We start from the raw sequence: 56,298 nt of genomic DNA on the forward strand, positions 1-56,298 counted from the left end.
CCTGCCGGTGGGTTATTCCCTGCTGGTGGTGGGACCAAGTGGCAGTGGAAAAAGCGAGCTAAGCACCGAGTTTCTGGCCGCAGGTGTGCGGCTGGGCGAGTCGGGGGTGATTGCCGCATTTGAAAAAAGCCCCAGCCAGTTGCTCGACAGCCGGCTTCAGAAGCTGATTGAAAGCGGCAAGGTGTCGGTCATTGACACGCGCGCGCTTGACCTGTCCATCGACGAAATCATGCATGACCTGGTCAGCCTGATCAAAAGAACCAAGGCCAAGCGGGTGGTGATTGATTCGCTGTCGGCGTTCGAACTGGCGCTGGCGTCAATTTTTCAAGAAAACTTTCGCGAGTCCCTGTACCGCCTGACGTCGGTGCTGACCAATATGGGCGTGACGGTCTTAATGACCGCCGAGCTCGAAGACCGCTACACCGACCTGCGCTTTTCGTCGTACAGCAATGCGTTTTTGACCGATGCCATCTTGATGCTGCGCTACGTTGAACTTGGCGGGCAGTTCAAGCGCGTGATCTCGGTCGTGAAGGTTCGGGCCAGCAACCACAGCAAAGAAATTCGTTTCTTTGACATCGCCAATGACGGTATCAAGATCGGCAAGGCGCTGACAAATTACCATGGAATCTTGTCGGGCGAGCCCACCTTGCGTGATGAGTCTGACCCCAAAACGCCGGCTTGAGTTGGTGCCGGGAGCCTGCCCTGCATTGGGGGGCAGCGGGGTCTGCTTTCTTACGCCTTGGCCTGCGGCGCAACCGGCGCGTGTGGGAGTTTGACGGTAAATACCGTGCCGGAATGCTCGTTCGACGCCACTGAGAGGGCGCCGCCGTGGGCCATGGTGATTTCCCGGGCGATGAAAAGCCCCAGTCCCAGGCTGCTCGAAGGGGCGCCTTCCAGTAGCCCTGATTCGACCGAGAGCTGAACCAGGGGATCGAAAATGGCTTGCAGCGACGGGGCGGGAATCACCGGGCCGTGATTGCACACCTGTACCGTGATCGAATCGGCCTGGCCCACGGCTGTGATCGTGACCGCGCGCGTGTCGTCGCGGTACTGCGCTGCATTGTTGAGCAGGTTTGAAAAGAGCTGCTGCAGGCGCGCGCTGTCGAAAGCACCCGACAAATCACCCGACGCTTCCAGCTCAAAAGGGCAGTCCGGGTAGCCGGCCTGGGCGTCATCCAGTGCCGCCTGGCAGATGCTGGCCATGTTCTCGGGGCGCAGGGTAAGCGGGATTTCGCCCCCCAGTTGCGTGCGCGCGTATTCCAGCAAATCCTTGACCATGGCGGTCATGTTGGCGGCGCTGCGGGCCACGCGGGCGCCCATCTCGCGGGTGCCTTCCGTGCCAATGGCGGGCCGCATCAGGTAGCTTCCTGCCAGTTTCATCGTGAACAGCGGGCTTCGCAGGTCGTGGCCCAAAATGGCCAGGAAGGTGTCGCGCGTGCGGTCGGCGTTTTCAGAATAGGTCACCACGGATTCGGCCAGCGCCTGGTCCATGGCTTCGTTGAAACGCATCATGTCTGTCGCGCTTTCCCGCGTTCCCAGTTGCATGTGCGGCATCCACAAACGGAGTACGGTGGCGCGCAAGGCCCGGTATTCAGCGGTGAGCTGGGTCAGCGTGAAGCCGCTGGCTTGGCGCAGCGTGCCGTGAATGGCTGCCGCACTCTTTTTGTTGATGTCTTCGTCGGCCTGGCCTTTTGACTTTTCGGCCTGCTGCGCCGCCGTCTGGGGCGTGTCGAGGTCAATGACGATTTCCTGCAGGATTTCGCGGGCATGGTCACGCAGAATGTGCTGCGGTGGGGTGAGCGACGCTGGAAACAGCGTTCGGGCAAAAGCATCCCACTCGACAAGGATCTTCTCAAGATGGGCGGTGATAAACGTTGAGAGTTTCATGGGTTATTTCGTTAACCCATCAGAGAAGGGCGGTTGATTTCCTTGCCAATGGCTTTTTGGCAAGAGTACTCAAAATTACATTCTATCGATTTTCTGGTTTCCGATGGTTTTCAGAGTTGCCATAAACCAGCCCAAAGCGAAAAAGCCTGTTTTTAAAAGAAAACAGGCTTTTGCGCATATTCAGCTTGCAGGTCTAGCTATAAAAAAAATAGCATTCTGTAAACCCTTTTGTTGCGTGTCCGGAGTTCAGGCGGCTTTCAGTCTTGGCTTGGCAAGCTGGCTGGCATGCAGCCAGGCGCGACGCAGTACGGCCGGCGAGCGGGTTTCCTCGGGTATCAAGAGGTAATTCTGCGCCCGCATCGCGGTGCCGACGCCGACCTTGCTGGTCAGCACCGTCATCGGAATCGACAGCAGCAGCGGCAGACCGACCGGCAGCAGCCAGATCAGCGCGCTGGCGTCGATCATCGCAATGCCGGCGGCCAGCACCAGGACCACGCTGCTCATGGGCGCAAGCTGCGCCAGCGCATGGCGCCATGGCACAGCGGCGGCTTCGCGCGGAGGCGATTTCCATTCGAGCTTGAGGCCGGTCAGCGCGATGACGACGAACAGCGAGTGCGCCAGCATGCGGATGGGGGCCTGCAACAGCGCGATCAGCGTTTCCAGCAATGCGCTGCGCAGCAGGCTGGCGGTTCCGCCATAGGCTTGCTGCTGGCCCTTGAACAATACGGCAGCAATGCCCAGGATGCGCGGCAGGAACAGCATGGACAGCGTCCAGGCCCACAGCGACAGCAGTTCGCCGGGCAGCACGTCCCAGTTGCTGACCATCGGCGACCCTGACAGCCACAGCGCCGTGCCCATGGTCATGAAGCACAGCCACAGCGGCGCCGACAGGTAGGCCATGGCGCCGGTGGCGAACATCGAGCGGTGCACCGGGTGCATGCCGGGCTCGGCAATCAGGCGCGAGTTTTGCAGGTTGCCCTGGCACCAGCGGCGGTCGCGTTGCAGCTCGGCCAGCAAATCAGGCGGCTGTTGTTCGTAGCTGCCGATCAGGTCAGCCACCAGCCAGACGTGAAAACCGGCGCGGCGCATCAGCGCGGCTTCAACGAAGTCGTGCGACATGATGCTGCCGGCCATGCCGCCCGTGCCCTTGATGCGGTCCAGTGCGCAGTGCTGCATGAAGGGTTCGATGCGGATGATGGCGTTGTGCCCCCAGTAGTGGGACTCGCCCATCTGCCAGAACTGCATGCCCAGCGTGAACAGACGACCGGTCACACGCGAGCCGAACTGCTGCGCGCGTGCATGCAGGGTGACATGGCCAATGGCCTGGGTGGCGGTCTGGATGATGCCGGCCTTGGGGTTGGCTTCCATCAGCTTGACCATGGACACCAGGCAGTCGCCGCTCATCACGCTGTCGGCGTCTAGCACCACCATGTAGCGGTAGTCCTTGCCCCAGCGGCGGCAAAAGTCAGCCACGTTGCCGGCCTTGCGGTCGGTGCGGCGCTTGCGAAGGCGGTAATAGACCTCGATCTGCGGCTGGTGTGGCTGGCTGGCAAGCTGGCCGCGCAGGTCTTCCCAGGCGGCGCGTTCGGCCTTGATGATCGCCGGGTCGTTGCTGTCGGACAGCACGAACACGTCGAAATTCTGCACATGAGCCGTCACCGCGACCGATTCGCAGGTGGCGCGCAGCCCGGCGAACACCGTGCTCACGTCCTCGTTGCAGATCGGCATGATGATGGCGGTGCGCGTGGCCTTGTCCAGCGTGTGGTGCTGCACCTTTTTGGCCGACAGGGTGTGGGCGTCGCCGAACAAGGTGACGTAAAAGCCCATCATCGCCGTCATGAAGCCGGTGACCACCCAGGCCGACAGCAGCGCAAACAAACCCAGCTGGCCGTATTGCAAAAAGGCGTTGTCATAGACCGGCTGCATGTCGGCAAACAGTGCCGTCGCCATCGCCGTGCTGACGAGCGTCAGTAGCATGAACACCGTGCGGCGGCGCTTGGCGGCATGCTGCCACGGCTCCATCGCCTCGGCAGATGCGGGTTGGTCAAGCGTCTTGCGGCCGGTCAGCCTGAGCAGTGGCAACAGCGCCGCCGTGCCCATGCTGTTCCAGAAACCGCGCCACGGACGCGGCGCCATCGAACCCCGGTGCACTGGCGGCGCGGTGACCGCATTCGGATGACGCTCTTCACGCAGCAGGCTGCGCCGATTCAGTTGGTGATCAGGTTGGTCCATGTTTCGCTCAGGGTTTGTTGGTTGTATTGGAGAAAGGCGCGCAGCTCAATCGGCTGGACGGGTTCGGCGGCGTTGGCGGGCTTGAGGCGCTCGACCCGCACGGTCATGCGCCAGGCGCCGGTGGCCGGGTTGCGGTAGGCCAGGCTTTCGACCACGCGGGCGTTGCTGCCGGCGGTGGTGATGGCCTCGACCTTGGCATCCTGGGGCAGGGCGTCCAGCGCGGGACCGGCAAAATCAACGACAAACTGGATCTGCTGGCCCAGCGCGTCAGCGCCAAGCTTGCTGTAGCCGATGCCGCGACGCGACTGCGTCACCCAGCCGTTGGGCGGCAGCTGCTGGTTCTTGCCCTGCCAGGCGATCTGGTAGGCCAGGTCCAGCGGCTCACCGGCAGCCGGCATTTTTTCAGGCACCCAGTAGGCGGCCACGTTGTCGTGGGTTTCGTCGGGCGTGGCAAATTGCAGCAACTCGACCCGGCCGGCGCCAAAGTCGTTCAACGGCGTCACCCAGGCGCTGGGGCGCTGTTCATAGCGCGCTTCGGTGTCTTCATAGCTGCGAAAAGCCCGGTCACGCTGCATCAGGCCAAAGCCCTTGAGTTTTTGCATGCTGAACGAGGTGACCAGCGGCGACGCCGGGTTTTGCAGCGGGCGCCAAAGCCATTCGCCCCCGCCCTTGCCGTCATCGGTGGCGATCATCAGGCCGTCCGAGTCATGCACTTCGGGTCGAAAGTCGCCAGGGCGCGGCTGGTTCTCGCCAAAGAAAAACATGCTGGTCAGCGGCGCGATGCCCAGCGTGGTGACTGGCTTGTCAGTGGGCCGCATGAAGATGCGGGCGCGCACTTCGGTCACGGTCTGCTCGCCGGGCTTGACATCGAAACGGTAGGCGCCGGTCATGCGCTCCGAATCCATCAGGGCATAAATCGTCAGCGGCGCGCCTTCGGCGGTGGGCTTTTCCAGCCAATAGTCGGTAAAGCGCGGAAATTCTTCCTGGCCCGGCCCGGCCGTGTCCACCGCCAGGCCGCGCGCCGACAGGCCGTACAGCTGCCCGGAGCCCAGCGCCCGAAAGTAACTGGCGCCCGAGAAAACAATCAACTCGTCTTTGTAGGTGGGCGAGTTGAGGTTGCTGAAAAAGCGCACGCCGCCATAGCCGATGTCACCCCAGCTTTTCGGAGCCAGGCTGGTGTTTTTGCCAAAATTGAAGCGGGCCGGGTCGTAGGGAATGCGTTTGGTGCCCGCAGCGGTGACTTCATGGACACGAACCGAGTCGCCATGCCGGCCGACATGAAAAAAGTTGGCTTCGTAAGCCAGCTTGTCGGTGCGCCACAGCGTGCTTTCCGGCTTGAAGCGGATGTCGCGGTAGTCGTCGTATTCCATCTTGGCCAGCTCGGCTGGAACGGCAAGCGAGGCAGGTTTGAAGGGTGTTTTTGCGCGCTGGCTGGCGAGTTTGGCGACATCTTCCAGACTCCATGCCATCGCCGGGCTGCTGCCCAGCGCCAGCACGGCGGCGCAGGCCACGGCTGAAAAAGACACCTTCCAGCTTGGCGCGCTGGCAGGTTTAAAACGACAAAAAAAGGCTTGCATGAAGCTGATAGGGCAAACCCTGTGCCAGCTTCGAAAAATCGTCTTAAATCAATGACTTGGAGAGAAAATATGATTTTTCGGCATGAAAATCCGGAAAAAACACCCTAAAACACCGATTTTTGTCGCCACCCAGCGACAAGTTTCAGGTTTGAATTTAAAAGTTGTTTTAAATCAAGGACTTGGCGTGTCGTCAAAAAGCGACTTACTCCGGCGACGGCTGCGAACTGTCGGACTTGAAGTGGCCTGGCGTGAGGCCGTGCTTTTGCATCAACCGGTAAAACTCGGTGCGGTTGCGGTCGGCCAGCCGGGCGGCGTCGGCTACATTGCCGTCGGTCAGCTTCAAGAGGCCGACCAGGTAGTCGCGCTCGAAGCGCTGCTTGGCCTCGGCAAAAGTCAGCACCTGGATGCTGGGTGAGCGCAGGGCGCGCTGCACCAGCGCCAGCGGCACCAGCGGTGTGCTTGACAGCGCACACACCTGTTCAACCACGTTGTAGAGCTGGCGCACGTTGCCCGGCCAGGCTGCGGTGGTCAGTGCCTTGAGTGCCTCGGGCGCAAAGCCGCTCAGGCGCTTGTGGTACTTGGCCGCCAGCGTCACCAGGAAATGGTTGGCCAGCAGCGCAATGTCCTCGCGGCGTTCCGCCAGCGGCGGCAAACTCAGCGTCACGACATTGAGCCGGTAGTACAGGTCGGCGCGAAAGTCGCCGGCTTCCATGGCGGCATCCAGGTCGCGGTGCGTGGCCGAAATGATGCGCACATCGACCGGAATCGACTGGCTGGCGCCTACCGGGCGAACTTCGCGCTCCTGCAGCACGCGCAGCAGCTTGACCTGCAGCGCGGGCGGCATGTCGCCGATCTCGTCCAGCAGCAGCGTGCCGCCGTCGGCCGCCTGGAACAATCCCTTGTGGTTGCTGACCGCATCGGTAAAAGCGCCCTTGACGTGGCCGAACAGTTCGGATTCGAGCAAGGCCTCCGGAATGGCACCGCAGTTGACCGCGATGAAAGGCTTGGCAGCGCGCTGGCTGGCCTGGTGGATGGCCTGGGCCAGCAGTTCCTTGCCGGTGCCGCTTTCGCCGCGAAGCAGCACGCTGGCATCGGTGGCGGCAACCATGTGGGCTTCGGCGAGCACCTCGGCCATTCGGCTGGAGCGGCTGATGAGCCTGCTTTGCCAGGCCTCGGCGCTGCCCTGCCGCGCCGGATGGGCCGGCGCGCTCAGGTGCAGCGCCTCGGCAATCTTGTCGAGCAGCGCCTTGCCGTCGAAGGGCTTGGTCAGGTAGGTGAAAACGCCGCGCTCGGTGGCTTCAACCGCGTCGGGAATGGTGCCGTGCGCGGTCAGCAAAATCACCGGCAGCGACGGGTGCAGGGTGCGGATGTCGTCGAACAGCGCCAGCCCGTCCTTGCCGGGAAGGCGCACGTCGCTGAGCACCAGCTGCGGCCGCTTGAGCTGGAGTTCGGTCAGCGCGGCCTCGGCCGAGGTGACGGCCGTGACGCGGTAACCGGCGGCTGTGAGCCGCATGGTGAGCAGCCGCAGCATGTCGGCGTCGTCGTCAACCACCAGCAGGTTGGCTGCCGTGGGCGAGAGTGGGGCAGTTGCAGGCGTCATGGTGCGGGCGGGGGCGTGCGGCCACGGCTGGCGGGTGCCGACGCACCCGGCGCGGGCACGCGGCTGGTCAGGCTGCGTTCAATCGCCTTGAGTGCTTCCAGCCTTTCATTGGTCTGGTCGAGCCGGCGCTGGACTTCGCGGGTTTGCTGGTTCTGTTTTTCCAGCAGGTCTTCGATGCGCCGCTGCTCGCCATAGCGGGCAGCGAGCAAACGGGCCAGCGGATGCAGCACCTGGGCTTGGGCATCGGGGTTGGCCAGCAGCCGGGTGAGCAGTTCCTGCGCCCGTATCAGCTCCGGCGTCTGGCGCAACTGGCTGAGCACAAGGGCCAGTTGCAACTGGCTGGGCGGAAGGTAGGGGTTGCCCAGCCGCGCGATTTCCTGATTGAGTTCTGCAGAAGTCATCGAACGGGCCCGGTCTGCATAGGCCAGCATCCGGACCACGGCGTCGCGTTCCGGGGCTGGCGTGGTGTCCGCCGCAATCGGGGGCGGCGCCGCTGCGTTGCCGTTGGCTGCAGCGCTGCTGGCGGGCGTCGCCGGAGCCGGTGTTGCAAGCTGAGCGCCTTGGGGCGGCCCGACCAGCGAGCAGGCTGCCAGCAAGGCCGTTGCCAGACCAACGCCTGGCAGGCACAAGCCGATCCGGCCGAGGCGCGCAAAAAACTCAGCTCTTGTAAACATGGGGAAACTCGATTCTGAAATGGGAGCCCGCTTCCTGCGGCAGCAACTCGATGCGTCCGCCGTGTGCGGCAATGTATTCCTGCACGATCGACAGTCCGATGCCGCTGCCGCGAACGCCGCCCTCCGGCTGGCGCTCGCCCCGGTAAAAGGGCTCGAAAATCCGTTGCTGGTCCGATGGCGCGACACCGGCACCCTGGTCCTGGATGTCGATATGCACCAGGCCAGGCTGCTGGCTCAGTGAAAGATCAATAGTACCTTTGAGCGGCGAGTAGCGGATGGCATTGGACAGCAGGTTGGCGAGCGCGGTACTTATTTTTTCCGGGTCCACTTCCATTTTGAGCGGCTCGCCGCTGATGTGCACCGTCAGTTCCCGGGCGCGCCACTGCAGGCGCTGCGCATCGACCTGGTCCTCGATCAGCTGGAGCAGGTCCACCGTTTGCCGGCGCAGCTGGCGCGCCTCGAACGCCGCCGTGTTGAAGCGCAGCAGGTCCTCGATCTGGCTTTGCAGCACGCCGGTATTGTGTTTCAGGATTTGCGCGATTTCGCGCTGGTCCTGGCTCAGCGGGCCGGCCACGCCGTCCTCCAGCAGCGACACACCTTCACGCAGCGACGCCAGCGGGGTCTTGAGTTCATGCGAGATGTGGCGCAAAAAGCGCGACTTGTCGGCATCCAGCTCGACCAGCCGAAGACGCAACCAGTTCAGCCGCTCGCCAAGCAGCGCCAGGTCGGCCGGGCCGTTGATGGCAATGACCTTGTCAAGCCGGTTTTCGCCCAGTCCAACGATGGCGTTTTCCAGCCGCTTGAGTGGCCGGGTGAACCACACGCCGAAGGCCAGCGCCATGAAGACTGCCAGCACAATCGCCCCGGTGATCTGCTGCGCCAGGTGCTGGCGGCTGGTTTCGAGCTTTTCCTGCAGCGAGCGGTTGCTTTGCTGGATGGCTTGCTGCACCTGAAGGGCAATGGCGGTGTTGATGCTTTCAAGTTCGCGAAATTCCTGCGCCAGCTGGTGTTCACGGTCCAGCGCCGTGTCCAGTGGCCCGATCAGCAGGTCGAACATGGTGTCCAGGTGCGCACGCCAGGGGCGTTCCCGGGCGGCTGGTATCTCTTCCTGCGCCAGCCGCGCGATGATGGCGGTGGCATCGCGGGCTTCGTCGCGAAAGCGCTGCCTGAGGATGCGGTCATCCAGCACCACCGACTGCCGCGAGGCACGCTCCATCGACACGCTGCGCTCGCGCAGCGACTGCGCGGCACCGCTCAGGTCCAGCGCACGCGCCGCATTGTCGCGGCTTTGCACCGTCAGGTCTTCGAGTGCGAACAGCGCGCGCAGCGACGCCGCGCCGAGCAGCGCGGCAACCAGCAGGAAGGCAATCACCAGCAGAGGCCGGAAGGAAAACCGCTGCAGCATGGGTTTGGACGTCAGGGGCAGACGACGCGCTCAGGCCAAAAGGGCTGCATCGTCCGCAACAGCCGGCGCTGCATGGTCTTGCGTCAGCACTTCGCCGCGCAAGGAACGCTGGCTGGTTTCGATGATTTTGACATCGACCATCTGGCCGATCAGGCGCGGCTGGCCTTTCAAAATGACGACCCGGTTGCATTCGGTACGGCCCATCAGTTCGGTCGTGTCCTTGCGCGCCGTGCCTTCGACCAGAATGCGCTGCACCGTGCCGAGCCGGCTGGCGCTGATGGCGCGCACGCTGTCGTCGAGCACGGCCTGCAAATGCTGCAGCCGACGCAGCTTGACCTCGTGCGGCGTGTCGTCGGCCAGGTTCGCCGCCGGTGTGCCGGGACGCGGGCTGAAGATGAAGCTGAACGAGGTGTCATAGCCGACGTCGTGGACCAGCTTCATCAGTTTGTCGAAATCTTCCTCGGTCTCCCCCGGAAAGCCGACGATGAAGTCGCTGCTCATCGCCAGGTCGGGACGGATGGCGCGCAGCTTCTTGATGGTGCTCTTGTATTCCATCGCCGTGTAGCCGCGTTTCATGGCCATCAGGATACGGTCAGAGCCGTGCTGCACCGGCAAATGCAGGTGGTTCACCAGCTTGGGCAGCGTCGCGTAGGCGTCGATCAGGCGCTGGGTGAATTCGTTCGGGTGGCTGGTGATGTAGCGGATGCGTTCGATACCGGGAATCTCGGACACGTAGTCGAGCAGCGTGGCAAAGTCGGCAATTTCCGCCGTGCCGCCCATCGTTCCCCGATAGGCGTTGACGTTCTGGCCCAGCAGCGTGACTTCCTTCACGCCCTGGTCGGCCAGGCCGGCGACCTCGACCAGCACATCCTCGAACGGCCGCGAAACTTCCTCGCCGCGCGTGTAGGGCACGACGCAATAGCTGCAGTATTTGGAGCAGCCTTCCATGATGCTGACAAAGGCGCTGGCGCCCTCGACCCGGGCCGGCGGCAGGTGGTCGAACTTTTCGATTTCCGGAAAGCTGATGTCCACTTGCGGCTTGCCGAGACGGGCGCGGCTGGCCAGGAGTTGTGGCAGGCGGTGCAGCGTTTGCGGGCCGAACACCACGTCGACATAGGGCGCGCGCTGGATGATGGCCGCGCCTTCCTGGCTGGCGACGCAGCCGCCAACGCCAATCAGCACGCCCTTGGCTTTCAGGTGCTTGACACGGCCCAGGTCGCTGAAGACTTTTTCCTGCGCTTTTTCGCGCACCGAGCAGGTGTTGAACAAAATCAGGTCGGCTTCGTCCATGTCTTGCGTTTTTTCATAGCCTTCGGCGGCGTGCAGCACGTCGCTCATCTTGTCCGAGTCGTACTCGTTCATTTGGCAGCCGAAGGTTTTGATAAAGACTTTTTTGCTCATGATAAATTGCTACTGAATTAATAGCTGCTTGCGCCCGTGGATAATGCGCAAACAGCAAATTTGATTGATAAATATGGAGTTGGACGGCTGGCAGTTCTGCGGCCCGCGCGTCAGGGCGTTGTAGCGATGGCCGGAACAGCGGCGTCGGTGCTGCTGCCCAAGCTGAACCAGGACGCCTTGGTGTTGGGGCGTTTGAGCCTGGCTTCTTCACGGTTCAAAATCCAGACCTCATGGACATTGCCGGCACTTTCGCGCAGGTAATTGACCACCACCTTTTGCTTCACCAGAGCGGCCGACATGACCAACAGGTTGTCGGTGCCGTGAATGCGCGCGCCGGGCGACAGCCGGTCGGCCTTGCCATCCACGGTGATGACGGGTGGCGCCAGCACCACCATTTCACCGCGCAGGGCGGCAGCCGGAAATTGCCTCACGGCGACGGGTGTGGCACCCGTGGGGTCGTTGGCGCAGGCCGCCAAGAGGGCCGATGTGGCCAGAAAAGCCACGGTGACGAAAGCATGCGGTGTGCAGCGGTTCATGGTATGTGTCCAGAGGCTGTGGTTGGGGAAACCGGCCATTATCTCAGGCGCAAGGCCCGCCATGCCTTGCGCAAGGCCGTCGCTTCAGGTCCGGGTTAACCGTTCAGCAAGAAAAGTGGCGCAAACCAAAAACGTTGACGCCAGGGCGTCAGGCGGCCTCGGCCAGTTCGACGTCGCTCTCGTATTGCGACAGGGTGTGTGGCACATCCAGCAGGTCAAGCGCGCGGGCCACGCTGTCGTTGACCAAGTCGCACAGCGTTTCCGGACGCAGGTTGAACGCAGGGACCGGCGGGCAGACGATGGCGCCCATTTCCGTCACGTTGAGCATGTTGCGCAGGTGCGTCAGGTGCAGTGACGACTCCATGGTCAGCAGCACCAGGCGGCGGCGTTCCCTGAGCATCATGTCGGCCGCGCGCGTCAGCAGGTTGTCGCCCAGTCCGTGCGCCACTGCGGCCAGCGTGCGCATTGAGCACGGCGCGATCACCATGCCGCTGCAGGCCAGCGAACCGTTGCCGATGCCGGCGCCAAGGTCCTGGACGTCATGCACCCGGCCTGCCATGCCTTCGATGAAGTCGCGGTCCATGTTCAATTCGTCCTGCAGATGGTGCCAGCCGGCGCTGGAGACCACCAGGTGCGACTCGACGCCTGGCAAGTCCCGCAGGACCTGCAGCAGGCGTGCGCCGTAGACGGCCCCGCTGGCGCCTGAAATGCCGACGATGATGCGGCGCAGCGAAGGGGCAGGGGTGTAGGTGTAGGTGTGGGTATGGGTGAAAGCAGTGGTCATGGAACTGACACGGCCGCAGCGCGTGTGGGGTTGTGTTGGTGGAGCCTGGCAGTTGGTTGCATCATGGCATTAAAGAATGTTGCGCCGGCTGTTGCTCGTCGCAGGAGCGCCACGGGCCGAGCAGGGAAAAAAAACGGGCATGGCAGTCATTCGGTCCGGGTCGTCAGGCCACATAAAGCAGCACGGTGAAAAAATGGCAGATGCTGCCGCCCAGCACGAACAGGTGCCACAGCCCGTGGCCGTGGCGCACTCTGTGGTCCAAGGCATAAAACACTATGCCGAACGTGTAAAACGCACCACCCGTCGCCAGCCAGGCAAAGCCGGCAGGGCTCAAGGCGCGCCACAGCGGCATCACCGCCACCATGGCAAGCCAGCCCATGAGTATATAAATGATCAGCGACAGGATTCGTGCCCCTTTGGCCAGCCAGATTTCCTGCACGATGCCCACCAGCGCCAATCCCCAGATCACACCAAAAATCCACCAGCCCCATCTACCCCGCAGCGACACCAGCGCAAACGGCGTGTAGGTGCCGGCAATCAAGAGGTAAATCGAGCAGTGGTCGAACTTGCGCAAGACGTTCTTGGCCGGGCCGCGCACGCTGTGGTACAGCGTAGAAAACACATAAAGCGCAACCAGCATCACACCGTAAATGCTGAAGCTGACGATTTTCCAGGGGTCGCCCTCGCGGGCCGCCAGCACGACCAGCACCACCGAGCCAGCCAGCGCCAGCGCCGCGCCGACCAGGTGCGTGATGCTGTTGAAACGTTCGCCACGGTACATAAAAGGGGTTGGTTCATCTTGGCCGCTTTGCCTGCGCTTCGCCGTCGGGCATGGGGCTAGTAGAGCAAAAGGACATGCCAGGTAAGGGGATAGGGCCTAGTCTTTGGGCTGGTGACAGGCTTTCTCGCCTACCCAAGAATACTCCTATGACGCAAGCCTTTTGTGGATTGCCGCCTGACCTGGGCAAAACCAGCCAGTAAACATTTTGCCGTTTTGGACCGGATTCTCAAGCGCAGCATGGCACTGTTTTTTTAACGCCGGCATACAACTCGTATGGTGGGTCGCGTTTGAAAACTGTTGTTCAGAAAAATCCCTGCCCATGGAGCGATTACCCACTAGCTGCCGCTTTTTCATTAACAGGCTGCACATAAACAATTTTTCGACCACTGCAATGTAAATTTTTTAAAGAATGAATTTTTGTTACATAAATCCCGCTCGAGGGTTTGCCCTGTAGGTAGTCAGCTATCACCTGCTGGTGGGTTTTCGGTGAAATACTGTTGCTGTGATTCGTACAAAAAACCAGATTTCAACTACCCACAGGAGACAAACATGCGTGTCATTTCCATAGCAGCCCAGAACCCCGAGCCTGCGAGTTGCAATGAAGAAAGCGGCGTGGTTCGCAAAGTCAATCTGCCTTTGGCACGGCGTGAGTTCTTGAAGGGCTCTGGCCTTTTGTTCGGTTCACTGGTCACAGGAACCTTGCTGGCAAGTCTTGCGCCGTCCAATGCATGGGCGCTGGAACTCAAGAAATTATCCACGGCGCAAGGGCAAACACTGATGGCCATGGGCCGCGTTTTGTACCCGCATCAAAAGCTGCCAGACGCGGTGTACGCACTGCTTGCCAAAGACCTTGACGCCAAAGCGGCCAGCGACGCCAGTGTGGCCACGCTGTTGGATCAGGGGATTGCTCTGTTGAACAAGTCGGCAGGCGGTGACTTCGTCAAGGCAAGCACTGCAAAAAAGGAAGAGATCGTGCGAGGCATGGAAGGCTCGGCGTTTTTTGGCGCAGTGCGTGGCCAGTGCGTCACCTCGATATATGACAACGACATGGCCTACGCCGTGTTTGGCTACCCCGGTTCGTCCTGGGAAAAAGGCGGTTACATCACACGAGGGTTTCAAGACCTGAAGTGGCTTCCGGCGCCTTCCAAGGAAGCCAGCCCTGCGCCGTACATGGGCTGAATGCCCTACGTAAAAGAATCTACAACTAGGAGACTGACATGGCGAAATTTGATTTTTCAGACGACTCGGTTGTGCTGATCATTGGCTCAGGCGCAGGCGGCGGCACATTGGCTAACGAACTGTGCCAAAAAGGCATCAAGGTCGTGGTGCTGGAAGCGGGAGCAATGCAGTCCAACGCTACATTCATCAACGACGAATGGAAGTCCTTCAGTCAGCTGGCCTGGCTGGACAAGCGCACCACATCGGGCACCTGGCGGGTTGCCAAAGACTTTGCTGGCTTGCCTGCCTGGATTTGCAAGACGGTCGGCGGCACCACTACCCACTGGGCCGGTGCCTCCTTGCGATTGCAAGACCATGAGTTCCGTACCAAGTCGGTTTACGGCGAGGTCAAGGGGGCCAATTTGCTGGACTGGCCAATCACCCTGAAGGACCTGGAGCCGTACTACGCCAAGGCTGAATACAAAATGGGCGTGACCCGTACCAATGGCATTCCGGGCCTGCCAGGCAACAACAATTTCAAGGTCATGCACGCAGGCGCCACCAAGCTCGGTTACAAGGAAGTGCACACCGGCAACATGGCCATCAACAGCCAGCCCCGTGATGGCCGGGGTCGGTGCCTGCAACTGGGCTTTTGCTTTCAGGGTTGCAAGAGCGGTGCCAAGTGGTCCACGCTTTACACGGAAATTCCCAAAGCCGAGGCCACCGGAAATTTCGAGATCCGCCCGCAAGCGCATGTTTCGCGCATTGAACACAACACGTCCGGCAAGGTGACGGGCGTAGTGTATTTTGACAAGGACGGCAAAGAGCAGCGCCAAAAAGCGCGCATTGTCTGCGTGGCTGGAAATTCGATTGAAACCCCAAGGCTACTGCTGCTGTCGGCCTCCAATATGTTCAAGGATGGCCTGGCCAACTCGTCGGGTCAGGTGGGCCGCAATTACATGCGTCACATGACCGGATCGGTTTATGCCGCATTCAAAAATCCGGTGCACATGTACAAAGGCACTACCATGGCGGGCATTGTGCGCGACGAAGCGGGGCACAACCCCAGCCGGGGCTTTGTGGGCGGTTACGAGCTGGAAACGCTGTCGCTGGGCATTCCCTTCATGGCTGCATTCTTGAATCCGGGTGGCTGGGGTGCTGACTTTGCCTGGTGGATGGACCATTACACCAACCTGGCGGGCATGTGGCTGGTGGGCGAAGACATGCCGCGCGAAACCAACCGCGTCACACTGAACACGGACGTCAAAGACCAGTGGGGCAACTACGCGCCCAACGTGCATTTTGACGACCATGAAAACGACATCGCCATGCGCAATCACGCCTTTACGCAGGCCGAACGTATTTACCAGGCGGCAGGGTCGATCAAGTCTTTCCGCACACCGCCCTACCCGTCCACCCACAACATGGGCACCAGCCGCATGAGCGCCCGCCCGCAAGACGGCGTGGTCAACAAGTGGGGACAAACACACGATATTCCCAATTTGTTCATCAGTGACGGCAGCCAGTTCACCACTGGAGGCGCGGAAAACCCAACGCTCACCATCGTGACATTGGCCATCCGCCAGGCCGACTACATAGCGCAGCAGATGACTGAGCGTGCCATTTAACGTAAATGTTTCAATACCCGGAGTTCCACCATGTGTGAATACTTTGTCAAAGCAGACCCCATTCAATACGAGCAGCGTTCACGCACGGTTCGCATCAGAAGTGTTCTTACCAGCATAAGGCTGGAAAACATGGTTTGGGACATCCTGGCCGAAATGGCCGAAGACGAGGGATGTACGACCAATGCACTCATCGCCAAGTTCCACGACGAAATCCTTGCCCACCGGGGCGAAGTACCCAACTTTGCCTCGTTTTTACGGGTGACCAGCATGCGTTACCTGCGGCGGTGCATGCTGGCTTTAGAGCGACAGCAAGCCCAGTCCGTTGCGGCCCATACGGTAATGAGCAACACAGGCCGGTCGCCACCACTTGAAATAATCCCAAAGCCGTTGGCGGCGGTGGGCAGGTAATCACACCCTCCATCGCAGCTTGGTCGGCATCAGGCTACAGGCTTGGCGTTCGTCCGGCGCGCTGCTTATCTATTTTGAAAGAGTTGTTCCCCATGCGTTTTACTTCTGAAACTTATCCGGGTGTGAGTCTTGCCCCAGCGGATTCCACCCGCGGTTTTGTGTTCAATCACTCCATGCTGCGCGTGAAAGACCCGCAGGTCGCGCTGGACTTTTACACCCGTGTCATGGGTATGCGGGTGCTGCGCAAGCTGGATTTCACGGAAATGAAGTTTTCATTGTATTTTTTGCACTGCAGCGTGGAGGGCGAGGAAGCACCTGAAGACGCCGGCGAGCGCACCGCCTGGACTTTCAGCCAGCGTGGCATTCTTGAATTGACCCACAACTGGGGCACTGAAAACGAGCCCGATTTCAAATACCATGATGGCAACGCGCAGCCTCAGGGGTTTGGGCATATCTGTTTTTCAGTGCCCGATCTGAACGCAGCCATCGCCTGGTTTGACGAAAATAAAGTCACTTTTGTCAAACGTGCCGACCAGGGAAAAATGAAGGATGTCGCCTTTATCAAAGACCCCGATGGTTACTGGATCGAGATCGTAGAGCCCGCACGGCTTAAAGGCTTGGGGAATTGATCGCCATGCACCAATTTCACAACCAGAAGGCTTTTTCATCCGTTCCAAAGGTATTGACGCTTGCCGCAGCGTTGTTTGTCGCTGGCAACAGTTTCGCCAACCAAGCCTTGGCACAGAAGAATGATTGCCTGGGCTGTCACGCGGTCGCCGTTAAATTGGTCGGACCCGCTTTTAAGGATGTTGCCATCAAGTACGCAGGACAAAGTGATGCAGCAGAGCGACTGGCGGAAAGTATTCGCAACGGAAGTGTTGGCAAATGGGGCGACTTGTCCATGCCGGCCCATCCCAAAATTTCTGTAGCCGACACCAAAAAGCTCGTAGATTGGATATTGACAATAAAATAAATCAGACGAGAAGAAATATCTGCGCACTATAGGTTCGGCTCACTGGGCACTCTTGTTCAATGGCTAATGATATTCCCTTTTGTATCAAGCAACTGTCCAGAATACTGTGTTGTTGTCCATAGGTAGGGCTCGCTGCCCATGAGCGGTGAAGTGCCTTTTCAAAGTCAGATCAGCCAGTAATTGAGCAGGCATCGTTATGACGCCTGCGATGTGTTCAACTGGCACATTGACAGCAACACGCCCCAATATGCAGCAATCATCAAGGTGATGTTGGTAACGACTAAGAAAGACGCTCATGATTGTCGAACGCATCTGGACTGGCAATGCCTACCGCAATTTCAACTACCTGATTGCCTGTCCGGAAACGGGTGAAGCCCTTGCGATTGACCCGCTGGACCATGAAAAATGCCTTTCGATGGCCAAGGTTCGCGGCTGGCAGATCACACAGCTGCTGAACACCCACGAGCACAGCGACCACACCGGTGGCAACGCCGCCGTGGTGGCGGCCACTGGCGCCAAGGTGATTGCGCACTACAAGGCAGGCAACCGGATCAGCGGCATGGACCGTGGCGTGAAGGCGGGGGATGTGATCAAGGTGGGCAAGACGGTCGAGCTGGAGTGTCTGGACACGCCAGGGCACACCATGTGCCATATCTGCCTGTTTGCCCATACAGACCAACCTGCTTTGTTTTCGGGTGACACACTGTTCAATGCAGGGGCAGGCAACACCCACAACGGCGGCGACACCGATGCCCTTTTCGATACGTTTGTCCATCAATTGGCCCGGCTGCCTGACGACACTCGCCTGTATCCCGGGCATGACTACATTGAATCCAATCTGAAATTCACGCTCTCACGTGAACCCGACAACGCCGCAGCAGAGACGCTTTTGACCCGCGTCGCGGGCCACGACCCCGCAGCATCCGTGGTGACAACGCTTCAGGAAGAGAAGCAGCACAACACTTTTTTCCGACTGGACAACGCCAGAATCATCGGTAAATTGCGTGAGAGCTTTCCTGAATTGCCAAAGGAACCCGACGCCAAAATGGTCTTTGGTGCATTGCGGGCGCTGCGAAATCAGTGGTAACTTTCTCTGACCCTGGCCTGGGAAGCCTATTTTTCGCCCGTTAAATTTGCAGGCGATTGCAGCGTATGCAGGCTGTGCAGGCACTTTTTCTTGGCAACGCGGCGGCTTATACCAACCGATGAGTGTCAAACGAGAAGCCAGCCGCCCAGCACAATGCTGTGTAACGGCAGAAAATTCTGGACCGTGCGCTACAACTTTGTTTAATACCCAAGAAAAAAGCCGCTGATCCAAAGAATCAGCGGCTTTTTCAAGAATGTGGTGGTGATAGGTGGACTTGAACCACCGACATCAGCATTATGAATGCTGCGCTCTAACCAACTGAGCTATATCACCCGAAAAGCGAAATTATAGCCAATTTTTAAGGTAATTCTTCAGCGATGCGTGAAGACGGGCTTGCGTTTGTTGACGAAGGCATCCATGCCTTCTTTCTGGTCTTCGGTCGCAAACAGCGCATGAAACAGGCGCCGTTCGAACATCACGCCGTCGCTCAGGCCGCTTTCAAACGCGCGATTGACCGCTTCCTTGGCAGCAAAAACGCTGGGCTGGCCGAAGCCGCAAATCATCAAGGCTGCACCCAGCGCCTCGTCCATCAGTTTTTCGAGTGGCACCACGCGGCTGACCAAGCCGGCGCGCTCGGCTTCCACGGCGTCCATCATGCGGCCGGTCAGCGCCAGGTCCATGGCCTTGGCCTTGCCGATGGCGCGCGGCAGGCGCTGCGTGCCGCCGGCGCCCGGAATGATGCCCAGCTTGATTTCGGGCTGGCCGAATTTGGCGTTGTCGGCGGCGATGATGAAGTCGCACATCATCGCCAGTTCGCAGCCGCCGCCCAGCGCAAAGCCGCTGACGGCCGCAATCACCGGCTTGCGCACGCTGCGCACCTGTTCCCAGTTGCGCGTGATGTAGTCGTTGTTGTACACGTCGGCAAAGCTGTACTGCGCCATGGCGCCGATGTCGGCGCCGGCGGCAAAGGCCTTTTCGCTACCGGTCAAAATGATGCAGCCGATGCTGTCGTCGGCGTCGAAGGCCTTCAGCGCGCTGCCCAGCTCGTCCATGAGCTGGTTGTTGAGTGCATTGAGCTGCTTGGGTCGGTTCAGCGTGATGATGCCTGCCTGGCGGGCGTCCGGGCCTTGTGTAGACGTCACAATCGTTTCATAGGTCATGGTTCGGTCCTTGTAAAGCCTTTCATCATGCCATCCCCGCAGGGCCGTGAGAACCAGGCCGTCCCAAGCCTGGCGGCAATGCTAAATTCAAGACAGGAGAAAACCATGAACCATCCAGAATCCGAACCCCGTACCGAGTCCACGGTGCTGTATGCCGTCCAGGGCGCCGTGGCCGTCGTGACGCTCAACCGTCCGCAGGCGCTGAACAGTTTCAGCCGCCAGATGCACCACGACCTGTGGGCCGCGCTGGACCGGGCCGAAGCCGATCCGCTGATCCGTGCGCTGGTCATCACCGGCGCGGGCCGGGGTTTTTGCGCTGGCGCCGACCTGTCGGAGTTTGATTTCACGCCCGGCCCTAATCTGGTCGAGCGCGCCGACCCGGGGCCGCTGATCGAGCAGGCATTCAACCCGACGGCGCGCCGCCTGCTGGCGCTGCGCATGCCGACGGTGGCCGCCGTCAATGGCGTGGCGGCAGGCGCCGGCGCGTCGCTGGCCCTGACCTGCGACATGGCCGTGGCCGCGCCGACCGCCAGCTTCATCCAGGCCTTCAGCAAGATCGGGCTGGTGCCCGACGCAGGCGGCAGCTGGCTGTTGGTGCAAAAGCTGGGGCTGGCGCGCGCCATGGGGCTGGCCTTGACCGGCGACAAGATGACGGGCATGCAGGCCAAGGAATGGGGGATGGTCTGGGACGTGGCCGACGACCCGCTGGCCGCTGCCATTACGCTGGCTCAGCGGCTGGCTTTGATGCCGACAAAAGCGCTGGTGGCGACCCGGCATTTGCTGCGCGAAGGCATCACCCGGACGCTGGACCGGCAGCTTGACGAGGAGCGCGACCAGCAGTCGGCCCTGTCGCGGACGCATGACTACATGGAGGGCGTGACGGCTTTTCTGGAAAAGCGGCCCGCGGCTTTCAGGGGCGAATAGCCAGGCGCAAGTCGCAGGGTGCGTTTGCTTTGAATGGCAAACAAATTTTAAGCATCAAATAGACCATTTGCGCAGGTCTGATATACACGAGCAGCTACTGATTCAGTAGCAAAATTCACAGAACCATCTGTACGTCGAGATGGCAAATCAGGCTGATTTGCCGCTTGGAGCCAGCCATTCATTGACCCGCGCCTCGTTCCTGACAGCCAGCCGCCAGGTCGTGGTCGCCGGCGGCAAGGTCAGTTCAAGCCGAAGCAGGCGCTTGTCGCGCGCCACCAGCGCAATGACTTTTGTGGCATGGCCGGCATACAGCAGCAGGTCATCGAGCTTGCTCAGGCGCCAGCCCGCGTTTGGTTGCGGGACCGTTTTGGCTGAAACCGGCTTGCTGATCAACTCCAGCCCCAGCCATTCGTCGCCAGCCGAAAAACCGGCTTGTTCGGCCGCGCCACCGCGCAGCACGGTCTTGACCTGGATGCTGTGGTTCTCAGCGACGCGCAGGCCCAGCCGCTGGGCCAGTTGCGCCGGTTCATCCAGTACCGCCACGCCATGCTGCTCCAGCAAGATTTTCAGCGGCAACTCGTCCCGGCCATGCACCCAGGCGGCCAGTTCGGGCGCAAAGGAACGCAGGCCCAGCGATTCCAGCACGGCGGCCACATCCAGCTCGCGCATCGGGCCGGCCTTGCAGCGCTTCCACAGCGCGCGCATCACGTCGTCGAGTGTTTTTTCATGCGTCGTGCGGCCTTCGCTGCGCAGCGTCAGGTCCAGGCAAAGGGCGACCAGCGCGCCCTTGGTGTAGTAGCTGATCGTTGCATTCGGCGTGTTCTCGTCGGCACGGTAGTACTTGACCCAGGCGTCAAAACTCGCCTCGGCCACGGACTGCACCTGCCGCCCGGGCGCTTGCGCCACCTGGTTGGCGGTGGTGGTCAGCCGCTTCAGGTAGCCGGCATTGTCCAGCAGCCCGGCGCGGCGCAGCAGCAGGTCGTCGTAATAGCTTGTGAAGCCTTCAAAGAACCACAGCAGTTCGGTGTAGTTTTCCTGGCCATACCGGTAGTGTTCAAACTCGGCCGGGCGCAGCCGCTTGACGTTCCAGGTGTGGAAATACTCGTGGCTGATGAGGCCGCACAGCGTGGCGTAGCCGTCGGAGGTCTTGGCATCGCCCTGGCGCGGCAGGTCTTTGCGGTTGCAGATCAGGGCTGTCGAGTTGCGGTGCTCCAGTCCGCCATAGCCGTCATCCACCACGTTCAGCATGAACAGGTAGTTTTGATGCAGCGGTTTGCGGTTGCCGTGCCAGAAGCGGATTTCTGCCTCGCAGATTTTTTGTGTGTCGGCCAGCAGCCGCGCGCCGTCGAAGCTGTCTGCCGCGCCTGCCACGACAAAACGGTGCGGCACCCCGCGCGCGGTAAAACTGCCGCTCCAGAATGCGCCCATTTCAACCGGGCTGTCGACCAGTTCGTTGTAGTCGGCTGCCTGGTAGCGACCGAAGCCCCGGCTGTCGATGGTTTGCGGCATCAATCCGGTAGCCAGCGACCAGCCGTCGATGGCCTTGGCGGCAGGAATTTCCATCACATGCGGCTTGGCCTCCTGGCCTTCGACTTTCAGGCAGACGCTGGTGCCGTTGAAGAAGCCGCGGCTAGCATCCAGCCAGGCGGTGCGCACCGAGTTGTCGTGCGCATACACCTGGTAGCGCAGCACCAGCGCACGGTCCGGGGCACAGGCGATCTGCCAGTTGCATTTGTCCAGTTGTTCAACGGCCAGGGGATGCAGATTGCGGCTTCCCTGGTGCGCCTGCAGATTCTGCAGGTTTTTGGAAAACTCGCGCACCAGGTAACTTCCCGGAATCCACACTGGCAGCGACACGCGCTGCAGCGCGGCGGGCCTGGCAATCGTCAGCGTGACCTGAAAAAGGTGGGCATGCAGGTCGCCAATCTCGACGCAATAGTGAAGCGCGGTCAACGCCGGGGCTGGCTTGCTGGAATTCTTGGACGTCGGGATTTTCGGGATGGGGGAGGGGGCTGGGGAGGGGGTGGGCGTCAAGGCGGGCATAGGCCTGCAAGGATAATCCAACTGGCGCCGCGCCCGTTGGGCGTCAGGTGAAGGCCTGTGGCTGGATCACGTTGCGCAACAGCTCTTCGAGGCCATCCCAGACAATCTGCACGCCCAGGCACAGCAGGATGAAGGCCGACAGGCGCAGAAAAATCACCGACCCCGCATCGCCCAGCGGCTTGAGCAGGCGCTGCGCATAGTGAAGCGCCAGGTACAGCACGATGCCAATGACAAACAGTGCCAGCACGCCGCCGCCCATGCGCGCCAGCGACAGCGCCAGCTTCTGGTCGTGCAACGACACGCCCACGGTGATGGCTGCGGCAATCGAGCCCGGGCCGCAGCTGATGGGAAAGGTCAGCGGGTAAAAAGCCTGGCGGCGAGCATGTTCGACCGTGAACGATTCGGCCAGTTCGGTACGCCTGTCGTCCCCGGCATGGCTGGCGTTGAGCAAGCGCCAGGCATTGGCGGCAACGATCAAGCCGCCGCCCACGCGCACAATCGGCAGCGAAATGCCAAACAGATCGAGCACATACGAGCCCACCAGCATTGAGCCGGCCATCAACGCAAACATGTTGCGCGCTATGCGCCTGGCCAGCAGCGCGCGGGTGCTGATCGAGGCGCCTTCGGTCAGTCCCAGGAAGATGGGCGCCGTTGCCGCCGGATTCAGGATGGGCAGCAATGCTGCCAGCACAAACAGAAAGCTTTTGCCGAACAGAATCAGTAATTCAATGACCACATGCAGCTTTCGTCGCCAGACCCTGCCAGGGCCGTGCTGATCGCGACAATTTGGCAGGCTGATTGAATATAAAAATGATAGCTATGCACGCCCGCAGAACGGGCGCGACCGTCATTATTTATTTATAAAGACCCGAATAATCATTCGGCCTGGAGTTTATTTGCCTGCGGCGCTGGCGAGCTGCTTTTCAATTTCTTGCGCGCTGATGGCGCCTGGCACACGCGTCCCATTGGCAAAAAATACCGTTGGTGTACCGGTAATCTTGTATTTCTTGCTGAAGGCCAGGTTGCGTTCCAGCGCGGACGTGTCGCAGCTGGCCTTGGCGGCGGGCTGGTCGCGCACCATCCAGTCGAGCCAGGCTTTGTTCTTGTCCTTTGAGCACCAGATGTTTTTCGACTTTTCCACCGAATCCGCGCTGAGGATGGGAATCAGAAAGGTGTGAATGGTTACATCGTCGACCTTTTGCAGGTCGCGCTCGAAGCGTTTGCAGTAACCGCAGTTGGGGTCTTCAAACACGGCGAGCTTGCGTTTTCCGTTGCCGCGTACCTGGGTAAAGGCGTCTTTCAGCGGCAAGGCATCGAAGTCGATGGCGTTGAGTTTCTCGGCGCGTTCCTCGGTCAGGTTGCGTTTGGCACGGGTGTCGATCAGGTTGCCCTGGATCAGGAAATTGCCTTCGGCATCGGTGTAGAAAATATCGGTTTCGTTGACGCGAATTTCATACAGACCGTTCATCGGCGTCTTGCTGACTTCGTCGATTTTCGACAGCGTCGGCAACCGATCGGCCAGGTTCTTGCGAATCACGGCTTCCTGCGCCAGCGCAGAGCCCAGGGTGCAGGCCAGCAGGCCGGCAAGTCCTGCCAGCCTGAGGCTGACAGTCAGTCGATGGTGTTTCATGAGGTTCCTGTTGTTCAACGAATTCTTAAGAGTAGTCACAGGCCGGCGGCCTGCCCCGTGACCCAGCGCTTGAGCAGGCTGCTGCGCGCAAAGCCTTTCATGCCCCAGTTGCGCAACGCCTGCCAGCGCTCGTCGGACTGGGCGAACAGGCCATACAGTCCGTCGGTCACTGCGCCCATGGCGGCCACATCGGCCTTGCGCGCCCGCTCGTAGCGGCGTAACAATTTTTCATCGCCGAGGGCGCGCCAATATTCGCGCTGCGCCAGCACGCCAGCCAGGCAGGCGGCGTCGGCCAGTCCCAGGTTCAGCCCCTGGCCCGACAGCGGATGCACCGTGTGCGCCGCGTCACCCGCCAGCGCCCAGCCGTTGCCAGTCCATCGGTCGGCGTTGGACAGCGCCAGTGGCCAGGTGGCCCGGTCGCTGGTCAAGATCAACTGGCCTGCCTCGGGCCCGCAAATGGCCTGCAGGGCCGCACAGAACTGTTCAGGCGGCATGTGCTCCAGCGCCTCGGCATGCTTCAGCGACGCCGACCAGACCAGCGCCACGGCGCGCCCGTCGTCACCTCCCAGCGGCAGCAGCGCCACGATGTCGCCGTTCACGAACCACTGGCGCGCAATGCCCTGGTGCGGCAGGTTGGCATCGAGCCGTGCGGCAATCGCTTTTTGCGCATAAGTCTTGACCGTCCACTGCACGCCGAATTCATCGCGGCTGGTGCTTTTCTTGCCTTCGCAAATCACCGTCAGCGCGGCTTTGGCTGGCGCAGTCACCAGTTCGATCTGCGGCTGGTAGCGCACCGCCTGGATCAGCTGCTGCTCCAGCGCCGGCACATCGACGATCCAGGCGAGTGCGTCTTGCGCGACGCTGTCGGCGGTGAAATCAATCTGGCCGCCGTCGTCGCCCCAGACCTGCATTTCACGGACCGGCGTGGCAAACGGCGCGTCAGGCCAGACCCGCAGCGCCTCCAGCACCTTGCGCGAAGCGCTGTTCAGCGCATAGGCGCGCACATCGGCAGAGGGCAATTCTTCTTCCGCTGGCTGCGGCTGGCTGACCAGCGCCACGCGCAGGCGCTCGCGCGCCAGCAACAACGCCAGGGTGCGGCCCACCACGCCGTCGCCGCGAATACAGACATCAAAAGTTTTGGACATGCCTCATTTTAGGAGTGAGTGCAGAATCAGCGCTTTGCAGGGCCAGTGTGAAGGGCAAAGCGTATGCCATTTCCCTGCTGCAGCCTTGACAACCGCAACAACTGGACAAGACGTGAACGATTCAATGAATGCTTCCGTGCTGGACACCACAGACGCTGCAGCGCCGGTTGGACCTTGCGATCTGGCCGCCCGCATTGCCGGGCTGTTTGTCTACCCGGTCAAATCCTGCGCCGGCGTGCGCGTGGAACAAGCCCTGTTGCTGGACACCGGGCTGGAATTCGACCGCGCCTGGATGGTGGTGGACGGCGACGGCAATTTCCTCACGCAGCGCGAACTCCCGCGCATGGCGCTCATCCAGCCGCAACTGAAAACTTACGAAATGGTCCTGCGCGCCCCCGACATGCTGGCGCTGCACATCGCGCTGGACCGGGTCGAAACCCGCGCGCGGGTCACGATCTGGAACGACGACGTGGCGGCCTTCGACATGGGACCGATTGCCGCCCAGTGGTTCACCGATTTCCTGGGCATTGCCGCACGGCTGGTGCGCTTTGACCCGGACCACCTGCGCGTCAGCAATCTGGACGACACCGGCGGCACCCTGGCGCTGAACCAGTTCAGCGACGGCTATCCGCTGCTGGTCATCAGCCAGGCGTCGCTGGACCGGTTCAATGAAAAATTGACGGCCCAGGGCTTTGCTGCCGTCGGCATGGAGCGCTTTCGGCCCAACATTGTGCTCGGCGATGCGCCGGGCGAACCGCTTCTGTCGCCGCACGACGAAGACCGGCTCGACCTGATCCAAATCACCACTGCGCAAGGCTTGGTCCGGCTGAAGCCGGTCAAGCCGTGTGCGCGCTGCCCGATTCCCGGCATCGACCCGGCCACCGCCATCAGCAGCCATGCGGTGGGCGACCTGCTGCAAGGCTATCGCCAGGATGCGCGGCTCAAGGGCGCGGTGACCTTTGGCATGAACACCATCGTGCTGGCCGGCATCGAACACCTGCTCAAGGTGGGCCAGCCGGTCGGCGCGAACTACCGGTTTGATTGATTCCTGCCCGTGATCACCAGTTGGCCACCAGTCGGCCGGCGCGCGAACCTGGATTGGACGACTCATTACAATCGCCGATGTTCTTGCCGGGTAAAAACCCGGTACAAAAGCGGGCGCAAGCCTGGGGCCGTGACGGGTTGTTCCCAGCCTTGACATCTTCTGCGGGTCCACGCCGGGTCACTCCACGGCATCGCCTGGAGCCTGGCGGGTAATGATTTCTAAGGAATATTGATGAGTTTGAAGTGCGGCATCGTTGGCTTGCCCAACGTCGGAAAATCCACCCTGTTCAATGCGTTGACCAAAGCCGGCATCGCGGCGGAAAACTACCCTTTTTGCACCATCGAGCCGAATGTCGGCATCGTTGAAGTGCCTGATGCGCGCCTGGATGCGCTGTCGGCAATCGTGAATCCGCAGAAAGTCCAGCGCGCGATTGTCGAGTTCGTCGACATTGCCGGACTGGTCGCTGGCGCCAGCACGGGCGAAGGCCTGGGCAACAAGTTTTTGGCGCACATCCGCGAGACCGACGCCATCGTCAACGTGGTGCGCTGCTTTGAAGACGACAACGTGATTCACGTCTCCGGCAAGGTCGATCCGATCGACGACATCGAGGTGATCCAGACCGAGCTTTGCCTGGCCGACCTGGCCGCTGTCGAAAAAGCCTTGCACCGCGTCGGCAAACTGGCGCGTTCGGGCGACAAGGATTCGGCCAAGCTGGTTGCGATTCTGGAGAAATGCCAGACCGCGCTGAACGAAGCCAAGCCGGTGCGCACGCTGGACTTCAGCAAGGACGAGCTGCCGCTCTTGCAGCAGTTCTTCCTGATCACCGCCAAGCCCGCGATGTTTGTAGCCAACGTGGCCGAGGACGGGTTTGAAAACAACCCGTTTTTGGACCGCCTGAAGGCCTATGCCCAGTCGCAAAACGCGCCGGTGGTGGCCATCAGCGCCAAGATGGAAGCCGAAATGGCTGAGATGAGCGATGAAGACCGTCAGATGTTCCTCGAAGAACTCGGCCAGACCGAGCCGGGACTGAGCCGCCTGATTCGCGCCGCCTACACCCTGCTGGGCCTGCAGACCTATTTCACCGCCGGCGTGAAAGAGGTGCGCGCCTGGACGATTCATGTCGGCGACACCGGCCCGCAGGCCGCTGGCGTGATTCACACCGATTTTGAAAAGGGCTACATCCGTGCCCAGACCATCGCCTTTGACGACTTCATCACCTTCAAGGGCGAGCAGGGCGCCAAGGACGCGGGCAAGATGCGCGCCGAAGGCAAGGAATACGTCGTCAAGGATGGCGACGTGATGAACTTTTTGTTCAGTTCCTGAGCGGGCCGGAGCGGGCGACAAGGGAAAGAGTCCGGCGCTGCTCATTTTTTTCAGTGATTACTCAATTTTATCGAGGCTCTTCGTATCCTCTTTGGTCATTGCGGACTTGATCCGCAATCCATGGCCCCCGGGTCTGGCCCGAAATGACAGAGGCTGATGCCATTGCGATTTAATCTGAAAATCGATCTGAGTGGTTACATTTTTTAAGCCATATAAGCTGTTTGCGCAATATAAACGGGCATAAGCAGCTATTTATTTGATAGCATTAGTTTGATTTCAACCGGACACACCAGGACGCCTGCAGCCATGACCGAACCGGTACGACTCGCCAAACGCCTCGCCGACATGCTGGCTTGCTCACGCCGCGAGGCCGAGCAGTACATCGAAGGCGGCTTTGTCACGGTAGACGGCGTGGTGGTGGAAGAGCCCCAATTCCGCGTCCAGAACCAGTCCATCGTGCTGGCGCCTGACGCCAGCCTGCTGGCGCTCACGCCGGTGACGATCCTGCTGCACAAGCCGGCGGGCTATGAATCGCGTGACGCCGCCCATGCCAGCGGCGATGCCGGTGTTAAAACCGCCGCACAGTTGCTGATTGTCGGCAACCACGCACCCGCCGACCGCTCGGGCATTCGGCCGTTGAAAAAGCATTTTTCAAGCTCTGAACTCGTCACGCCGCTGGCCACGGCGGCCAGTGGCCTGGTGGTTTTTTCCGGTGACTGGCGCGTGGCCCGCAAGCTGCGCGAGGACGCCCGGGTGCTGGAGCACGAAGTGGTGGTCGAGGTCAGCGGCGACATCAAGCCTGGCGGCCTGGAACGGCTGAACCGCATCGACCATGGCTTTACCTATCAGGGCGCACTGTTGCCGCCGGCCAAGGTGAGCTGGCAAAGCGAGGCGCGGCTGCGTTTTGCGCTCAAGGGCGAGATGCCCGGCCAGATCGCCTACCTGTGCGAGAGCGTCGGGCTGCAGGTCACGGCAATGAAGCGGCTGCGCGTCGGCCGCATGCCGCTGAGCCAGCTGCCGCCGGGACAGTGGCGCTACCTGATGCCCTACGAGCGCTTTTAAACCGGGTTCAAGCGCCGATCACGCCGGGAAATGCCCAGATCAGGCTGCCGGTCATCAAAAAATAGCGCATGAATTTGCCGATGGCCATGTACGCCAGGCAGGGCCAGAACGGAAACTTCAGCCAGCCAGCCACGGCGCACAGCGGGTCGCCAACGACCGGCAGCCAGGCCAGAAGGCAGGCCTTGGGGCCAAGCTTTTCCAGCCAGCGCACGGCGCGGCCATGGTGCGATGAATGCGTGTACTTGTCGGCCACCCGGTGCGCGCCAAAACCCAGCCACCAGTCGAGCGCACCACCCAGCGTGTTGCCGGCGGTGGCGACCAGGACGGCAGGCCAGAACATTGCCGGGTTGAGCTTGACCAGCCCGAAGACCACCGGCTCCGAGCCCAGCGGCAGCAAGGTTGCCGAGATGAAAGAGACGATAAATACCGTGCTCAGCCCGAATTCAGGCAGGGCCAGCAGTTCGATCAGGTGTTGTATCCAGGTTTCCATACGGGCCTGAGTATAGGCAGGCCAGGCGCTGAAAGCCGGCGTCTGGATTTGCAAATTCCCCGCCCGGATTTCAGGTGCTGAAATTTTGGGCAGTTACAATCGTGCCTCCTTTTTCAGCAACTCCAGGCTTTCACTTCCTCCATGAACATCGGTCCCTATGCCTTGGCAAACAATGTGTTTGTAGCGCCCATGGCCGGCGTCACGGACCGGCCGTTTCGCCAGCTTTGCAAAAAGCTCGGCGCGGGTTATGCGGTCAGCGAGATGGTCACGTCGCGCCGTGATTTGTGGGACACGCTGAAAACCTCGCGCCGCGCCAACCATGACGGGGAAGCCGCCCCGATTGCGGTGCAGATTGCCGGTACCGACGCGCAGATGATGGCCGACGCTGCCGCCTACAACCTGGACCGTGGTGCGCAGATCATCGACATCAACATGGGTTGTCCAGCCAAGAAAGTCTGCAACAAATGGGCCGGATCGGCACTGATGCAGGACGAAACCCTGGCGCTGCAGATCATCGAGGCGGTGGTAGGTGCCTGCGCGCCGCATGGTGTGCCGGTCACGCTGAAGATGCGCACCGGCTGGGCGCAAACCCATAAAAATGCCTTGACGATCGCCCGCGCTGCCGAAAGCGCCGGTGTGCAGATGATCGCCGTGCACGGTCGCACCCGCGAGCAGGGCTACAAGGGCCTGGCGGAATACGACACGATCGCCGAGGTAAAGGCCGCGCTGCGCATCCCGGTAGTGGCCAATGGCGACATCAGCAGCCCTGAAAAAGCGCGCGACGTGCTTGCTTATACCGGCGCCGATGCAGTGATGGTGGGTCGCGCAGCGCAGGGCCGGCCATGGATTTTTCGTGAACTGACGCATTTCCTGGCGACCGGCAGCCACCTGGCGCCGCCGCTGGTTGCCGACGTCAAGCGCCTGCTGCTCGACCATTTGCTCGACCATTACCAGCTCTACGGTGATTACTCGGGCGTGCGCACGGCGCGCAAGCACATCGGCTGGTACGTCAGAAGCCTGCCGGGCGGCGAGGCGTTTCGCGGCCGGATGAACGGGCTGGAAGACTGCCAGGCGCAACTGGACGCGGTGAACGAATTTTTTGATGGCCTTGGCGCGGACATGGACCGCATTCCGGCGGCTTCCCATGGCCATGATTCCTCGTCAGATGAACAGATGAACAACGATAAAAACAAGGAAGAAGCTGCACTATGAGCAAAATAAATCTGGAGGAATGTGTGCGCACCAGTCTGGAAGGCTATTTCACTGACCTCGGCGGCACGGCGCCCGACCGCATGTACGACATGATGGTCCGGGTGGTTGAAAAGCCGCTGCTGGAAGTGGTCATGCAGCATGCCGAGCAAAACCAGTCGCGCGCCGCCGAATGGCTGGGGCTGAACCGCAACACGCTGCGCAAGAAGCTGGTCGAGCACAAGCTCATCAAGTAAGCCAGCGGCGCCATTCCATTTTTTTAGGTGCGGGTTTTTCCGCACTTTTGCATTTTCAACAAAGAAGCCCATGAACGTCCTGATTTCTGTTTCCGACAAAACCGGCATCCTTGAATTTGCCCAGGCGCTGCACGCGCTGGGCATCAAGCTGCTCTCGACCGGCGGCACCGCCAAGCTGCTGGCCGATGCGGGCTTGAGCGTGACCGAGGTGGCCGACCACACCGGTTTTCCGGAAATGCTCGATGGCCGCGTCAAGACGCTGCACCCGAAAGTTCACGGCGGCCTGCTGGCCCGGCGCGACCTGCCCGAGCACATGGCAGCGCTGCAAACGCACGGCATTGACACCATTGATTTGCTGGTGGTCAACCTCTACCCGTTTGAAGCCACTGTGGCCAAGCCCGGTTGCACGCTGGAGGACGCCATCGAAAACATCGACATTGGCGGCCCGGCGATGGTGCGCTCGGCGGCCAAGAACTGGAAAGATGTGGGCGTGCTGACCGACGCCTCGCAATACGCCGGCGTGCTGGCCGAACTGCAGGCCGATGGCAAGCTGCTGGATGCCACCAAGTTTGCCCTGTCGGTCGCCGCGTTCAACCGCATCAGCCAGTACGACGGCGCGATCAGCGACTACCTGACGTCGGTCACATTTATCGCCGCCAAGCTGTCGCCGGCCTATGTGCCCGAGCGCTCGCTGTTCGCCGGCCAGTCGAACAGCCAGTTCACCAAGCTGCAGGACCTGCGCTACGGCGAAAACGCGCACCAGCAGGCCGCGCTGTACCGCGACCTGCATCCGGCGCCCGGCTCGCTGGTGACGGCCAAACAGTTGCAGGGCAAGGAACTGTCGTACAACAACATCGCCGACGCCGACGCCGCCTGGGAATGCGTCAAGAGCTTTGCCGAGTCAGCCTGCGTCATCGTCAAGCATGCCAACCCCTGCGGCGTGGCCGTCGGCGTGGATGCGCTGGAAGCCTACAGCAAAGCCTTCAAAACCGACCCGACTTCGGCGTTCGGTGGCATTATTGCCCTTAACCGCACACTAGACGGGCGTGCCGCGCTACAAATTTCGAAGCAGTTCGTTGAAGTACTGATGGCCCCTGGCTTCACGCCCGAGGCGCTGGAAGTGTTCAAGACCAAGGTCAACGTGCGGATCTTGCAGATCGACCTGCCGCCCGGCGGTGCGACCGCCTGGGAGCAGGGCCGCAACCTGATCGACATCAAGCGCGTCGGCTCGGGCCTCCTGATGCAAACCGCCGACAACCACGAGCTGGCGCTGTCCGACCTGAAGGTCGTCAGCAAGCTGCAGCCCACGCCTGAGCAGTTGCAGGATTTGCTGTTCGCCTGGACCGTCGCCAAGTACGTCAAGTCCAACGCCATCGTGTTCTGCGCCGGCGGCATGACGATGGGTGTCGGTGCCGGCCAGATGAGCCGCCTGGATTCAGCCCGCATTGCCAGCATCAAGGCAGAGCATGCCTGCCTGTCGCTCAAGGGCACGGCGGTGGCCAGCGACGCTTTTTTCCCGTTCCGCGATGGACTCGATGTGGTGGTCGATGCAGGCGCGACATGCGTGATCCAGCCCGGTGGCTCGATGCGTGACCAGGAAGTGATTGATGCCGCCGACGAGCGCGGCGTGGTCATGGTGCTGAGCGGCGTGCGTCATTTCAGGCATTGAGCGTATGCAACCCGTTTTGCGCTTTGCGGGACGGTTCGGGCGGCCATGCCCCCCAGGGCTGTTGTGTCTGCGTTTGACGGCAGTTGCCTTGTTGCTGGGCAACAGCCTGACGGTTGTGGCGCAAACTTCTGCACAGCCTTTAACGCCGCCGCAGGCGCTGGCCAGCGACTACGGGTGCATGACTTGTCATGGCCTGGTGCGCAAACAGGTCGGGCCTGGGTTTGCGCAAATTTCCGCGCGTTATCAGGGCGATGCGCAGGCAGCAACCCGGCTGGCTGCCAAAATTCGCAATGGCAGTGTCGGCACCTGGGGACGCGTCGTCATGCCGCGCCAAACACGGGTGAGCGAAGCCGACGCTGTGGCACTGGCGGGTTGGGTGTTGTCGCAGCCGTCTCTGCCATAGGCAGCCTGGCTGGCTTGGTTGATTAGACTGCGGATGCCTTAAAGAAGTTGCTGGCTGCTGCGACGGTGGCTTCGATGTCCTCGGCCGTGTGTGCGGCGCTGACAAATCCGGCTTCGAAGAGTGCTGGCGCGAAGTACACCCCGCTGTCCAGCATGGCGTGAAAAAAGCGGTTGAAAGCCAGGCCGTCGGTCTTCATGACCTGCGGATAGTTTTGCGGCAGTGTGCCCAGCAGGAAAAAACCGAACATGCCGCCTTCGCTGTCGCCACAAAAAGGCACGCCGGCCTGGTGTGCTGCATCCGTCAGGCCGGTCACCAGGCTGCGCGTGCGCACCCCCAGTGCGTCGTAAAAACCCGGTTTCTGGATTTCGCGCAGCGTGGCCAGGCCGCAGGCTGTGGCAATCGGGTTGCCCGACAGCGTGCCGGCCTGGTAGACGCCGCCCAGAGGCGCCAAATGCGCCATCACCGCGCGCTTTCCGCCAAAGGCTGCCATTGGCATACCGCCACCAATCACCTTGCCCAGCGCAGTCAGATCCGGCTGGAAGCCGGGAATGCTTTGCGCATAAACGCTTTGTGCGCCGCCCAACGCAACGCGGAAACCGGTCATTACCTCATCGAAAACCAGCAGCGCATCGTATTGTGTGCAGAGTTCGCGGCAACGTTTGATGAAGGCCACGCTGGCGCGCACAAAGTTCATGTTGCCAGCAATCGGCTCGATCATCAGGCAGGCAATCTCCCGGCCATGCAGTGAAAAAGCCTCTTCGAGCTGGGCGATGTGGTTGTATTCCAGCACCAAGGTGTCCTTGACCACCTCGGCCGGAACACCCGCGCTGGTCGGGCTGCCAAAGGTTGCCAGTCCCGACCCGGCCTTGACCAGCAACGCGTCGGAGTGGCCGTGGTAGCAACCCTCGAACTTGACGATCTTGTTGCGACCGGTGGCACCACGCGCCAGCCGGATCACGCTCATTGTTGCCTCAGTGCCGGAGCTGACCAATCGCACCATTTCGATGGACGGCACCAGCTTGACGATTTCCTCGGCCATCTCGACTTCGCGTTCGGTCGGCGCGCCATACGAAAAACCGTCCAGCACGGCTTTTTGCACGGCTTCCAGCACGGCGGGATGGCCATGGCCCAAAATCATTGGCCCCCAAGAGCCAATGTAGTCAATGTAACGCTGCCCGTCGGCGTCCCAGAAGTGGGCGCCCTTCGCCCGCTGCACGAAACGCGGTGTGCCGCCCACAGCCTTGAATGCCCGTACTGGCGAGTTGACACCGCCCGGAATCAGTTTCTGGGCGCGCTCGAACAGTGCTGCACTGCGGAATGTTGTTCTGGGCATGGCGGGCTTAGTGTTTGGTTGATCCATTGGGAGGGAATTCTAGAAGTGGATTGGAAGTCAGGCCGGCATCGTCAGTGCCAGCGGCATCGGCTGTTTCGTCGTCTGGATCTTCCTCGGACTCGGCCTGCGCCCAGAACAACCGGTCCGGAATGATATGGCCCATGCCGGGGTGAAATCCGGCATCCAGGCTGTGGTCCAGGTAAGTCAGTGCTTCGGACGTGGCGGCCTGAAGGTCGTGGCCGTTGGCCAGCAGAGCGCACAGGGCCGCCGACAGCGTTTCGCCAGCCCCTTCAAAAACCGCCTCGAAGCGCTCGAACCTCTCGCTGTAGAGCACGGCTTGCGGCGTGGCGAGCACGTTGTCGATGAACTGGTCGGGCAAAGGAATGCCGGTTACCAACGTATACGGAACGCCCAGAGCGGCAGCCGCCTTGGCAATGTCGCGGGCTGTCGGATTGCGCTCGGTGGACCAGTCAGGCAGCAGCCAGCGCCAGAGCGTGCTGTGGTTCCCAATCAGCAGGGTAACTTGCGGCAGCATCAGTTCACGAAAGGCATCAAGGTAGCTGTCGATCTCACTTTCCTCCCACCAGGACAGGCTGGGCATGTAAGCCACCAGCGGTACTTCGGAGTAGTCGGAGGCAATTTCTGCAATTGTGCTGATATTCTCGGGACTGCCGACAAAACCGACCTTGATGGCCGCCACCGTCATGTCTTCCAGCACCGCACGTGCTTGCTCGGTGACTGACTCGTCGTCAAACGCCAAATGGTCGAAAATTTCTGCCGTGTCGCGCAGGTAAGTGCCCGTCACGACAGACAGCGGATGGGCGCCTGCCGAGGTGATGGCTGTAATGTCCGCCGTGAGGCCGCCTGCCCCGCTCGGGTCATTGGCATTGAACGTCATGACGCACGCTGGGGACGAATCGCTGTCCTCAATCTGGAGTTGCGGGTTTTCCAGTTCAGGTGTGTGGGGGTTTGCCATAGGCTTTGATTTTGCCTTCTGCACAAATTAGTAACGCCGTCTAGATACAATTGTTGCATTCTATTTGAAGGCAATTTAAGCTGTGACTCAATCAATGACCTGGATGTGTTTGATTTGTGGATGGATTTACGACGAGGCGCTGGGCGCGCCCGAGCATGGCGTTGCCGCAGGCACGCCATGGAGCCAGGTTCCCATGAACTGGACCTGTCCTGAATGCGGGGCACGCAAGGAAGATTTTGAAATGGTCCAGATTTAGGTTCAGGTGCCTGCTTGCTGAAAATATGACCACGGTGAATCAAACTGCTTCGGCGGCTTTATAACAGGAGTAGCACAGTGAGCATTTCTAGTTCCGGACTCAAGGTATTGGTCATCGACGACAGCAATACGATCAGGCGCAGTGCCGAAATCTTTTTGAAGCAGGGCGGCCATGAGGTGTTGCTTTCGGAAGATGGCTTTGACGCCTTGTCCAAGATCAACGACTTCCAGCCCGACCTCATTTTTTGCGACATTCTCATGCCGCGCCTGGATGGCTACCAAACCTGCGCAATTATCAAGCGCAATGCCAAATTTTCGAGCGTCCCCATCGTGATGCTGTCTTCCAAGGATGGCGTATTTGACAAGGCGCGTGGACGCATGGCGGGCTCGCAGGATTACCTGACCAAGCCCTTCACCAAAGACCAGCTGTTGCAAACCGTCCAGTCTTTGAGTTCTTCAAAACAAAGGCAAATCTAATGTCAATCAATAAAGTGCTGGTGGTGGACGACTCGAAAACCGAACTGATGTTTTTGACCGATTTGCTGGTGAAAAATGGCTTTACCGTCAGGACGGCGGAAAATGCAGAAGACGCTTTTCGGCGACTTGCCGAGGAAAAGCCGGAATTGATTCTTATGGATGTAGTCATGCCGGGACAAAACGGTTTTCAGCTGACCCGAGCCATTGCGCGTGACCCCTTGTATGCGGACATTCCCATTATGCTTTGCACTAGCAAAAACCAGGAAACCGATCGGGTCTGGGGCTTGCGTCAAGGTGCGCGTGACTACATCACCAAGCCGGTCAATGCACGCGAACTTCTGGCCAAAATCAAGTCTCTCGGCTGAACCTTGGCATAAGTCCACACCATGGCAAACAGACAAGCTCTCAAGGAGTTGCAAGCGCGTTTGGCAGAGCGATTGCAGCTTGCCAAAACTCAGGGTATCGCACCCTCCTGGCTGGCCGTCGAGGCCGCTGAAAAAAAATACCTTTTCCCGCTGGATCAGTCAGGAGAAATCTTTCCCTGGTCCGGAGTCCAGCCGGTTTCGTATACGCAGCCCTGGTTTTTGGGTGTGGCCGGTTTGCGCGGCGGTCTTTACGGTGTGGTGGATCTGGCAGGTTTTGTCGATGGCCCGGGATCGGGTAAACGAAGCGAACTTGCGCGCACCGAGTCACGTCTTGTTTCGCTCAACAGTGCCCTTGACGTCAATTGCGTCTTGCTGGTCAACAAACTGGCAGGCTTGCGCAAACAGGAAGACTTTATCGATTATTCGGCGCCAAAGCCCGATGCCGGAGTTTTTTTTGGAAACCAGTACCTCGACCGCAATGGCGCGAACTGGCAGGAAATCAACTTGCAACAGCTCGCCCAGCAAATTGATTTCTTGACAATTGCCGCTTAGTGCACCTTGGCATCCGCTTCACCCGTTTTTTTGAAGGCTTTTTTATGTCTGTTCTCGAATATATCCAGAAGCTGTTTAAAACCAAGCCAGACCAACCTGACGGCAGTGCAAGCACTTTAAGCATGACGGATGAGTCTGTTCCAGGTAGCACGAGGGCATTCGGACAAGCTGGCGCAGGCCATGCGCATGAGAGTATTTTTTCACCCAGTGTCATGTCCATGGAGGAGGACAGCGCACTGATGAGCACTGAACTTCTTAGCCTTCCCGTGCTGGGTGTGCGGCCAATTGGGGAGCACCAGAAGATACTGGTCGTGGCACTCGGGCTCTCTGTCGCCGTATTGGCTACGGTCACATTTTTGGCACTCAGCAAATCCGACCGAGTTGCACAGCAATTAGCGGCCACTGGACAGGCGCTCATGCAGTCGCAGCGACTCGCCAAATCGGCCTCGCAGGCACTGATTGGAAGCGCCACGGCCTTTCCAGATGTGCGTGAAAGCGCCGATGTTCTCAGCAAGACCGTGACCGGAATGAAGTTGGGTGATGACACTCTGCGTTTGTCAGCGGTGAGTAACGCATTGCAGCCCGAAGTGGCAAAGGTCGCGCCGCTGGTCGAGCGCGCCGGGCAAAATGCAAACATCGTGATGGGCCAAAAAGACACGTTGCTTCAAGTGGGCAAGGCCCTGCGCGCCATTAACCGGCAGTCCTCCGATCTGCTCGAAATTGCTGAAACTGTTTCTTCCCTCAAGCTTCAGCAAAACGCCGCGCCGACAGAGATTTCAGCCTCCGGCCAACTGGTGATGCTGACCCAGCGGATTGGCAAGTCTGCCAATGAGTTCCTGACCATCGAAGGCGTCAATCCCGAGGCGGTATTTCTGCTCGGCAAAGACCTGAATTCCTTTAAGGAAATTGCCCAGGGCCTGCTTGATGGCAGCCCTGAATTGCGGCTGGGCGTATCAAGGGACGCACAGACGCGCGAACGCCTGGAAGCGCTGATCGCACTATACGAAAAAACACGGGTTCAGGCAGGTGCCATTCTGGGCAATCTCCAAGGTTTGGTGTCAGCCCGTCAAGCGCAAGTTTCCATCATTGCCGACAGCGAACCCTTGCGCCGTGATCTTGAGGATTTGCAGGAAAAGCTATCTTCTCAGACAGGTCTGGGCATCGGGGCGCTGGCGACTCTGGTTGCTGCCGCTTTTGTTTCCCTGCTGTGCGCAGCGGGTCTTGCTCGCTTGCAGGTGATTGACAGCCAGAAGCGCCAGGCTGTGGCCGAAGGCCAGCGGCAGGATGCCAAGAGCCAGGAGCAGGATGCCAAGCGAGTCAACGATGCCAACCAAGCCGCTATTTTGCGCCTCATGAATGAATTGCAGAATGTGGCAGAAGGTGACCTGACCCAGGAAGCCACTGTGACCGAAGACATCACCGGCGCCATTGCCGACTCGGTCAACTACACCGTGGAGGAGTTGCGTCAGTTGGTTGGCAATGTGCAGGATACGGCGACCAGGGTAGCGCAAACGACTGCGAAGGTGGAAAACACTTCCACGGAACTGTTGGCCGCTTCTACCCAGCAGTTGCGCGAGATTCGTGAAACTGGACAGTCGGTACTTGACATGGCAACCCGGATCAACGAGGTGTCCATACAGGCTCAAGAATCATCATTGGTGGCTCGACAGTCGCTGACAGCTGCCGAGTCCGGTCTGGAGGCAGTGCAAAACGCCATTGGCGGCATGAATTCCATCCGTGACCAGATCCAGGAAACCTCCAAGCGCATCAAGCGTTTGGGCGAATCGTCCCAGGAAATTGGTGAAATCACCGAACTGATTTCAGACATTACCGAGCAGACCAACGTGTTGGCGCTCAATGCAGCTATTCAGGCGGCTTCGGCGGGCGAGGCTGGCCGGGGCTTCTCGGTGGTGGCTGAGGAGGTTCAGCGTCTGGCCGAGCGGTCCGCCGATGCAACCCGGCAGATTTCGGCGCTGGTCAAGGCGATTCAAACTGATACTCAGGATGCGGTAGCCGCCATGGAGCGCTCGACTCAGGGTGTGGTTGAAGGCGCCAAGCTTTCCGATAACGCCGGTACGGCATTGACCGAGATTGACCAAGTATCGCGTCACTTGGCCGAACTGATCGAGCAGATTTCCAATTCTGCCTCCAGGGAAGCGGCTTCGGCCAATGTAGTGGCCGATAACATCCAGCATATTTTCATCGTGACGGAGCAGACCGGGGAAGGTACCCGTTCTACAGCGCTGCAGGTGCGAGATCTTTCCCTCATGGCCGAAGAGCTTCGTCAGTCGGTGTCCCGATTCAAGATTGCGTGACGCCCTCGCCAAGCCTCTGACTGCAAACACCGATTCCTGAACCTGCCTGTTATTTATGCACTCCATGGTCACGAATTCAATTTCTACCAAACCCGATGCTGTTGTGAGTGACTTGGGCCCACTGGCTTGGGTTCTCCGCGAACTCTGCAAATCAATGGAGGCCGCAACCAAGGCGCTCAAGCGATTTGTCAAAGCGGCTGAAGCCACACGTGGTTCTGATCTTGGTGCGGCGGACACCACCCAGCTACGCGCTGCCCGCCAGCAACTCCATCAGGCGGTTGGGGTGCTGGAGGTGATTGGTCTTGTAGAGCCTGCCATGGTGGTCCGCGCCATGGAAGCCGCTGTACAAAAGTTCCTGCAGCAGCCAGAGCTGTGCAGCCAGGAGGCGATTACGAAAATTGAGTGCGCCAGCTTTGCGCTTACAGAATATCTAGAAGGCGTACTGGCCGACAAACCCTTTTCAGCTGTGTCCCTGTTTCCTCAGTACCGCAATGTTCAGGAACTTGTGCGAGCCGAGCGCATTCATCCGGCGGATTTGTGGTCTTATAACTGGCGCTGGCTTGAGCTGGAAGTGACTCCAGTAGACGCGCATGCCTATGCAGACAATGCGCGCGATACGCTTGACAAAGCTGTTCTCCAGCTGATCAAGGGCAAGGCTCCACAAGCTGCCGCCAACTTGAGGGATATGAGCCTTGGATTTGCAGCAGGGCAGACCCAGCAGCATCCGAGGATTTTTTGGCTGCTTGCGGCCGGGTTTTTTGAGGCCATTGCCCATACCCTGCTGGGCTCCGACCTCTATGTCCGGCGCGCCACTTCCCAAGTTCTTTTGCAATATGCCTCTTTGTCGCGAGGCGAGGCCGTCATCCCGGAGAGGTTGGTCCTGGATCTGCTGTTCTTTTGCTCACAGGCGGTGTCTGGCCGCCCCAGTGATACACCCGTGCTTTCGGCGGTGCACTTGACCTACGGACTGGCCCGTTACAAGCCCGTGGACTATGAACTGGTTCAGTTTGGACGTTTTGACCCGACACTGCTCGCACAGGCACGCAAGCGTATTGCTTTGGCCAAGGATGCTTGGTCCGCGCTATGCGCCGGCGAAAGTACAAAAATCAAACAGGTCGCTGACCAGTTCAACTTGGTGATTGATTCGCTGCGAAAACTTCATGCAGGCAGTGAACTGCTTGCGCAGGCCTTGTCTCAAGTGACTGAAGCAACGGCACGCGAAAAACAGGTGCCAGTTATAGCGTTGGCGATGGAGGTTGCGACTTCCATGCTCTATATTGAAGCTGTATTCGATGACCTGGACCCTTCCGATCCGCAACTGGCAATTCGGACTGCCAGTTTGGCAAGGCGGCTTCAGGGTGTCATTGATGGTGGGGGACCGCAGCCACTGGAAGGCTGGATGGAAGAGTTGTACCGCCGTGTCAGTGACAAGCAGACCATGAGTAGCGTAGTGAGCGAACTGCGCGTTGCGTTGGCCGGGATTGAAGACTCGCTCGATCTGTTCTTTCGGAATTCCCAAGACAAGGGTCCTTTGCAAGCATTACCGGGGCAGTTGGCGCAGATGCGCGGTGTGCTGTCGGTGCTGGGCCTTGACCACGCTTCCCGGGCTGTTTTGCAAATGAAGGCTACTGTCGAGCAAATGCTTGACACCGAGATCGACGATCACCAAGTGCGCGCGGCAGGAACCTTCGAGCAGCTGGGCAACAATTTGGGGGTCTTGAGTTTCCTTATCGACATGCTTAATTACCAGCCAGCATTGGTCAAAAAACTGTTTTTTTACGATGAGGAAAAAAACCAGCTGACATCCTTGATGGGACATTCGCCAAGTGCCGGTGATGCCGCTCTGAACATCGCCGTGAATAGTGAGCAGGTTTCATCCGACTTTGTCCATGCTGTGCCCAAGGACGAAGACAAGACTTTTCACTTGATGGCTGACGGGCAATTTGACGGGATGTCAGATGTGGGTGGCATGGTCGCGCCGCTGGAAAAATTTCAATCGTTGGCGTTAGAGAACGATGCCGTATTCCAGTTGCCAGCTGAACCAGTCGCATTGACCGATACTGAAGCCATTGAGATGCCATTGGCTTCAGTGGCCCTTGACACTCCAATGGGCATCGATTTCGAAGAAGATGATTTGCGTGACATCTTTCTTGAGGAAGCCAGGGAAGTCGCTGGCCATGCTGTGCTGGCAATTGCAATGCTGGAAAGCCAGCCCGAAGATCTGGAGCAACTGGCAGTATTGCGACGAGCCTTCCATACACTCAAGGGCAGCGCCCGAATGGTCGGGTTAAACGAGTTTGGTGAAGCTTCCTGGGCGATGGAGCAATTGCTCAACAGCTGGCTGGCCGACCAGAATACAGCGAACAGCGAATTCCGTGCCTTGTGCGGCGATGTCATGGCGGGTCTTGCGCGCTGGATCGAAGATATCGCGGCCAACCAAGACAGCGCGTGGTCAGCCCTTTCATTTTGCATCAGTGCTCAGACACTGCGCACGGAAAAGCGTTACCTTGCCCTGGGCTTCACGGGTCAGTCAGGTCCTGTGTTTGAAATGCCTTTCCCATACGATGTAAATGTCGCGGAAATTCCCCTTCAGGCCGTGACTGGTTTTGAGCATGATCACATGCCTGCCCAAAAAGTCGATCCAACTCCTGCCGGTATGGAAGAACTGCATTACGACAGCGTTTCCCCCAAATCCTCCGAAAGCAGTGTGGCGACTGCCGTCGCGAGTTTTGTCTATTTGCCCGTTGTTTCCGATGCAGGACACCAGTCGCAAACTGTTCCCGGTTTTTCCGCAGACGACAGCATCATCACGCAGGAAAAAGTGCATACAAGCGCGCTGCGTGCCGAGAAGGAAAGAGAAGATGATGCAATCAAGGTCATTGATGGATTGCGCATAGGCATTCCGCTTTACAACGTTTATTTAAATGAAGCTGACGAATGGTCGCGCCGCCTTGCCAGTGAACTGGCTGAATGGTCACTTGAAAAGCATCAGCCTATCAGTGCGTCGACCGTGGCGCTTGCCCATTCACTTGCAGGAAGCTCGGCAACAGTGGGCTTTCTGGCCTTGTCCGATCTGGCACGTGCACTGGAACATGCGCTTGAAAATTCGCATAATCATCACATCCATGGTGCCAACGCCTATGGTGACCTGTTCATCGAGGCCTCCGAAGACATACGCCGCTTGTTGCACCAGTTTGCAGCCGGCTTCCTGCGTCAGCCCCTGCCTGGCATTCTTGAACGATTGGCAGGGCTTGAGTTTTCTGACTCGGTTATTGAGCAAACATACGACGATGGGCGTGAAGGCTTTGATGATTTGATGCCGGTAGATGCGGCGGGCGTGCTCTTGCCCACTGATCGTTCGGTGTCTGGTCTTGACAGAACCATTAGCCAGGCCATGTATGACGATGTCCATGATGACATTGATGCCGTCGATGTGATTGACCTGGACCTTTTCCCTATTTTTGAAGAAGAATGCGGCGAACTGATGCCTCGGTTGAGTTCGGCCTTGCGTCAATGGGCACAAACACCCTCTGATGCCGCCCCTCGATCGGAAATGCTGCGCGTGCTGCACACCCTCAAAGGCAGTGCTCGCCTTGCCGGTGCGATGCGCCTCGGAGAGATGGCTCACCGAGTAGAGTCCGAACTTATCTCTATCGGCTCGCAAGCGCCTGCCACCCAGGAGTTTGAATTCCTGCTGACCCGTTTTGACGGTATGCAAAATTCATTTGAAAGCTTGCGTCGTATCAACGCTGCTTCGTCGCAGGGGATACCGACCCAGACTGAAACTGTGGCGGTCATGCCTATTGAACCAGAGCCGCAGGATATCCATGTTTTCCTGTCCGAAAATGATGCTGAGGAGAATGATGCTGAAATTTCCCCCTCCATCGACAGAATGCGTGTTGCTAACAATGCCAACGCCTCTGTCGGAGAAATTGAAATTCCCGGTCCGCAAGCCATGGTCATGCAGCCCTTGCGGCAGGCTGCCAATGCCAGCATACGGGTGCGCACCCAGCTGCTCGACCGGATGGTTAACCAGGCCGGTGAAGTCATGATCAGCCGTTCACGCCTTGAGGCAGAAGTCGGACAATTGCGCATCTCCCTGACGGATATGACAGGAAGCCTGACGCGCTTGCGGCAGCAGTTGCGGGACATTGAACTGCAGGCTGAAACCCAGATGCAGTCGCGTCTGGCGCTGGCGAAGGAAGACAAGGCAGGCTTCGACCCGCTGGAGTTCGACCGCTTTACCCGCGTGCAGGAATTGACCCGCATGATGGCCGAGTCGGTGAACGACGTCGCTACCGTGCAGCGCACTTTGCAGCGCACCATTGAAGCCACGGAAGACGACCTCGTCGCCCAGGGCCGCCAGGCACGTGAACTGCAACGCGATTTGCTGCGAACCCGGATGGTCGAGTTTGAAAGCGTTTCCGAGCGGCTGTACCGCGTGGTCCGGCAAACGTCCAAGGAAACCGGCAAGCAGGTGCGCCTGGACCTGCATGGCGGCAACCTCGAAATGGACCGGGGCATTCTGGACCGCATGATGCCTGCTTTCGAGCATCTGTTGCGCAACTGCCTGACGCACGGCATCGAAGTGCCACAAGTGCGCGCCCGGGCTGGCAAGGAAGCTGTGGGTCTGATCACCATTCAGCTTCGCCAAGAGGGCAACGATGTCTCTGTACAGTTGGGTGACGACGGCGCCGGGCTGGACTTGACTCTTATCTGTGCGCAAGGCATTAAACAAGGATTGATAACAGCCAGCCAGGATACCGATGATGAAGCCACTGCCAACCTGATATTTCTTCCTGGGTTTTCAACAGCGCAGGAAGTGACCGAACTGGCTGGACGTGGCATCGGCCTGGACGTGGTGCGCAGCGAAGTGATATCGCTCGGAGGAAGGATAAAGACCTCGACAATCGCAGGCAAAGGCACGGAATTCACCATGGTGTTGCCGCTGACCACAGCGGTGACGCAGGTGGTGATGATTCGCGCAGGGAGTATGTCGGTCGGTGTGCCCGCCAATGTGGTGGAAACCGTACGTCGCGCAACTGCCAGCGAACTCGAACAGGCTTACCGCTCCGGCATGCTTGATGCGGGCGGCGAATCTGTGCCATTTTTTTGGTCAGGCGCCTTGCTTCAGGCCTCGCATTTCAGCAGCGAGACCCAGGCCAAGACCGCGGCCGTCGTTGTTTTCAGAAGCGCCGCCCAGCGGATTGCCATGCACGTCGACGAGGTGCTGGGCAACCGCGAAGTGGTGGTGAAGAACCTTGGCCCCCAGCTGTCGGGACTGCCGGGACTGACAGGCATGTCGATGCTGCCGTCCGGAGCCGTGGTGCTTATCTACAACCCGGTGGCTCTTGCTGCTGTTTACGGCCAACAGGCACGGACATGGAGCGAAGATTATCTGGAGAAGGGCGCCGGTCATGCGACAGGCAATCTGGCACCGCTGCTGGCTGCGCCACGAACCCCGCTGATTTTGGTGGTCGATGACTCCATCACCGTGCGCCGTGTGACCCAGCGTCTGCTGCTGCGCGATGGTTACCGGGTGGCCATGGCCGCCGACGGCCTGCAGGCGCTGGAGCGTCTGCAGGAAGAAATTCCGGCCGTGGTGCTTTCAGACATCGAAATGCCGCGTATGGACGGGTTTGACCTGGCGCGTAACATTCGGGCCGATGACCGCATGAAAGGCCTGCCGATCATCATGATCACGTCGCGCATTGCGGGAAAACACAACGAATACGCTGTGGAATTGGGTGTTAACCACTATTTGGGCAAGCCTTATTCCGAAGAAGAATTGCTGCGCTTGATCCGGCAATACTGCACGGTGCCAATCGCTTTGGCAGCTTAAAAGGTCTTTTCCGCATACTGGGTATGCGTTTATTGCTATAAAAAAATAGCACTCAGGCGTCAGGCTTTTTTCACAACAGCGTAGCGGTCCAAGGTCTGCGACCGTGCTTTTGCGTGGTCGACCAACGGCATGGGGTAATTGCCGCCCAATGCCACGTCTGCGGCCATCAGTTCCACCGGAGACGCCAGCCAGGGGTTGTGCACCGCAGCTTTTGGCAGTCGGGCCAGCGCCGGCAGGTACTTGCGGATGAACTTTCCGTCCACATCGAACTTTTCGCTCTGACTGACGGGGTTGAAGATGCGGAAATACGGCTGGGCATCGCAGCCGGTGCTGGCAGCCCATTGCCAGCCGCCATTGTTCGAGGCCAGATCAAAATCGTTCAAATTTTCGGCAAAGTAACGCTCGCCCCAGCGCCAGTCGATGCCCAGGTCCTTGACCAGGAAGCTGGCTGTCACCATGCGCAGCCGGTTGTGCATGTAACCGGTCTGGTTGATCTGGGCCATGGCGGCGTCGACCAGCGGGTAGCCGGTCCGGCCTTCGCACCAGGCCACGAAAAGCGACTGCGCCTTTTCTCCCTGTTCCCATTGAATCGCGTCGTACTCGGGTTTGAAGGCACTGCCCACCACGTGCGGATAGTTGGCCAGGACCTGAGCGTAAAAGTCTCGCCAGATCAGTTCGGACAACCATGTGGCCGCGCCTTCGTTGCCTGTTTGATGCGCCATCGCGACGGACGCCAGTTTTCGGATGGAGACAGTACCGAAGCGCAAATGGACGCTGAGGTAACTGGGCCCACGGACGGCGGGAAAGTCGCGGGTTTCGCGGTACTTTTCCATTCGGCCCAGGAAGTCTTCAAGCAGCGCATTGCCGCCCTGGCTGCCCGCCGGTAGCTTGAGCGTTGAAAAATTCGTGACTTCAAAGCCCAGTTCGGCCAGCGACGGCACCTCACGGGCTTCGCTTGCAGGCAGCGGCGCCAATGCGGCGCTGTAAGCTTCAACCTGATAAGGCTTGAGGTAGAACGCATCCACCTTTTTCAGCCAGGCATTCTTGTAGGGCGTGAACACGCTGTATGGTTTACCGGCCAGTGTCAACACTTCCTGGCGTTCAAAAATGACATGGTCCTTGAAGGTGTGAAACGCCACGCCCTGACCTTCGAGCACCGCTTGCACCCGGGCGTCGCGCGCCAGGCTGTAGGGCTCGTCGTCGTGGTTGGAGAACACGGCATCGGCCGACAGTTGTTGCGCCAACGCGGGCAGGGCGGTGCTTGCCGCATCGTGCCGCACCAGCAAACTGGCGGGGGCCGCTGCTTCATTGGTGCACAGTTGCGCCAGCTGGCCATTCAGGTCCACCAGTGACTCCCTAATGAATTCCACGCGCCGGTCTGCCCTGGGCAACGCATCCAGAATGGACTTGTCAAAAACGAAGGCGCAGTACACCTGTTCACACGATTTCAGCGCATGGTAGAGCGCCGCATTGTCCTCAGTCCGCAAATCCCGCCTGAACCACATCAGTCCTGTCTTGTATTTTTTGTGCATGCGGCCAATGGTAGTGAAAACCAGCCAGATCTGCCGGCATGCCTTTTGACGGAGGAGATTGGAACGGAAGGCGGATTACTTGCCCTAGGTATGCTTCGCCTGTGGCAGGTGAACGCGTAAAATCCCCGGATGGCCACGGAACCCACCTCTTCAATCAACCTCACGCACCACTTTCTCATTGCCATGCCCGGGCTGGAGGACGAAGGCTTTGCGAAAAGCGTGATTTACATGTGCGAGCACAGCGAGCGGGGCGCACTGGGCCTGATCATCAACAAGCCCAGCGACATCAATGTCAAGGGTTTGTTCGACAAGGTCGAGCTGCCGTTGCGTCGCGAAGACCTGACGACAACGCCTGTGTTTCAGGGCGGGCCGGTGCAGACCGAGCGCGGCTTCGTCCTGCATGAGTCCATGATGCCTGGCAACGAATCGGTGTACGCCTCGACCATGTCAATTCCGGGCGGACTGGAAATGACGACCTCCAAGGATGTGCTCGAAGCCCTGTCCACTGGCGCCGGTCCACGCAAGGTGTTTGTCTCGCTCGGCTATTCGGCCTGGGGGGAGGGGCAGCTCGAATTGGAGCTGCTCGACAACAGCTGGCTGACGGTGGCCGCCGATTTAGGCCTGATCTTTGACACGCCGGTTGAGGAACGCTACGACAAGGCGCTGAAGCTGCTGGGCCTTGAAAGCTGGATGATTTCTCCTGTTGCCGGACATGGATGAACCGCAAACGCTAGCGGACCCCGATGGTTTTCAGCCACCTGAGCCACGGGCTGCCGTGCCGCATCCCGTGGCGCGCCTGCAGACCTTCCTGGCCTTCGATTTCGGGCTGAAGCGCACCGGCGTGGCTTCGGGCAACAGCCTGACCCGCACAGCGTCGCCGCAGGCCACCATTGCCGCCGAAGGCGTCGCGCGTTTCCCGCTGATCCAGGCGCGCATCAAGGAATGGCAGCCCGATGCATTGGTGGTCGGCGTGCCATTTCACCCCGATGGCGCCAGCCACGACAATACCCTGCGCGCGCGAAAGTTTGCGCGCCAGTTGCATGGCCGTTTTAACCTTCAGGTGTTCGAGGTCGATGAGCGTTACAGCACCACCGAGGCCCTGGCCGGCGGCGCAAAAGATGCCGATGCCGCGTCGGCCTGCATTATTCTGGAACAATTTTTAAGGAGCCTTCCCCCATGAGCAGTCTGGTCCTTGACGCCGAGGCGCTGTATGCCGATCTGCTGCGCGGCATGCGACAGCAGCTGGCCGCTTCGCCTCAGCCGCCACGCCTGGTGGGGGTGGCTTCGGGCGGTGCCTGGCTGGCAGAGCGCCTGAAAAAAGACCTGGGGATGAACGAAGACATTGGCATCTTGTCTTCGTCCATGCACCGCGATGACTTTTCGCAGCGTGGAATGTCTTCCAGCGGCCAGACGGTATTGCCCTTCGATGTCAATGGCGCACACCTGATCGTCGTTGATGACGTGCTATACACCGGCCGCACGATCCGCGCCGTGCTCAACGAACTGTTCGACTATGGCCGGCCCGCCAGCGTCAGGCTGATGGTGCTGGTGGACCGTGGCGGGCGTGAGTTGCCGGTGCAGGCCGACCTGGCCGTGGCACGCGTCACCCTGCCGGCTTCGCAAACACTGGAACTGGCCCGCACCGACGACGGCCGGTTCCGGTTTCGCCTCCAGGCTATTCAATCCCCCGCCTGATCTGAAAGTGCAAGAGGAACCCAACGCGTGTTGTACCGACGAAATCCCCAACTCAACAAGAACGGCGAGCTGATCCATCTGCTGTCTACCGAAGGCCTGTCCAAAGCCATCCTGACCCAGATTCTGGACACCGCCGCCAACTTCGTGTCCGTCAGCAACCGCGAGGTGAAAAAAGTCCCGCTGCTGCGCGGCAAGAGCGTGTTCAACCTGTTTTTTGAAAACTCCACCCGCACCCGCACGACGTTTGACATTGCCGCCACGCGGCTGTCAGCCGACGTGATCAACCTGGACATTGCCCGTTCGTCGGCGTCCAAGGGCGAGTCGCTGCTTGACACCATAGCCAACCTGAGCGCCATGGCAGCCGACATCTTCGTGGTGCGCCACAGCGAGTCGGGCGCGCCTTACCTGATCGCCCAGCATGTGGCGCCGCATGTGCATGTCGTGAATGCCGGCGATGGCCGCCATGCACACCCGACGCAGGGCCTGCTCGACATGTACACCATCCGACATTACAAGAAGGACTTCAGCAACCTCACGGTCGCCATCGTCGGTGACGTGCTGCATTCCCGCGTGGCGCGCTCTGACATCCACGCACTGACCACACTGGGCTGCGCTGAAGTGCGCGTGGTCGGCCCCAAGACCCTGGTGCCGTCCGACATGGCGCAGATGGGCGTTCGCGTCTGCAACACGCTGGAGGAAGGCATCAAGGACGCCGACGTGGTCATCATGCTGCGGCTGCAAAACGAGCGCATGACCGGCGCGCTGCTGCCGAGCAGCCAGGAGTTTTCGAAAAGTTTCGGCTTGACCCCTGAAAAGCTGCAACGGGCAAAACCGGACGCCATCGTGATGCATCCCGGCCCGATCAACCGGGGTGTGGAAATCGACTCGGCCGTGGTCGATGGCGCGCAAAGTGTCATCCTGCCGCAAGTCACGTTCGGCATTGCGGTGCGCATGGCCGTGATGAGCATCGTTGCAGGGAATGAATCTTGAGCCCCCACGGTCGCCCACTGCGTGTGGCTTCCTGCCCACCGAGGGGGCCGCTGCGCCTGCAGTCCGGCAAAGCCGGCCCTGCGGCCCCTGCTGGTTTGGGGAGATGTGGGCTGCTATGCATGCAGCGGTGCGGCTTCGCCAGGGTCGGCTTGTTGTCTGTACCCGCGTTTTCATTTTTCACAGCTGAAAAAATTACATGAAGCTTCTGATCAAAAACGGCCGTGTCATCGACCCGGCCACTGGCTTCGACCAGATTGGCGACTTGGCGATTGCTGCGGGGCGCATCGTCTCGCTGAACGGTGGACTGACCGATTTCACCCCGAACAAGACCCTCGACGCGACGGGTTGCATCGTTGCCCCCGGCCTGATCGACCTGTCGGCGCGGCTGGGCGAGCCTGGCCATGAGCATGAAGGCATGCTGGAAACCGAACTGGCCGCAGCGGTGGCCGGTGGCGTGACCAGCCTGGTGTGTCCGCCCGACACCGACCCGGTGCTTGATGAGCCCGGCCTGGTGGAAATGCTCAAGTTCCGTGCCGAAAAAATGCACCAGTCACGTGTCTTTCCCTTGGGCGCCCTGACCCGGGCGTTGAAAGGCGAGTCCCTGACCGAGATGGTCCAGCTGACCGAATCGGGCTGCGTGGGCTTCAGCCAGGCAGAGGTGCCGCTTGCCAACACGCAGGTGCTGATGCGCGCCTTGCAGTACGCCGCCACGTTCGGCTATTCGGTCTGGCTGCGTCCGCAGGAGGTTCATCTGGGCAGGGGCGTGGCCGCCAGCGGGGCGCTGGCCACGCGGCTGGGGCTGAGCGGCGTTCCTGTGGCTGCTGAAACGATTGCCCTGCACACGATTTTTGAACTGGTGCGCGCCACCGGGGCGCGCGTCCACCTGTGCCGCATCAGCAGCGCAGCCGGCGTGGCGCTGGTGGCCCGTGCCAAGGCCGAAGGCCTGGACGTGACCTGCGACGTCAGCATCAACAGCCTGCACCTGACCGATGTGGACATTGGCTACTTCGACAGCCGGATGCGCCTGGACCCGCCGCTGCGCCAGCAGCGCGACCGCGATGCGCTGCGCCTGGGGCTGCTTGACGGTACGGTCGATGCGTTGGTGTCAGACCACACGCCGGTCGGCGCGGATGCCAAGACCCTGCCGTTCGCCGAAGCTGAGGCCGGTGCCACCGGTCTGGAACTGCTGCTGGGGCTGGCCTGCAAATGGGGCCTGGAGAGTGATGCGGGCATGTGCCGGGCGCTGGCTGTGCTGACCAGCGAACCGGCGCGCATCCTTGGCCCTGCACTGGGCACGCTGCAAGCCAGCGCGGGCCGGCTGGTCAAGGGCGGCGTGGCCGATGTCTGTGTGTTTGATCCTGCCAGCGAGTGGACGGTCGAGCCTGCTGCCTTGCGCAGCCAAGGCAAGCACACACCGTTTTCCGGGCACGCCCTGCCAGCTGCGGTTCGCTACACCCTGGTCGGCGGGCAACTCGCTTTCGAGCGCGGCTGAGCCATGCCTGCCGGCTGTTTTCCTCTGGCCGGCAACGAATCTGCAGGCGCCTGATGCGGCGCATCCGGGCTTGCTGGCGTTTGCTGCGCGTTTTTTTGCATATCCTGGCCGGTCTGTGGATTGCCGCCGTGCGCCTGCCGCGCCTGCAGCCGGTCGCCCAAAGCGCCCAGGTTCAGGTCTGGTCCCTGGCGCTGCTGGGCCATATCGGCATTGCGCTCGAAGTTCGCGGCCAGCCGCCTGTTTTGGGTCCGGTGCTGCTGGTGGCCAACCACATTTCCTGGCTCGATATTCCGGTGATGCACGCTGCGCGGCATTGCCGCTTCGTTTCCAAGTCCGACATCAAGGACTGGCCGCTCGTCGGCACGCTGGCCACGGCGGCCGGCACGCTGTACATCGAGCGCTCTTCGCGCCGTGATGCCCTGCGCGTGGTGCAACTGATGCGCGATGCCCTGCTGACAGGCGAGGTGCTGGCGGTGTTCCCCGAAGGCACCACCGGCGATGGCTTGAGTGTGCTGCCTTTTCATGCCAACTTGCTGCAAGCCGCTGTGTCGGCCGATGCGCCAGCCCAGCCCGTGGGCCTGCGCTTCATTGACAAGGCCAGCGGCCAGCCCAGCCACGCGCCAAGCTATGTGGGGAGCGACACCTTGCTGGGTTCGATCTGGCGCACCTTGTCCGCCCCGCCAATCGTGGCTGTGGTGCATTACGGAGAACCCGAACAGGCTGCAGGGCGCGACCGGCGTGCCTGGAGCGCGCAGTTGCGCAGCAGCGTGGACGGCCTGCGTCGGGGCTGAGGCCTTGCCTGCGGGAGGGGTCTGAAAGGAGTCCCTCGGGCCTGGCTGACTTATGCTACTGAATTAATAGCAGGAAAAGCATGATTGGTATGCGCAAAAGGCATATTTTTTTGAGGATTTTCCTCTATTTCGCGTACAAAGGTCACCACGTGGTCCATTTCAGCGCGAATGCCCACCCATTCGCCGATTGCATGGTCATGGTGGCTGGGCACATGGGCCAGCAATGCTTCGCCGCTGGCCAGCTGCATGGTGTACAAAAATTCTGAACCACGAAACGACTTGCGGATGATCCGGGCTTTCACCGGCGCGTTGTCGTCGTGCACGATGTCGTCGGCGCGCAGCAGCACGTCGCATTCGCCGCCCGGGTAGCTCGACGGCAGCGGGCATTCGTCCCGCCCGACCAGGTCGCCCAACGGGGTGCGCGCCACCACGCCGCTTTCCTGGTGCATCAAGGTGGCCGGCACAAATACGCCATGGCCGATGAAGTCAGCGACGAAGCGCGTGGCCGGCCGGTGGTACAGCGCATAGGCGTCTTCCCACTGGTGCAGGTGGCCTTCATGCATCACACCAATACGGTCACCGATGGCAAAAGCCTCGAGCTGGTCGTGCGTCACAAACAGGGCAGTGGCGCCCGCCGCTTTCAGAATGCCGCGCACTTCATGCGCCAGCCGTTCGCGCAGATCGACATCGAGGTTGGAAAACGGCTCGTCCAGCAACAGCAGGCGCGGCCCTGGGGCCAGCGCCCTGGCCAGCGCCACGCGTTGCTGCTGCCCGCCTGACAACTCGTGGGGAAAGACCTTGTGGGCATGGCCCATGCCGACCAGTTCCAGCACCTCGTCAACGCGCCTGCCGCGAGCCGAAGCGCTCAGGTGGTTCAGGCCGAAGGCCACGTTGCGCGCCACGTCAAGGTGCGGAAACAGCGCGTAATCCTGGAACACCATGCCGATCTGGCGCGACTCGGGAGGCAAGTGACACTGCGGGCTGCTGACAATTTGTCCAGCCAGCCGGATGCTTCCTGCCTGGGCGCGTTCCAGCCCCGCCACGGCGCGCAGCAGCGTGGTCTTGCCGCAGCCCGATGGCCCGATCAGCACGCCGATCTCGCCGGCCTGCAAATTAAAGGACACGCCATCGACCGCCGCATGGCGGCTTTTTGCGTAATGCACACCGAGTTGGGAGACTTCGAGAAACATGGGTTGATTGTAGATGCTTACAATTCTCATTTGCAGTAACTGGCTGCAGACACCACGGCGCGAGCGGGCAAGGCAGGAGCCGGCCGGCAGCAGCCTTCCATCGGGTTTCAATGTTCCGCCGACTCTTTTTTCGCTTTGTTCCTTCCGCATTTTTGCTGCTGCTTGTAGCATTCCTGACGCTGCCGGTGCTGGCGGTGGCGCTGTCCTGGCTCGAATTCGACGCTGCAGCACGTTCCATCCTGACGCAGATGCTGCAGACGGTGCTGCCCGACTACACCTGGACGTCGCTGCTGCTTTGCCTGCTGGTCGGCACAGGCGTCGCTGTCGTTGGCATGGCCACGGCCAGTGCGGTCACGTTGTTCGAGTTTCCGGGCAGGCGCACCTTTGAATGGGCCTTGCTGCTGCCGCTGGCCATGCCCGCTTATGTGCTGGCCTATGCTTACACCGACTTTTTGCAATATGGCGGGCCGCTGCAAACCTGGCTGCGCACGACTTTCGGGCTGCAAGGGAGGCTGTTGCCAGAAGTGCGCAGCCTGGGCGGCGCGGTGCTGGTGTTCACGGTGGCGCTATACCCGTATGTCTATCTGCTGGCGCGCACTGCCCTGTCCGAACGTGCTGCGCATCTGATGGAAGCGGCGCGGCTGCTGGGTGCGCCGCTGTCACGGCGCATCCGCGAGGTCGCCCTGCCGCTGGCGCGGCCGGCGGTGGCGGCTGGCGTTGCGCTGGCGCTGATGGAAACGCTGGCGGACTTTGGCGTGTCCAGTTACTTTGGCATCCAGACCTTCACCGCCGGCATTTACAAAGCCTGGTTGTCAATGGACAACCGCATGGCGGCCGCGCAACTGGCGACCGTGCTGCTGGTGTTCGTGGCGGTGCTGCTGCGCATCGAGCACAGTGCCCAGCGGCGCATGCGCTTTGCCGCTGGCCGTGGCGCGCGCGCCGGTTCTGCGGACGCCGTGCCAGTGCCCTTGCACGGTGGACGTGCAGCGCTGGCCTGGGGTATTTGCGCCGCACCGATCGCTTTTGGCTTCGTTCTGCCGGTGTTGTTCATGCTGCGGCCGCTGGTGCTGGGCTGGGACAACCTGCTCTGGGACCAGTTTGCCCACTGGACGCTGAACAGCCTGTGGCTTGCAGGGCTCAGCGCCGTGCTGGCCACCGCATTGGCGCTGGGCTTGGCGTTTGCCGTGCGGCGCCAGCCTGACCTGCTGACCCGCAGCGCGGTGCAACTGGCCAGCCTGGGCTATGCCGTCCCGGGTGCGGTCATCGTCGTTGGGTTGCTGCTGCCGGTGGGCTGGCTGCAGGCGGCCGCGCCGCAAACCGGCGCCGGTTACTGGGTCACCGCCACCGTACTGGGTGTTGTCTGGGCCTACCTTGTGCGTTTCAGCGCGGTGGCTCTTCAAAGCATCCAGAGTGGCTATTCGCGCATTCCGGCCAGCTTTGACGACAGTGCCCGCATGCTCGGCACCACTGGCGCCGGCCTGCTGGCGCGGGTGCACTGGCCACTGCTTCAGCGCTCGGTAGCCGTGGCAGGCTTGCTGGTGTTTGTCGATGTGATGAAGGAGCTGCCCGCGACGCTGGTGCTGCGGCCCTTCAACAGCGACACTCTGGCCGTGGTGACCTACCAGCTGGCGCGCGACGAGCGCTTGGGCGAGGCGGCGCTGCCAGCGCTGGCACTGGTGCTGGTCGGACTGCTGCCAGTGGCTTTGTTGAGCCGCACCCTTCGCGCCAGAAAATAACCGGTCAAGGCCCAGCCCGGCTGTAGTCATCCGACTACCGGCTCAAAATCTGCCGGCCTACTTATTGGCAACCCGGCCTTGGATAGCATCTTCTTTCTGCAATCAGGGACGGTTGTCCTTGCGGCATTCTCCGGAAAGTCACGCAGAGCGACATCATCACGAGGAGAAAAAAATGAACCAAGATCGAGTGGAAGGTAACTGGCTTCAGTTCAAAGGCAAGGTCAAGGAGCAGTGGGGCAAGCTGACCGATGATGACCTTGATGTCATTGCCGGCAAGCGCGACCAGTTGCTGGGAAAAATCCAGGAGCGTCATGGCTTGACACACGAAGAAGCCGAAACCCAAGTCAACGACTGGCATGAACGCAACCCGACCAATTTTTTCGAGCGTTACTGAGTAGCCGCGTTTCAAGCGTCTGCTTCAAAATCTAAAAATCAACGTCCTCAATCTTTTCAAGGAATTATCATGAAAACCAAAATTTTGATGCTCAGCATGGCCATGTCGTGTGTTTTTGCTGGCAACGCCTTGGCGATGACCAAAGCTGAATACGACATGCAGAAAAAACAGGTCAGCGCTGACTACAAGGTCAACCGCGAAAAATGCGGCAGCCTGAAAGACAATGCCAAGGACATTTGCACCGCTCAGGCCAAAGGCGCACAAAAGGTTTCCGAAGCCGAACTCGAATCCCAGTACAAGCCAAGCGCCAAGCACACCCGCGATGTCGCGATGACCAAGGCCGACACGGCTTACAACATTGCCAAGGAACGGTGTGACGACTTGGCTGGTAACGCCAAGGATGTCTGCGTGAAGGATGCCAAGGCCGCGCAGGTGAAAGCCAGGGAAGAGGCGAAGGTTGCCCAGGCTTCCACCGATGCCAATGTCAACAAGAATGCCAATGTGAAGGAAACCCGCAAAGAAGCCAATTCAGAAATCCGCGAAGCCGATTACAAGGCGGCAAAAGAGCGTTGCGACAGCCTGGCGGGTAATGCCAAGGACACCTGTCAGGCTGATGCCAAGGCCAAGTTTGGCATGTGATGCGGTTTTAAGTGCGAGTCTGGACACTCCAGACCGCTGATGCTTATGCCTTGATGATCCCGGACTTGTGCAAACAATCCGGGATTTCTGATTTTCAATTTAGCTATTGTTTTGATAGCTTAAAACGTATGCAGGAAAAGCGCATAAAGCCATTTTCTTCTAAAGTAGTACTGCTTCAGGCCGCCATGCGCAGCTCGCCTTCCCATTCAAACGATGACGGGTTGGGCAGGAGCTTTTCAAGGGTTTGCGCAATTCTCAGCAGGCGCGGATCATCGGCTGCTGCTTCGTCGCAGGTGTCGTTGATGCAGAAAAATGGCAAGCTGCCAAAGTTTTGTATCAATGCGTCGAACTGCTGCGTCGCTTCGGCATCGCCCGTGTTGATGTAGAGCGGATCAAGCACCTGCTGCTCGGCGTAACCCATCTGCACCATCCAGCGTGGCGCCAGGTCCGGAACAATGGGTGGAATTTGCCAAGAGCGGAACACAGTGGAACGAACCTGGGCAAACCAGCCTTGAGCCAGGTGTTCAAGTTCGTGCATCAAGCTTTTCCGCATGGCGCGCGGCGCGTGAGAATAAACCTGGGGAAGGTGCCGGTAGTGCGGATAGCGCTTGGTAAGCCAGCGTCCGGACTTGATTGATGCGTTGACAAGCGCGGTCTCGTCCGGCTGCAGGACCTCAGGATGCACTGCTGACACGGGTTCCAGAAACACCTTTAGCCGACCTTCAAACCACCAGGCCGGATTGACCTTCTTGCCAAAAAATACGTCGTCGTTCAGATAAATGAAACGTTCGGACAGGCCGGGTATGTGGTGCAGGTAGGACTCGATATGACCCGAATCAAACACCTCCGGCGACGTGGGCGCAAGCAGATGGCGATGGTCTACCAGTGTCACCCGGCTTGACGGCCGTAACCAAGCAGGCGTTTGCCCATCAGTCACGATATACACGTGGCCATGGTCCGGGAAAAAGCGTTCAAGTGCACGCAGGTTGAACAGCAGTTCCGAATTGTCCCGGAAACGGCCAGCCACATTTCCAAAAGCGGCCAACTCTTCACCGTTTTGGCCGGCCCAGGCGGCATAGGCACGATGGCGCTTGAGCAGCCAGACAGGATCGGCACCGTTCACCCAGAGGTAAACAATATCGATCCGTCCTGGATTTTTACCTGGACCATGGGTCGAATTTTTCAATGTTTGCTTGTCCTTGTTGTTTAAGGCGTGAGTACGTTCAGCATTATTTGCAGGAGGCAAGGTGAAAG

Annotated in this window: 51 protein-coding genes and 1 tRNA gene (1 of these 52 only partly in view); 30 read left to right on the plus strand and 22 right to left on the minus strand. The window is 60.1% G+C overall.

Annotated elements, in window-relative coordinates; genetic code table 11:
• Positions 1-682: the final stretch of an ATPase domain-containing protein gene (locus tag IWX87_RS03320; RefSeq protein ID WP_196862092.1), read on the plus strand. 797 nt of this gene lie to the left of the window's left edge; the window shows 682 of its 1,479 coding nt (coding positions 798-1,479); the start codon falls outside the window, past its left edge; its stop codon occupies positions 680-682.
• 50 nt (positions 683-732) lie between these two features.
• Here IWX87_RS03320 and IWX87_RS03325 read toward each other — a convergent pair whose 3' ends face one another.
• From IWX87_RS03325 to IWX87_RS03370, 10 genes are all read right to left on the minus strand, one after another.
• Complete coding sequence (locus tag IWX87_RS03325; RefSeq protein ID WP_196862093.1) at positions 733-1,887, minus strand: sensor histidine kinase KdpD; 1,155 nt, start codon at positions 1,885-1,887, stop codon at positions 733-735.
• A 246-nt stretch (positions 1,888-2,133) separates the two neighbouring features.
• Entirely contained in the window at positions 2,134-4,119 is a 1,986-nt protein-coding gene (gene mdoH, locus IWX87_RS03330; RefSeq protein ID WP_196862094.1) for a glucans biosynthesis glucosyltransferase MdoH, read from the minus strand.
• Positions 4,095-5,696 (minus strand): glucan biosynthesis protein G, encoded by a 1,602-nt coding sequence (locus IWX87_RS03335; RefSeq protein ID WP_196862095.1) that lies wholly within the window; start codon positions 5,694-5,696, stop codon positions 4,095-4,097. The genes mdoH and IWX87_RS03335 overlap by 25 nt, the downstream gene beginning before the upstream one ends.
• A gap of 202 nt (positions 5,697-5,898) precedes the next feature.
• Complete coding sequence (locus IWX87_RS03340; protein ID WP_196862096.1) at positions 5,899-7,296, minus strand: sigma 54-interacting transcriptional regulator; 1,398 nt, start codon at positions 7,294-7,296, stop codon at positions 5,899-5,901.
• Entirely contained in the window at positions 7,293-7,970 is a 678-nt protein-coding gene (locus IWX87_RS03345) for a YlbF family regulator (protein WP_196862097.1), read from the minus strand. Before IWX87_RS03345 ends, IWX87_RS03340 begins: the two co-directional genes overlap by 4 nt.
• Positions 7,954-9,375, minus strand: a complete 1,422-nt coding sequence (locus tag IWX87_RS03350; RefSeq protein WP_196862098.1) for a sensor histidine kinase KdpD — start codon at positions 9,373-9,375, stop codon at positions 7,954-7,956. The genes IWX87_RS03345 and IWX87_RS03350 overlap by 17 nt, the downstream gene beginning before the upstream one ends.
• A gap of 30 nt (positions 9,376-9,405) precedes the next feature.
• The gene (gene miaB / locus IWX87_RS03355) at positions 9,406-10,776 is read right to left on the minus strand and encodes a tRNA (N6-isopentenyl adenosine(37)-C2)-methylthiotransferase MiaB (protein ID WP_196862099.1); all 1,371 of its coding nucleotides are present in this window, start codon (positions 10,774-10,776) and stop codon (positions 9,406-9,408) included.
• Positions 10,777-10,886: 110 nt separating this feature from the next.
• The gene (locus IWX87_RS03360; RefSeq protein ID WP_196862100.1) at positions 10,887-11,312 is read right to left on the minus strand and encodes a hypothetical protein; all 426 of its coding nucleotides are present in this window, start codon (positions 11,310-11,312) and stop codon (positions 10,887-10,889) included.
• A 148-nt stretch (positions 11,313-11,460) separates the two neighbouring features.
• Positions 11,461-12,096, minus strand: a complete 636-nt coding sequence (locus tag IWX87_RS03365; protein ID WP_280757776.1) for a UbiX family flavin prenyltransferase — start codon at positions 12,094-12,096, stop codon at positions 11,461-11,463.
• Positions 12,097-12,259: 163 nt separating this feature from the next.
• Positions 12,260-12,877 (minus strand): hemolysin III family protein, encoded by a 618-nt coding sequence (locus IWX87_RS03370; protein WP_196862101.1) that lies wholly within the window; start codon positions 12,875-12,877, stop codon positions 12,260-12,262.
• Between the two features lie 549 nt (positions 12,878-13,426).
• On the opposite strand from IWX87_RS03370, the gene IWX87_RS03375 reads away from it, so the two are divergent.
• The 6 genes from IWX87_RS03375 to IWX87_RS03400 all read left to right on the plus strand — a co-directional run bounded on the left by IWX87_RS03375 (position 13,427) and on the right by IWX87_RS03400 (position 18,131).
• A complete protein-coding gene (locus IWX87_RS03375) occupies positions 13,427-14,056 on the plus strand; it encodes a twin-arginine translocation signal domain-containing protein (protein ID WP_196862102.1) in 630 nt (209 codons plus the stop codon).
• A 38-nt stretch (positions 14,057-14,094) separates the two neighbouring features.
• Positions 14,095-15,663, plus strand: a complete 1,569-nt coding sequence (locus tag IWX87_RS03380; RefSeq protein WP_196862103.1) for a GMC family oxidoreductase — start codon at positions 14,095-14,097, stop codon at positions 15,661-15,663.
• A gap of 30 nt (positions 15,664-15,693) precedes the next feature.
• Positions 15,694-16,071 (plus strand): ribbon-helix-helix domain-containing protein, encoded by a 378-nt coding sequence (locus IWX87_RS03385; RefSeq protein ID WP_196862104.1) that lies wholly within the window; start codon positions 15,694-15,696, stop codon positions 16,069-16,071.
• A gap of 92 nt (positions 16,072-16,163) precedes the next feature.
• Complete coding sequence (gloA, locus tag IWX87_RS03390) at positions 16,164-16,700, plus strand: lactoylglutathione lyase (protein WP_196862105.1); 537 nt, start codon at positions 16,164-16,166, stop codon at positions 16,698-16,700.
• Positions 16,701-16,705: 5 nt separating this feature from the next.
• A complete protein-coding gene (locus IWX87_RS03395) occupies positions 16,706-17,044 on the plus strand; it encodes a c-type cytochrome (protein WP_231374548.1) in 339 nt (112 codons plus the stop codon).
• 295 nt (positions 17,045-17,339) lie between these two features.
• A complete protein-coding gene (locus IWX87_RS03400; protein ID WP_196862106.1) occupies positions 17,340-18,131 on the plus strand; it encodes a hydroxyacylglutathione hydrolase in 792 nt (263 codons plus the stop codon).
• A gap of 256 nt (positions 18,132-18,387) precedes the next feature.
• Here IWX87_RS03400 and IWX87_RS03405 read toward each other — a convergent pair.
• Together IWX87_RS03405 and IWX87_RS03410 are read right to left on the minus strand one after the other, a co-directional pair.
• Positions 18,388-18,464, minus strand: a tRNA-Met gene (locus tag IWX87_RS03405).
• A gap of 38 nt (positions 18,465-18,502) precedes the next feature.
• Positions 18,503-19,291 (minus strand): enoyl-CoA hydratase, encoded by a 789-nt coding sequence (locus tag IWX87_RS03410; protein WP_196862107.1) that lies wholly within the window; start codon positions 19,289-19,291, stop codon positions 18,503-18,505.
• A gap of 105 nt (positions 19,292-19,396) precedes the next feature.
• Between IWX87_RS03410 and IWX87_RS03415 the strand changes: the two genes are divergently transcribed.
• On the plus strand, positions 19,397-20,215 hold the full coding sequence (locus IWX87_RS03415) for an enoyl-CoA hydratase-related protein (protein ID WP_196862108.1): 819 nt from the start codon (positions 19,397-19,399) through the stop codon (positions 20,213-20,215).
• A 147-nt stretch (positions 20,216-20,362) separates the two neighbouring features.
• On the opposite strand, the gene IWX87_RS03420 is transcribed toward IWX87_RS03415, so the two are convergent.
• The 4 genes from IWX87_RS03420 to IWX87_RS03435 all read right to left on the minus strand — a co-directional run bounded on the left by IWX87_RS03420 (position 20,363) and on the right by IWX87_RS03435 (position 25,033).
• Complete coding sequence (locus IWX87_RS03420) at positions 20,363-22,207, minus strand: peptidase M61 (protein ID WP_280757865.1); 1,845 nt, start codon at positions 22,205-22,207, stop codon at positions 20,363-20,365.
• Positions 22,208-22,301: 94 nt separating this feature from the next.
• Positions 22,302-22,994 (minus strand): MarC family protein, encoded by a 693-nt coding sequence (locus IWX87_RS03425; protein WP_196862110.1) that lies wholly within the window; start codon positions 22,992-22,994, stop codon positions 22,302-22,304.
• A gap of 156 nt (positions 22,995-23,150) precedes the next feature.
• Positions 23,151-23,888 (minus strand): DsbC family protein, encoded by a 738-nt coding sequence (locus IWX87_RS03430; RefSeq protein ID WP_196862111.1) that lies wholly within the window; start codon positions 23,886-23,888, stop codon positions 23,151-23,153.
• A 35-nt stretch (positions 23,889-23,923) separates the two neighbouring features.
• Positions 23,924-25,033, minus strand: coding sequence for an FAD-dependent monooxygenase (locus tag IWX87_RS03435; protein WP_196862112.1), 1,110 nt, complete (start codon positions 25,031-25,033; stop codon positions 23,924-23,926).
• Positions 25,034-25,157: 124 nt separating this feature from the next.
• Here IWX87_RS03435 and IWX87_RS03440 point away from each other — a divergent pair, with 124 nt between their 5' ends.
• The 3 genes from IWX87_RS03440 (at position 25,158) to IWX87_RS03450 (ending at position 28,463) form a co-directional block, all read left to right on the plus strand.
• Positions 25,158-26,078 carry an MOSC domain-containing protein gene (locus IWX87_RS03440; RefSeq protein ID WP_196862208.1) on the plus strand — a complete coding sequence of 307 codons (921 nt, stop codon included), beginning with the start codon at positions 25,158-25,160 and terminating at the stop codon, positions 26,076-26,078.
• A 231-nt stretch (positions 26,079-26,309) separates the two neighbouring features.
• Positions 26,310-27,401, plus strand: coding sequence for a redox-regulated ATPase YchF (ychF, locus tag IWX87_RS03445; RefSeq protein WP_196862113.1), 1,092 nt, complete (start codon positions 26,310-26,312; stop codon positions 27,399-27,401).
• 306 nt (positions 27,402-27,707) lie between these two features.
• Positions 27,708-28,463: an rRNA pseudouridine synthase gene (locus IWX87_RS03450; protein ID WP_196862114.1), complete on the plus strand. Its 756-nt coding sequence runs from the start codon at positions 27,708-27,710 to the stop codon at positions 28,461-28,463.
• A gap of 7 nt (positions 28,464-28,470) precedes the next feature.
• Here the strand turns inward: IWX87_RS03450 and IWX87_RS03455 are convergent, their stop codons facing one another.
• Positions 28,471-28,953, minus strand: a complete 483-nt coding sequence (locus IWX87_RS03455; protein ID WP_196862115.1) for a YqaA family protein — start codon at positions 28,951-28,953, stop codon at positions 28,471-28,473.
• A 141-nt stretch (positions 28,954-29,094) separates the two neighbouring features.
• On the opposite strand from IWX87_RS03455, the gene dusB reads away from it, so the two are divergent.
• The 4 genes from dusB (at position 29,095) to IWX87_RS03475 (ending at position 32,470) form a co-directional block, all read left to right on the plus strand.
• Positions 29,095-30,165 carry a tRNA dihydrouridine synthase DusB gene (dusB, locus tag IWX87_RS03460; protein ID WP_196862116.1) on the plus strand — a complete coding sequence of 357 codons (1,071 nt, stop codon included), beginning with the start codon at positions 29,095-29,097 and terminating at the stop codon, positions 30,163-30,165.
• The gene (locus IWX87_RS03465; protein ID WP_196862117.1) at positions 30,162-30,398 is read left to right on the plus strand and encodes a helix-turn-helix domain-containing protein; all 237 of its coding nucleotides are present in this window, start codon (positions 30,162-30,164) and stop codon (positions 30,396-30,398) included. Before dusB ends, IWX87_RS03465 begins: the two co-directional genes overlap by 4 nt.
• A gap of 70 nt (positions 30,399-30,468) precedes the next feature.
• A complete protein-coding gene (gene purH, locus IWX87_RS03470) occupies positions 30,469-32,067 on the plus strand; it encodes a bifunctional phosphoribosylaminoimidazolecarboxamide formyltransferase/IMP cyclohydrolase (protein WP_196862118.1) in 1,599 nt (532 codons plus the stop codon).
• A 73-nt stretch (positions 32,068-32,140) separates the two neighbouring features.
• Positions 32,141-32,470: a c-type cytochrome gene (locus tag IWX87_RS03475; protein WP_231376515.1), complete on the plus strand. Its 330-nt coding sequence runs from the start codon at positions 32,141-32,143 to the stop codon at positions 32,468-32,470.
• 22 nt (positions 32,471-32,492) lie between these two features.
• Here the strand turns inward: IWX87_RS03475 and hemL are convergent, their stop codons facing one another.
• Both hemL and IWX87_RS03485 read right to left on the minus strand, forming a co-directional pair.
• Positions 32,493-33,830, minus strand: coding sequence for a glutamate-1-semialdehyde 2,1-aminomutase (gene hemL, locus IWX87_RS03480; RefSeq protein ID WP_196862120.1), 1,338 nt, complete (start codon positions 33,828-33,830; stop codon positions 32,493-32,495).
• The gene (locus IWX87_RS03485) at positions 33,811-34,779 is read right to left on the minus strand and encodes a bifunctional hydroxymethylpyrimidine kinase/phosphomethylpyrimidine kinase (RefSeq protein WP_196862121.1); all 969 of its coding nucleotides are present in this window, start codon (positions 34,777-34,779) and stop codon (positions 33,811-33,813) included. Before IWX87_RS03485 ends, hemL begins: the two co-directional genes overlap by 20 nt.
• A gap of 82 nt (positions 34,780-34,861) precedes the next feature.
• On the opposite strand from IWX87_RS03485, the gene IWX87_RS03490 reads away from it, so the two are divergent.
• From IWX87_RS03490 to IWX87_RS03515, 6 genes are all read left to right on the plus strand, one after another.
• On the plus strand, positions 34,862-35,035 hold the full coding sequence (locus tag IWX87_RS03490; protein ID WP_280757773.1) for a rubredoxin: 174 nt from the start codon (positions 34,862-34,864) through the stop codon (positions 35,033-35,035).
• Between the two features lie 77 nt (positions 35,036-35,112).
• On the plus strand, positions 35,113-35,511 hold the full coding sequence (locus tag IWX87_RS03495; RefSeq protein WP_196862122.1) for a PleD family two-component system response regulator: 399 nt from the start codon (positions 35,113-35,115) through the stop codon (positions 35,509-35,511).
• On the plus strand, positions 35,511-35,876 hold the full coding sequence (locus IWX87_RS03500) for a PleD family two-component system response regulator (protein ID WP_196862123.1): 366 nt from the start codon (positions 35,511-35,513) through the stop codon (positions 35,874-35,876). Before IWX87_RS03495 ends, IWX87_RS03500 begins: the two co-directional genes overlap by 1 nt.
• A gap of 21 nt (positions 35,877-35,897) precedes the next feature.
• Complete coding sequence (locus IWX87_RS03505; RefSeq protein WP_196862124.1) at positions 35,898-36,428, plus strand: chemotaxis protein CheW; 531 nt, start codon at positions 35,898-35,900, stop codon at positions 36,426-36,428.
• A 212-nt stretch (positions 36,429-36,640) separates the two neighbouring features.
• On the plus strand, positions 36,641-38,743 hold the full coding sequence (locus IWX87_RS03510) for a methyl-accepting chemotaxis protein (protein WP_370583753.1): 2,103 nt from the start codon (positions 36,641-36,643) through the stop codon (positions 38,741-38,743).
• Positions 38,744-38,807: 64 nt separating this feature from the next.
• Positions 38,808-44,585, plus strand: coding sequence for an Hpt domain-containing protein (locus IWX87_RS03515; protein ID WP_196862125.1), 5,778 nt, complete (start codon positions 38,808-38,810; stop codon positions 44,583-44,585).
• A gap of 59 nt (positions 44,586-44,644) precedes the next feature.
• Here the strand turns inward: IWX87_RS03515 and IWX87_RS03520 are convergent, their stop codons facing one another.
• Positions 44,645-46,117, minus strand: a complete 1,473-nt coding sequence (locus IWX87_RS03520; protein WP_196862126.1) for a deoxyribodipyrimidine photo-lyase — start codon at positions 46,115-46,117, stop codon at positions 44,645-44,647.
• A gap of 129 nt (positions 46,118-46,246) precedes the next feature.
• Between IWX87_RS03520 and IWX87_RS03525 the strand changes: the two genes are divergently transcribed.
• From IWX87_RS03525 to IWX87_RS03550, 6 genes are all read left to right on the plus strand, one after another.
• Positions 46,247-46,837, plus strand: a complete 591-nt coding sequence (locus IWX87_RS03525; RefSeq protein WP_196862127.1) for a YqgE/AlgH family protein — start codon at positions 46,247-46,249, stop codon at positions 46,835-46,837.
• Entirely contained in the window at positions 46,830-47,297 is a 468-nt protein-coding gene (ruvX, locus tag IWX87_RS03530; protein WP_196862128.1) for a Holliday junction resolvase RuvX, read from the plus strand. Before IWX87_RS03525 ends, ruvX begins: the two co-directional genes overlap by 8 nt.
• The gene (pyrR, locus tag IWX87_RS03535) at positions 47,294-47,812 is read left to right on the plus strand and encodes a bifunctional pyr operon transcriptional regulator/uracil phosphoribosyltransferase PyrR (RefSeq protein ID WP_196862129.1); all 519 of its coding nucleotides are present in this window, start codon (positions 47,294-47,296) and stop codon (positions 47,810-47,812) included. Before ruvX ends, pyrR begins: the two co-directional genes overlap by 4 nt.
• Positions 47,813-47,839: 27 nt before the next feature.
• Entirely contained in the window at positions 47,840-48,802 is a 963-nt protein-coding gene (locus tag IWX87_RS03540) for an aspartate carbamoyltransferase catalytic subunit (protein WP_196862130.1), read from the plus strand.
• A gap of 196 nt (positions 48,803-48,998) precedes the next feature.
• Entirely contained in the window at positions 48,999-50,294 is a 1,296-nt protein-coding gene (locus tag IWX87_RS03545; protein WP_196862131.1) for a dihydroorotase, read from the plus strand.
• A gap of 53 nt (positions 50,295-50,347) precedes the next feature.
• Positions 50,348-51,085 (plus strand): 1-acyl-sn-glycerol-3-phosphate acyltransferase, encoded by a 738-nt coding sequence (locus tag IWX87_RS03550; protein ID WP_196862132.1) that lies wholly within the window; start codon positions 50,348-50,350, stop codon positions 51,083-51,085.
• 50 nt (positions 51,086-51,135) lie between these two features.
• On the opposite strand, the gene IWX87_RS03555 is transcribed toward IWX87_RS03550, so the two are convergent.
• The gene (locus tag IWX87_RS03555) at positions 51,136-52,275 is read right to left on the minus strand and encodes an ABC transporter ATP-binding protein (protein WP_196862133.1); all 1,140 of its coding nucleotides are present in this window, start codon (positions 52,273-52,275) and stop codon (positions 51,136-51,138) included.
• A gap of 110 nt (positions 52,276-52,385) precedes the next feature.
• Here IWX87_RS03555 and IWX87_RS03560 point away from each other — a divergent pair, with 110 nt between their 5' ends.
• From IWX87_RS03560 to IWX87_RS03570, 3 genes are all read left to right on the plus strand, one after another.
• Positions 52,386-54,011 (plus strand): iron ABC transporter permease, encoded by a 1,626-nt coding sequence (locus IWX87_RS03560; protein WP_196862134.1) that lies wholly within the window; start codon positions 52,386-52,388, stop codon positions 54,009-54,011.
• Positions 54,012-54,183: 172 nt separating this feature from the next.
• Positions 54,184-54,405 (plus strand): CsbD family protein, encoded by a 222-nt coding sequence (locus tag IWX87_RS03565; RefSeq protein WP_196862135.1) that lies wholly within the window; start codon positions 54,184-54,186, stop codon positions 54,403-54,405.
• A 69-nt stretch (positions 54,406-54,474) separates the two neighbouring features.
• Positions 54,475-55,044, plus strand: a complete 570-nt coding sequence (locus IWX87_RS03570; RefSeq protein ID WP_196862136.1) for a hypothetical protein — start codon at positions 54,475-54,477, stop codon at positions 55,042-55,044.
• Between the two features lie 175 nt (positions 55,045-55,219).
• Here the strand turns inward: IWX87_RS03570 and IWX87_RS03575 are convergent, their stop codons facing one another.
• A complete protein-coding gene (locus IWX87_RS03575) occupies positions 55,220-56,230 on the minus strand; it encodes a Stealth CR1 domain-containing protein (RefSeq protein ID WP_196862137.1) in 1,011 nt (336 codons plus the stop codon).
• Positions 56,231-56,298 lie beyond the last annotated feature (68 nt).

This window comes from Polaromonas sp. CG_9.7, from assembly GCF_015752205.1.
Taxonomy (GTDB): Bacteria; Pseudomonadota; Gammaproteobacteria; order Burkholderiales; family Burkholderiaceae_C; genus Polaromonas.

What these genes read in the sequence shown, in the direction of transcription:
- IWX87_RS03325 (WP_196862093.1), bottom strand. Translation starts at nt 1,887, where the DNA reads ATGAAACTCTCAACGTTTATCACCGCCCATCTTGAGAAGATCCTTGTC.
- mdoH (WP_196862094.1), bottom strand. Translation starts at nt 4,119, where the DNA reads ATGGACCAACCTGATCACCAACTGAATCGGCGCAGCCTGCTGCGTGAA.
- IWX87_RS03335 (WP_196862095.1), bottom strand. Translation starts at nt 5,696, where the DNA reads ATGCAAGCCTTTTTTTGTCGTTTTAAACCTGCCAGCGCGCCAAGCTGG.
- IWX87_RS03340 (WP_196862096.1), bottom strand. Translation starts at nt 7,296, where the DNA reads ATGACGCCTGCAACTGCCCCACTCTCGCCCACGGCAGCCAACCTGCTG.
- IWX87_RS03345 (WP_196862097.1), bottom strand. Translation starts at nt 7,970, where the DNA reads ATGTTTACAAGAGCTGAGTTTTTTGCGCGCCTCGGCCGGATCGGCTTG.
- IWX87_RS03350 (WP_196862098.1), bottom strand. Translation starts at nt 9,375, where the DNA reads ATGCTGCAGCGGTTTTCCTTCCGGCCTCTGCTGGTGATTGCCTTCCTG.
- miaB (WP_196862099.1), bottom strand. Translation starts at nt 10,776, where the DNA reads ATGAGCAAAAAAGTCTTTATCAAAACCTTCGGCTGCCAAATGAACGAG.
- IWX87_RS03360 (WP_196862100.1), bottom strand. Translation starts at nt 11,312, where the DNA reads ATGAACCGCTGCACACCGCATGCTTTCGTCACCGTGGCTTTTCTGGCC.
- IWX87_RS03365 (WP_280757776.1), bottom strand. Translation starts at nt 12,096, where the DNA reads ATGACCACTGCTTTCACCCATACCCACACCTACACCTACACCCCTGCC.
- IWX87_RS03370 (WP_196862101.1), bottom strand. Translation starts at nt 12,877, where the DNA reads ATGTACCGTGGCGAACGTTTCAACAGCATCACGCACCTGGTCGGCGCG.
- IWX87_RS03375 (WP_196862102.1), top strand. Translation starts at nt 13,427, where the DNA reads ATGCGTGTCATTTCCATAGCAGCCCAGAACCCCGAGCCTGCGAGTTGC.
- IWX87_RS03380 (WP_196862103.1), top strand. Translation starts at nt 14,095, where the DNA reads ATGGCGAAATTTGATTTTTCAGACGACTCGGTTGTGCTGATCATTGGC.
- IWX87_RS03385 (WP_196862104.1), top strand. Translation starts at nt 15,694, where the DNA reads ATGTGTGAATACTTTGTCAAAGCAGACCCCATTCAATACGAGCAGCGT.
- gloA (WP_196862105.1), top strand. Translation starts at nt 16,164, where the DNA reads ATGCGTTTTACTTCTGAAACTTATCCGGGTGTGAGTCTTGCCCCAGCG.
- IWX87_RS03395 (WP_231374548.1), top strand. Translation starts at nt 16,706, where the DNA reads ATGCACCAATTTCACAACCAGAAGGCTTTTTCATCCGTTCCAAAGGTA.
- IWX87_RS03400 (WP_196862106.1), top strand. Translation starts at nt 17,340, where the DNA reads ATGATTGTCGAACGCATCTGGACTGGCAATGCCTACCGCAATTTCAAC.
- IWX87_RS03410 (WP_196862107.1), bottom strand. Translation starts at nt 19,291, where the DNA reads ATGACCTATGAAACGATTGTGACGTCTACACAAGGCCCGGACGCCCGC.
- IWX87_RS03415 (WP_196862108.1), top strand. Translation starts at nt 19,397, where the DNA reads ATGAACCATCCAGAATCCGAACCCCGTACCGAGTCCACGGTGCTGTAT.
- IWX87_RS03430 (WP_196862111.1), bottom strand. Translation starts at nt 23,888, where the DNA reads ATGAAACACCATCGACTGACTGTCAGCCTCAGGCTGGCAGGACTTGCC.
- IWX87_RS03435 (WP_196862112.1), bottom strand. Translation starts at nt 25,033, where the DNA reads ATGTCCAAAACTTTTGATGTCTGTATTCGCGGCGACGGCGTGGTGGGC.
- IWX87_RS03440 (WP_196862208.1), top strand. Translation starts at nt 25,158, where the DNA reads ATGAATGCTTCCGTGCTGGACACCACAGACGCTGCAGCGCCGGTTGGA.
- ychF (WP_196862113.1), top strand. Translation starts at nt 26,310, where the DNA reads ATGAGTTTGAAGTGCGGCATCGTTGGCTTGCCCAACGTCGGAAAATCC.
- IWX87_RS03450 (WP_196862114.1), top strand. Translation starts at nt 27,708, where the DNA reads ATGACCGAACCGGTACGACTCGCCAAACGCCTCGCCGACATGCTGGCT.
- IWX87_RS03455 (WP_196862115.1), bottom strand. Translation starts at nt 28,953, where the DNA reads ATGGAAACCTGGATACAACACCTGATCGAACTGCTGGCCCTGCCTGAA.
- dusB (WP_196862116.1), top strand. Translation starts at nt 29,095, where the DNA reads ATGAACATCGGTCCCTATGCCTTGGCAAACAATGTGTTTGTAGCGCCC.
- IWX87_RS03465 (WP_196862117.1), top strand. Translation starts at nt 30,162, where the DNA reads ATGAGCAAAATAAATCTGGAGGAATGTGTGCGCACCAGTCTGGAAGGC.
- purH (WP_196862118.1), top strand. Translation starts at nt 30,469, where the DNA reads ATGAACGTCCTGATTTCTGTTTCCGACAAAACCGGCATCCTTGAATTT.
- hemL (WP_196862120.1), bottom strand. Translation starts at nt 33,830, where the DNA reads ATGGATCAACCAAACACTAAGCCCGCCATGCCCAGAACAACATTCCGC.
- IWX87_RS03485 (WP_196862121.1), bottom strand. Translation starts at nt 34,779, where the DNA reads ATGGCAAACCCCCACACACCTGAACTGGAAAACCCGCAACTCCAGATT.
- IWX87_RS03500 (WP_196862123.1), top strand. Translation starts at nt 35,511, where the DNA reads ATGTCAATCAATAAAGTGCTGGTGGTGGACGACTCGAAAACCGAACTG.
- IWX87_RS03505 (WP_196862124.1), top strand. Translation starts at nt 35,898, where the DNA reads ATGGCAAACAGACAAGCTCTCAAGGAGTTGCAAGCGCGTTTGGCAGAG.
- IWX87_RS03510 (WP_370583753.1), top strand. Translation starts at nt 36,641, where the DNA reads ATGTCCATGGAGGAGGACAGCGCACTGATGAGCACTGAACTTCTTAGC.
- IWX87_RS03515 (WP_196862125.1), top strand. Translation starts at nt 38,808, where the DNA reads ATGGTCACGAATTCAATTTCTACCAAACCCGATGCTGTTGTGAGTGAC.
- IWX87_RS03520 (WP_196862126.1), bottom strand. Translation starts at nt 46,117, where the DNA reads ATGCACAAAAAATACAAGACAGGACTGATGTGGTTCAGGCGGGATTTG.
- IWX87_RS03525 (WP_196862127.1), top strand. Translation starts at nt 46,247, where the DNA reads ATGGCCACGGAACCCACCTCTTCAATCAACCTCACGCACCACTTTCTC.
- ruvX (WP_196862128.1), top strand. Translation starts at nt 46,830, where the DNA reads ATGGATGAACCGCAAACGCTAGCGGACCCCGATGGTTTTCAGCCACCT.
- pyrR (WP_196862129.1), top strand. Translation starts at nt 47,294, where the DNA reads ATGAGCAGTCTGGTCCTTGACGCCGAGGCGCTGTATGCCGATCTGCTG.
- IWX87_RS03545 (WP_196862131.1), top strand. Translation starts at nt 48,999, where the DNA reads ATGAAGCTTCTGATCAAAAACGGCCGTGTCATCGACCCGGCCACTGGC.
- IWX87_RS03550 (WP_196862132.1), top strand. Translation starts at nt 50,348, where the DNA reads ATGCGGCGCATCCGGGCTTGCTGGCGTTTGCTGCGCGTTTTTTTGCAT.
- IWX87_RS03555 (WP_196862133.1), bottom strand. Translation starts at nt 52,275, where the DNA reads ATGTTTCTCGAAGTCTCCCAACTCGGTGTGCATTACGCAAAAAGCCGC.
- IWX87_RS03560 (WP_196862134.1), top strand. Translation starts at nt 52,386, where the DNA reads ATGTTCCGCCGACTCTTTTTTCGCTTTGTTCCTTCCGCATTTTTGCTG.
- IWX87_RS03565 (WP_196862135.1), top strand. Translation starts at nt 54,184, where the DNA reads ATGAACCAAGATCGAGTGGAAGGTAACTGGCTTCAGTTCAAAGGCAAG.
- IWX87_RS03570 (WP_196862136.1), top strand. Translation starts at nt 54,475, where the DNA reads ATGAAAACCAAAATTTTGATGCTCAGCATGGCCATGTCGTGTGTTTTT.